At 63.4% G+C, this 55604-nt stretch carries 56 protein-coding genes (1 of these 56 running past the window's edge); 25 read left to right on the top strand and 31 right to left on the bottom strand.

The genetic code is table 11. The annotated features are described in order from the left end of the window. Window positions 1-319, bottom strand: partial view of a cytochrome P450 gene (locus tag YY7_RS51060; protein ID WP_063623363.1) — the 5' portion only. 1079 nt of this gene lie to the left of the window's left edge; only the first 319 of its 1398 coding nucleotides appear in the window; it begins with the start codon at window positions 317-319; its stop codon lies beyond the left edge, outside the window. Between the two features lie 10 nt (window positions 320-329). Further along, complete coding sequence (locus tag YY7_RS0108505; RefSeq protein ID WP_028162872.1) at window positions 330-560, bottom strand: hypothetical protein; 231 nt, start codon at window positions 558-560, stop codon at window positions 330-332. Between the two features lie 346 nt (window positions 561-906). Here YY7_RS0108505 and YY7_RS57865 point away from each other — a divergent pair, with 346 nt between their 5' ends. Beyond that, window positions 907-1080 (top strand): DUF3606 domain-containing protein, encoded by a 174-nt coding sequence (locus YY7_RS57865; RefSeq protein ID WP_080663626.1) that lies wholly within the window; start codon window positions 907-909, stop codon window positions 1078-1080. Next, window positions 1077-1235, top strand: coding sequence for a DUF2934 domain-containing protein (locus YY7_RS57860; RefSeq protein WP_080663625.1), 159 nt, complete (start codon window positions 1077-1079; stop codon window positions 1233-1235). The genes YY7_RS57865 and YY7_RS57860 overlap by 4 nt, the downstream gene beginning before the upstream one ends. Before the next feature lie 21 nt (window positions 1236-1256). Here YY7_RS57860 and YY7_RS64355 read toward each other — a convergent pair whose 3' ends face one another. The 3 genes from YY7_RS64355 to YY7_RS0108480 form a co-directional block, all read right to left on the bottom strand. Beyond that, on the bottom strand, window positions 1257-1385 hold the full coding sequence (locus YY7_RS64355; RefSeq protein WP_283806995.1) for a hypothetical protein: 129 nt from the start codon (window positions 1383-1385) through the stop codon (window positions 1257-1259). 147 nt (window positions 1386-1532) lie between these two features. Continuing rightward, window positions 1533-2177, bottom strand: a complete 645-nt coding sequence (locus YY7_RS0108485; RefSeq protein ID WP_028162871.1) for a Vgb family protein — start codon at window positions 2175-2177, stop codon at window positions 1533-1535. Window positions 2178-2210: 33 nt separating this feature from the next. After that, a complete protein-coding gene (locus YY7_RS0108480; protein WP_028162870.1) occupies window positions 2211-3431 on the bottom strand; it encodes a hypothetical protein in 1221 nt (406 codons plus the stop codon). A gap of 95 nt (window positions 3432-3526) precedes the next feature. On the opposite strand from YY7_RS0108480, the gene YY7_RS64350 reads away from it, so the two are divergent. The 3 genes from YY7_RS64350 to YY7_RS0108465 all read left to right on the top strand — a co-directional run bounded on the left by YY7_RS64350 (window position 3527) and on the right by YY7_RS0108465 (window position 5050). Beyond that, window positions 3527-3658: a hypothetical protein gene (locus tag YY7_RS64350; protein WP_283806994.1), complete on the top strand. Its 132-nt coding sequence runs from the start codon at window positions 3527-3529 to the stop codon at window positions 3656-3658. Further along, window positions 3655-3942 (top strand): hypothetical protein, encoded by a 288-nt coding sequence (locus tag YY7_RS51050; RefSeq protein WP_349642651.1) that lies wholly within the window; start codon window positions 3655-3657, stop codon window positions 3940-3942. The genes YY7_RS64350 and YY7_RS51050 overlap by 4 nt, the downstream gene beginning before the upstream one ends. Window positions 3943-4081: 139 nt before the next feature. Continuing rightward, window positions 4082-5050: an SDR family oxidoreductase gene (locus tag YY7_RS0108465; protein WP_028162869.1), complete on the top strand. Its 969-nt coding sequence runs from the start codon at window positions 4082-4084 to the stop codon at window positions 5048-5050. On the opposite strand, the gene YY7_RS0108460 is transcribed toward YY7_RS0108465, so the two are convergent. Both YY7_RS0108460 and YY7_RS0108455 read right to left on the bottom strand, forming a co-directional pair. Further along, entirely contained in the window at window positions 5047-5517 is a 471-nt protein-coding gene (locus YY7_RS0108460; protein WP_028162868.1) for a GcrA family cell cycle regulator, read from the bottom strand. The two genes, YY7_RS0108465 and YY7_RS0108460, sit on opposite strands and share 4 nt — an antisense overlap. Window positions 5518-5593: 76 nt before the next feature. Beyond that, window positions 5594-5791 (bottom strand): hypothetical protein, encoded by a 198-nt coding sequence (locus YY7_RS0108455; protein WP_027580595.1) that lies wholly within the window; start codon window positions 5789-5791, stop codon window positions 5594-5596. A gap of 220 nt (window positions 5792-6011) precedes the next feature. Here YY7_RS0108455 and YY7_RS0108450 point away from each other — a divergent pair, with 220 nt between their 5' ends. Next, on the top strand, window positions 6012-6416 hold the full coding sequence (locus YY7_RS0108450) for a GrlR family regulatory protein (RefSeq protein WP_245287224.1): 405 nt from the start codon (window positions 6012-6014) through the stop codon (window positions 6414-6416). A 104-nt stretch (window positions 6417-6520) separates the two neighbouring features. Here the strand turns inward: YY7_RS0108450 and YY7_RS0108445 are convergent, their stop codons facing one another. Next, window positions 6521-8350 (bottom strand): AMP-binding protein, encoded by a 1830-nt coding sequence (locus YY7_RS0108445; RefSeq protein WP_028162866.1) that lies wholly within the window; start codon window positions 8348-8350, stop codon window positions 6521-6523. Window positions 8351-8552: 202 nt separating this feature from the next. Beyond that, window positions 8553-9494 (bottom strand): acetamidase/formamidase family protein, encoded by a 942-nt coding sequence (locus tag YY7_RS0108440; RefSeq protein ID WP_028162865.1) that lies wholly within the window; start codon window positions 9492-9494, stop codon window positions 8553-8555. Window positions 9495-9715: 221 nt separating this feature from the next. Here YY7_RS0108440 and YY7_RS0108435 point away from each other — a divergent pair, with 221 nt between their 5' ends. Continuing rightward, window positions 9716-10519 carry a YdcF family protein gene (locus tag YY7_RS0108435; RefSeq protein WP_028162864.1) on the top strand — a complete coding sequence of 268 codons (804 nt, stop codon included), beginning with the start codon at window positions 9716-9718 and terminating at the stop codon, window positions 10517-10519. A gap of 44 nt (window positions 10520-10563) precedes the next feature. On the opposite strand, the gene YY7_RS0108430 is transcribed toward YY7_RS0108435, so the two are convergent. Beyond that, window positions 10564-10779, bottom strand: a complete 216-nt coding sequence (locus YY7_RS0108430) for a DUF2945 domain-containing protein (protein WP_028162863.1) — start codon at window positions 10777-10779, stop codon at window positions 10564-10566. Between the two features lie 100 nt (window positions 10780-10879). Here YY7_RS0108430 and YY7_RS0108425 point away from each other — a divergent pair, with 100 nt between their 5' ends. The 3 genes from YY7_RS0108425 to YY7_RS0108415 all read left to right on the top strand — a co-directional run bounded on the left by YY7_RS0108425 (window position 10880) and on the right by YY7_RS0108415 (window position 13586). Beyond that, the gene (locus YY7_RS0108425) at window positions 10880-11422 is read left to right on the top strand and encodes a DUF488 family protein (protein ID WP_035689557.1); all 543 of its coding nucleotides are present in this window, start codon (window positions 10880-10882) and stop codon (window positions 11420-11422) included. A gap of 73 nt (window positions 11423-11495) precedes the next feature. Then, entirely contained in the window at window positions 11496-12281 is a 786-nt protein-coding gene (locus YY7_RS0108420; protein WP_028162861.1) for a DUF169 domain-containing protein, read from the top strand. Between the two features lie 132 nt (window positions 12282-12413). Further along, a complete protein-coding gene (locus tag YY7_RS0108415) occupies window positions 12414-13586 on the top strand; it encodes a saccharopine dehydrogenase family protein (RefSeq protein WP_035689555.1) in 1173 nt (390 codons plus the stop codon). A gap of 86 nt (window positions 13587-13672) precedes the next feature. On the opposite strand, the gene YY7_RS0108410 is transcribed toward YY7_RS0108415, so the two are convergent. After that, window positions 13673-14869 carry an FAD-dependent oxidoreductase gene (locus YY7_RS0108410; protein WP_028162859.1) on the bottom strand — a complete coding sequence of 399 codons (1197 nt, stop codon included), beginning with the start codon at window positions 14867-14869 and terminating at the stop codon, window positions 13673-13675. A 144-nt stretch (window positions 14870-15013) separates the two neighbouring features. On the opposite strand from YY7_RS0108410, the gene YY7_RS0108405 reads away from it, so the two are divergent. After that, window positions 15014-15484 carry a MarR family winged helix-turn-helix transcriptional regulator gene (locus tag YY7_RS0108405; RefSeq protein WP_051396600.1) on the top strand — a complete coding sequence of 157 codons (471 nt, stop codon included), beginning with the start codon at window positions 15014-15016 and terminating at the stop codon, window positions 15482-15484. Here YY7_RS0108405 and YY7_RS0108400 read toward each other — a convergent pair. The 3 genes from YY7_RS0108400 to YY7_RS0108390 all read right to left on the bottom strand — a co-directional run bounded on the left by YY7_RS0108400 (window position 15453) and on the right by YY7_RS0108390 (window position 19588). Next, the gene (locus YY7_RS0108400) at window positions 15453-16721 is read right to left on the bottom strand and encodes an O-antigen ligase family protein (protein ID WP_028162857.1); all 1269 of its coding nucleotides are present in this window, start codon (window positions 16719-16721) and stop codon (window positions 15453-15455) included. The genes YY7_RS0108405 and YY7_RS0108400 overlap by 32 nt on opposite strands. A 30-nt stretch (window positions 16722-16751) precedes the next feature. Beyond that, window positions 16752-18290, bottom strand: a complete 1539-nt coding sequence (locus YY7_RS0108395) for an undecaprenyl-phosphate glucose phosphotransferase (protein WP_028162856.1) — start codon at window positions 18288-18290, stop codon at window positions 16752-16754. A 167-nt stretch (window positions 18291-18457) separates the two neighbouring features. After that, window positions 18458-19588, bottom strand: coding sequence for a glycosyltransferase family 4 protein (locus YY7_RS0108390; RefSeq protein ID WP_035689553.1), 1131 nt, complete (start codon window positions 19586-19588; stop codon window positions 18458-18460). Window positions 19589-19869: 281 nt separating this feature from the next. On the opposite strand from YY7_RS0108390, the gene YY7_RS0108380 reads away from it, so the two are divergent. Beyond that, window positions 19870-22101, top strand: coding sequence for a GumC family protein (locus YY7_RS0108380; protein WP_028162854.1), 2232 nt, complete (start codon window positions 19870-19872; stop codon window positions 22099-22101). Window positions 22102-22373: 272 nt separating this feature from the next. On the opposite strand, the gene YY7_RS0108375 is transcribed toward YY7_RS0108380, so the two are convergent. Then, window positions 22374-23366: a Bug family tripartite tricarboxylate transporter substrate binding protein gene (locus YY7_RS0108375; RefSeq protein ID WP_028162853.1), complete on the bottom strand. Its 993-nt coding sequence runs from the start codon at window positions 23364-23366 to the stop codon at window positions 22374-22376. A 108-nt stretch (window positions 23367-23474) separates the two neighbouring features. Between YY7_RS0108375 and YY7_RS0108370 the strand changes: the two genes are divergently transcribed. Further along, window positions 23475-24437 carry a LysR family transcriptional regulator gene (locus tag YY7_RS0108370; RefSeq protein WP_028162852.1) on the top strand — a complete coding sequence of 321 codons (963 nt, stop codon included), beginning with the start codon at window positions 23475-23477 and terminating at the stop codon, window positions 24435-24437. Window positions 24438-24567: 130 nt separating this feature from the next. On the opposite strand, the gene YY7_RS0108365 is transcribed toward YY7_RS0108370, so the two are convergent. Then, window positions 24568-25752 carry a GNAT family N-acetyltransferase gene (locus tag YY7_RS0108365; protein ID WP_028162851.1) on the bottom strand — a complete coding sequence of 395 codons (1185 nt, stop codon included), beginning with the start codon at window positions 25750-25752 and terminating at the stop codon, window positions 24568-24570. A gap of 124 nt (window positions 25753-25876) precedes the next feature. Between YY7_RS0108365 and YY7_RS0108360 the strand changes: the two genes are divergently transcribed. Then, window positions 25877-26917: a polysaccharide deacetylase family protein gene (locus YY7_RS0108360; RefSeq protein WP_028162850.1), complete on the top strand. Its 1041-nt coding sequence runs from the start codon at window positions 25877-25879 to the stop codon at window positions 26915-26917. Window positions 26918-27004: 87 nt separating this feature from the next. Here YY7_RS0108360 and YY7_RS0108355 read toward each other — a convergent pair whose 3' ends face one another. Beyond that, entirely contained in the window at window positions 27005-27214 is a 210-nt protein-coding gene (locus YY7_RS0108355) for a DUF2842 domain-containing protein (RefSeq protein WP_028162849.1), read from the bottom strand. A gap of 94 nt (window positions 27215-27308) precedes the next feature. Between YY7_RS0108355 and YY7_RS0108350 the strand changes: the two genes are divergently transcribed. From YY7_RS0108350 to YY7_RS0108340, 3 genes are all read left to right on the top strand, one after another. Continuing rightward, entirely contained in the window at window positions 27309-28403 is a 1095-nt protein-coding gene (locus YY7_RS0108350) for a COX15/CtaA family protein (RefSeq protein ID WP_028162848.1), read from the top strand. A 149-nt stretch (window positions 28404-28552) separates the two neighbouring features. Further along, complete coding sequence (locus YY7_RS0108345) at window positions 28553-29368, top strand: FTR1 family iron permease (RefSeq protein WP_028162847.1); 816 nt, start codon at window positions 28553-28555, stop codon at window positions 29366-29368. 195 nt (window positions 29369-29563) lie between these two features. Continuing rightward, the gene (locus tag YY7_RS0108340; RefSeq protein WP_155255084.1) at window positions 29564-31432 is read left to right on the top strand and encodes a DMP19 family protein; all 1869 of its coding nucleotides are present in this window, start codon (window positions 29564-29566) and stop codon (window positions 31430-31432) included. Window positions 31433-31680: 248 nt separating this feature from the next. On the opposite strand, the gene nadC is transcribed toward YY7_RS0108340, so the two are convergent. From nadC to YY7_RS0108300, 8 genes are all read right to left on the bottom strand, one after another. Then, window positions 31681-32529: a carboxylating nicotinate-nucleotide diphosphorylase gene (gene nadC / locus YY7_RS0108335; RefSeq protein ID WP_028162845.1), complete on the bottom strand. Its 849-nt coding sequence runs from the start codon at window positions 32527-32529 to the stop codon at window positions 31681-31683. Then, window positions 32526-34076 carry an L-aspartate oxidase gene (locus YY7_RS0108330; RefSeq protein WP_028162844.1) on the bottom strand — a complete coding sequence of 517 codons (1551 nt, stop codon included), beginning with the start codon at window positions 34074-34076 and terminating at the stop codon, window positions 32526-32528. The genes nadC and YY7_RS0108330 overlap by 4 nt, the downstream gene beginning before the upstream one ends. Beyond that, a complete protein-coding gene (gene nadA / locus YY7_RS0108325) occupies window positions 34073-35059 on the bottom strand; it encodes a quinolinate synthase NadA (RefSeq protein ID WP_028162843.1) in 987 nt (328 codons plus the stop codon). The genes YY7_RS0108330 and nadA overlap by 4 nt, the downstream gene beginning before the upstream one ends. A 54-nt stretch (window positions 35060-35113) precedes the next feature. Next, window positions 35114-36064 (bottom strand): NUDIX hydrolase, encoded by a 951-nt coding sequence (locus tag YY7_RS0108320; protein WP_028162842.1) that lies wholly within the window; start codon window positions 36062-36064, stop codon window positions 35114-35116. 18 nt (window positions 36065-36082) lie between these two features. Continuing rightward, window positions 36083-36505, bottom strand: coding sequence for a hypothetical protein (locus tag YY7_RS0108315; protein WP_028162841.1), 423 nt, complete (start codon window positions 36503-36505; stop codon window positions 36083-36085). Between the two features lie 214 nt (window positions 36506-36719). After that, complete coding sequence (locus tag YY7_RS0108310; RefSeq protein ID WP_028162840.1) at window positions 36720-38000, bottom strand: O-acetylhomoserine aminocarboxypropyltransferase; 1281 nt, start codon at window positions 37998-38000, stop codon at window positions 36720-36722. A gap of 150 nt (window positions 38001-38150) precedes the next feature. After that, complete coding sequence (locus YY7_RS0108305; RefSeq protein ID WP_028162839.1) at window positions 38151-38735, bottom strand: CoA-binding protein; 585 nt, start codon at window positions 38733-38735, stop codon at window positions 38151-38153. Window positions 38736-38853: 118 nt separating this feature from the next. Continuing rightward, window positions 38854-39675, bottom strand: a complete 822-nt coding sequence (locus YY7_RS0108300; protein WP_028162838.1) for an enoyl-CoA hydratase — start codon at window positions 39673-39675, stop codon at window positions 38854-38856. 87 nt (window positions 39676-39762) lie between these two features. On the opposite strand from YY7_RS0108300, the gene YY7_RS0108295 reads away from it, so the two are divergent. From YY7_RS0108295 to YY7_RS0108270, 6 genes are all read left to right on the top strand, one after another. Beyond that, window positions 39763-40191: a PaaI family thioesterase gene (locus YY7_RS0108295; RefSeq protein WP_028162837.1), complete on the top strand. Its 429-nt coding sequence runs from the start codon at window positions 39763-39765 to the stop codon at window positions 40189-40191. 158 nt (window positions 40192-40349) lie between these two features. After that, a complete protein-coding gene (gene rplM, locus YY7_RS0108290) occupies window positions 40350-40814 on the top strand; it encodes a 50S ribosomal protein L13 (protein ID WP_028162836.1) in 465 nt (154 codons plus the stop codon). Window position 40815: 1 nt separating this feature from the next. Continuing rightward, window positions 40816-41292 (top strand): 30S ribosomal protein S9, encoded by a 477-nt coding sequence (gene rpsI, locus YY7_RS0108285; RefSeq protein ID WP_028162835.1) that lies wholly within the window; start codon window positions 40816-40818, stop codon window positions 41290-41292. A 232-nt stretch (window positions 41293-41524) separates the two neighbouring features. After that, window positions 41525-42742, top strand: a complete 1218-nt coding sequence (locus YY7_RS0108280; protein ID WP_028162834.1) for a GGDEF domain-containing protein — start codon at window positions 41525-41527, stop codon at window positions 42740-42742. A 60-nt stretch (window positions 42743-42802) separates the two neighbouring features. Beyond that, window positions 42803-43039, top strand: a complete 237-nt coding sequence (locus tag YY7_RS0108275; RefSeq protein WP_028162833.1) for a hypothetical protein — start codon at window positions 42803-42805, stop codon at window positions 43037-43039. Window positions 43040-43136: 97 nt separating this feature from the next. Continuing rightward, the gene (locus YY7_RS0108270) at window positions 43137-43433 is read left to right on the top strand and encodes an antibiotic biosynthesis monooxygenase family protein (RefSeq protein WP_028162832.1); all 297 of its coding nucleotides are present in this window, start codon (window positions 43137-43139) and stop codon (window positions 43431-43433) included. A 6-nt stretch (window positions 43434-43439) separates the two neighbouring features. On the opposite strand, the gene YY7_RS0108265 is transcribed toward YY7_RS0108270, so the two are convergent. Next, entirely contained in the window at window positions 43440-44561 is a 1122-nt protein-coding gene (locus YY7_RS0108265; protein ID WP_028162831.1) for an AI-2E family transporter, read from the bottom strand. A 288-nt stretch (window positions 44562-44849) separates the two neighbouring features. Between YY7_RS0108265 and YY7_RS0108260 the strand changes: the two genes are divergently transcribed. Beyond that, window positions 44850-45623, top strand: a complete 774-nt coding sequence (locus YY7_RS0108260) for a gamma-glutamyl-gamma-aminobutyrate hydrolase family protein (protein ID WP_028162830.1) — start codon at window positions 44850-44852, stop codon at window positions 45621-45623. A gap of 864 nt (window positions 45624-46487) precedes the next feature. Here YY7_RS0108260 and YY7_RS51045 read toward each other — a convergent pair. Next, window positions 46488-49694, bottom strand: a complete 3207-nt coding sequence (locus YY7_RS51045; protein WP_080663624.1) for an efflux RND transporter permease subunit — start codon at window positions 49692-49694, stop codon at window positions 46488-46490. A gap of 57 nt (window positions 49695-49751) precedes the next feature. Further along, window positions 49752-50993 (bottom strand): efflux RND transporter periplasmic adaptor subunit, encoded by a 1242-nt coding sequence (locus YY7_RS0108250; RefSeq protein WP_028162829.1) that lies wholly within the window; start codon window positions 50991-50993, stop codon window positions 49752-49754. Between the two features lie 217 nt (window positions 50994-51210). Here YY7_RS0108250 and YY7_RS51040 point away from each other — a divergent pair, with 217 nt between their 5' ends. Further along, on the top strand, window positions 51211-51921 hold the full coding sequence (locus YY7_RS51040) for a TetR/AcrR family transcriptional regulator (protein WP_207231053.1): 711 nt from the start codon (window positions 51211-51213) through the stop codon (window positions 51919-51921). A 121-nt stretch (window positions 51922-52042) separates the two neighbouring features. Here YY7_RS51040 and YY7_RS0108240 read toward each other — a convergent pair whose 3' ends face one another. The 3 genes from YY7_RS0108240 to YY7_RS0108230 all read right to left on the bottom strand — a co-directional run bounded on the left by YY7_RS0108240 (window position 52043) and on the right by YY7_RS0108230 (window position 55388). After that, on the bottom strand, window positions 52043-53254 hold the full coding sequence (locus YY7_RS0108240) for an ABC transporter substrate-binding protein (protein ID WP_028162828.1): 1212 nt from the start codon (window positions 53252-53254) through the stop codon (window positions 52043-52045). Between the two features lie 239 nt (window positions 53255-53493). After that, a complete protein-coding gene (gene glnA / locus YY7_RS0108235; protein ID WP_028162827.1) occupies window positions 53494-54903 on the bottom strand; it encodes a type I glutamate--ammonia ligase in 1410 nt (469 codons plus the stop codon). A gap of 146 nt (window positions 54904-55049) precedes the next feature. After that, on the bottom strand, window positions 55050-55388 hold the full coding sequence (locus YY7_RS0108230; RefSeq protein ID WP_011441447.1) for a P-II family nitrogen regulator: 339 nt from the start codon (window positions 55386-55388) through the stop codon (window positions 55050-55052). Between the last annotated feature and the right edge of the window lie 216 nt (window positions 55389-55604).

Below are 55604 nucleotides of genomic sequence, written 5' to 3'. Positions count from 1 at the left end.
GGTGCCAAAGCTCGCCTTCACTGGTGAGCAGGCCTTTCCCGAACACCGCCGTCACATGGCGCCAGAAGAACTTGTGCTTGATGTAGTTTCGATGGTCCTCCAGGAGGACCTTCTCGATCGCAGGCAAATCGTTGATAAAAAGGGCCGGCCATCCGGCAAGATTGAGCGAGACGAAGTCGCCGTACCGATCCGCTAGTTCAGCAAAGAAGCCAAGCGGGTCCGCGCCGAGCGCTGGCAGATTTCCAACAAAGGGCAAGCCGCGCGGTCCCGGCGGCCGACGCGGCGGAGAGTGCCATCCGACGGCTGTTGGTGCGTCCACCCGAAAAATATCAGTCCTGCCGACGGCGGCGCCTGATCAGCCAATAGACACCGTAGCCAACGGCGAGGATCGGAAGGCCTGCGCCGGCGATCGGCCCGGGGGCTCCGCTGTAGTGACCCGGCTTGTTCTGACCGGGCGCGTCCTCGCAGTTCCCCCCGCCATTGCAGGCCTGCACAGGCGGGATGACGGTCGTCAGAGCGAGGGCCAAAATCGCGGCGGCAATGCCGAACCCGATCTTCATTGGACTTCTCCAAAAGCTGACTAGATATTAAATGCCAAAATTAAATACATCATTAAATAAATAAATGATTTAACATAGGTAATGTTCCCCGTATATTTTTACCGCTTGGGCGCTCCGCGCGAAGTTGCTTGCCGGGTTCAGCCACGGTTTCAATTCCAGCCTATCGAGATGTTCGCTTGTTGACAGCTCGAGCTGCTCACGTACGTCAGCAGTAATCCTCCTGGTGCCATTGAGGTGCCGATCATGTGCGGAGAGCAGCGTCCGTTGATGCTGGCGAACAGGGCCATCTGCCTGCCGGGAACCTGCAATGTGTTCTGGCGTTCTATCCGCAAGAAGAGGAACCGCCATGGATAATCTGACCAAGAGGGATCAACGCGACCGCTCGAAGATCAACATGCACGAGAACTTCGAGGTCAAGTACTGGACCAGAGAACTCGGGGTAACGAGAGAGCAGCTCCAGAAGGCTGTCGACAAGGTTGGCAACAGCGCTGCCACGGTCCGGAAGGAGCTGGGCCAATGAAGATAGACGATCAGGCAATCCGAGCGCGCGCCTATCGATTGTGGGAAGCCGCGGGAAGCCCCGAAAATGAAGAAGAGCGCTTCTGGCACGAAGCGGAGCGCCAGCTGAAGGAAGAGCAGATCCAGCACGAGCTGAAGACGCCGGACACCCTGTAGGCCGGACTTATCAGGTGCGGCCTAGATGCCAAGCACCCAAACGGCGACGATGGTGCCGAGTACGGCGAGACCGCTGATGGTCCAGCCGGTGACGTAGGCCCCGCTGCCAGCCTCGGGCTGATCGACCATGGTATCGTGCCAATCGGTCATGATGGCCTCCAATCCATTGCCTCCCCGGACGTAGGTCGGCGCAGACGGCTCAAGGTTCAAAACGCAAAACGCGGCGCAGGTGCGCCGCGTTCCAATCGGTGTCCACCTTCGGATCAAGTCCGAGGGAATGCTTCGCTCTAAAACGCGCTATCGTGCGCTTCGCTTGGGCTTGCGCACCGCACGGACCTTGCCGCTGGTGCCGCCGCCGCAGAAGAACTGATCGCGTCCGTCGGACTCGAGCCCCGACACGCTGACGCCGGGCGGCAGCGCCAGGCGCTCCAGGGCCTCGCCCGTCTTGGGATCAATTCTGGTCAGATCGCCTTCGTCGCCTTCCCAGGTGCCGTGCCAGAGCTCGCCGTCGATCCAGGTGACGCCGGTGACGAAGCGGTTGGACTGGATGGTACGGAGGATCGCTCCGGTTTTGGGATCGATCTGGTGGATCTTGCGCTCCCGGTACTGTCCGACCCAGAGCGTGCCCTCGGCCCAGGCCAGGCCTGAATCGCCGCCGCCGCCGGGCGAGGGGATCGTCGCGAGCACGCGGCCGCTTTTCGGATCGATCTTCTGGATGCGGTCCTCGGCGATCTGAAACAGATGCTGGCCATCGAACGCCGTTCCGGCATGCGCGGGCACATCGATCGAGCGCACCGTGTCCCCGCTCGCCGGGTCCATGGCGCTGATCCGGTCGCCGGACGCGAACCAGACGAGCTTGCCGTCGTAGGTCAGCCCATGGACGCTGTCGACGCCCGGGAAGGGCCCGTATTCGCGGATGATTTCGGCTGCTGACGTGATCATGCTTCCTCCTCGCTGTTCGAAACTGGAGGCACCCTAGCCATTCGGCACTGGCGCGGTGAGTAACAAGGTCGTCGCGAAACCCGGCAAAGGCGGGGTCACCCAGCGGCGTGCGCGCCCGCGGCCGAACGACTGCACCTTGTCTCTGGCCGCAAGCGCGTCGAGCGCCCGCTGCACGGTGCGCTGGCTGGCGCCGAGCGCCAGCGCCAGCGCCGAGCTCGACCATGACTCGCCGTCGGCCAGAAAGGCGAGCACCTCCGCATGCTCCTCTTCGACCGGGCGCGCCAGCACAACGATGTCGCGTGCCTGGTGCGGCACGAGTGCGAACCCTTGCTTGGTCGCGCTGACGTCGGCGAGCGTGCGCAGCATGCTGCGAAGCCGCCCGATCTCGACCCGCAGCCGCGCGCGATGCGATTCATCGGCATGCTTACCGCGGAATGCCTGTGCAATCAGCATCTCCCTGGTCACGTCGCTGGGCCAGGCTTCGGCCAGAGCGCGGGCGAGCGCGAACAGAACCGGACGTGTGGCAAGCGAAACCGTCATGTCCCTCTCGCGCACGACATAACGGCACGCATCCACGACCAGCGACTTCGACGCCAGCAACGCCTCGACCTCATCGAGCAGGAGCGGGCGCTCCTCGCCGCGTGCAACGAGGCGCGCCGCGGGTGTGCCGAGCAGAAGGGCCGCGCTTTCGACCTCTGCCGTCAGCGCAGGAATCCGTGCCTGCCGCGCTGCGGCCTCGGCCCGCGCGAGTGCGGCGCGAGCCGGCTTGGTGCGGAGGCGGCGCATCGCGATGCCGGCAACGACCAATTCGTGCGCGGCCCTTGAGGTCGGCGGGAAGGGCGCTGGATCAAGATCGGCGAGCCTGCGCTCGGCGTCATCGAGGCGTCCGATCAGGAGCAGGCGGCGGATCTCGAGATAGCGCGCATGCGCGGCGTTGACGAAATCGCTGTGCGCTTCGAGCGTCGCGCGCGCGGCGTCGAGCGCCTTGGCGGGGAATCCGAGGTCGCGGGAGGCGAGCGCGATTTCGGCCTCCGCGACGACGCATCTGGCGCGCGCGATCGCCTCCTTCGGGCCGAAGGCGCGCGCGGCGCTGCGCAGCAGAGCCTTGGCGCGGACGAAATCGCCGAGCTGCGCCATCGCGATCCCGCGCAGTGCCAGCGCCGGCGCGTCCTCGCGCAGCGCCACGCGGTTCAATGCGCCGAGTGGATCGCCCATCGCGAGTGCGCGCGCGGCGGCCGTGATCAGCGAGTCCATGGCAATCCCGTCACACTTGTCACTCTCACCCCTTCAGCGCCCGGTCCTAGTCTACCTCACCGTTACAGACCAGTACGCAGCGAGGAGATCGGCTCATGGTCGACTGGACGATCCTTTCCCCAACATTCCTCACCGCCACGGTGGAGTGGGTGGAGGCCGTCGTCACGGTGCTGACGGTCGGCCCCGGCCCCGCGACGAGCGATATCGAGAACAGGGAACGACGATGACGGCAGATTGCCCAAAGCTCGACATTGAGGCGGCGAACGAGGTTTCGCCGTTGCAACGTTCGAGCGTCACAACGAAGATGTCGGCAGCCGATTGGCTATCGCTTGCGGCCGCGCCGACCTTCGCGGTCATGGCGTTGCTCACCGCCGTCGTCGGCGGCGCGCCCGATATGCTCTGCTCGCAAGTCACGTCGCCGTTCGCGGGAATGGTCCCGATGTACGTGCTGATGAGCGCGTTCCACTCGGGGCCGTGGCTGAGGCTGATCGCGAGGCGATGTAGCGGCTAGCTGAACGCGCCGCAACTGGATCGCGGCTTCGACATTCGCTAGTCTCGCTGTCACCGGCACAACAAACGCTGGGCGTCGATTTCCCGCCTTGTGGAATGGGACGCATCAACCAACAACAAGAAGCAGGGAAGCGTCTCCAATGAAGGAATTTGCAGGGAAGATTGCTGTGATCACGGGCGGCGGCACGGGCATGGGACGCGAGCTCGCGCGTCAGCTCGTGGCGGAGGGCTGCAATGTCGCGATGTGCGACGTCTCAGCGGAGGCGATGGCGGAGACGAAGCGGCTCTGCGAAACCGAGAAGCTGCCGCAGGGATTGCGCGTCACCACCCATATTGCCGACGTCTCGATCGAGGATCATCTCAAGCGCTTTCGCGACGAGGTGATCGAGCAGCAGGCGACCGACAAGATCCACTTGCTGTTCAATAATGCCGGCATCGGCGGCGGTGGCAGCCTGTTCACCAATACGCGCGAGCAGTGGGAGCGCACCTTCAACATCTGCTGGGGCGGCGTCTATCTCGGTGTCCGCACCTTCCTGCCGCTCCTGGTGAAGGCGGACGAGGGGCATATCGTCAACACCTCCAGCGTCAACGGGTTCTGGGCGAGCGTCGGCATGGGCGTGGCGCACACTGCCTACAGCGCTGCGAAATTCGCGGTGAAGGGATTCTCCGAGGCGCTGATGAACGACCTCAGGCTGAATGCGCCGCATATCAAGTGCTCGGTGGTGATGCCCGGCCATATCGGCACCTCGATCGTCTCCAACTCACGCAAGGTGCAGATCGGCACGGAATCCGACCAGCTCACCGAGCAGGAAATCCTGCAGGCGCGCCAGCGGATGAAGGGCGCAGGGATCGATGTCGATGCGATGTCGGACCAGGAGATCCAGCAGGCCGCGCTCGATCGCGCGCGGACCTTTCATGATGATGCGCCGACCACGGCGGCCGCCGCGGCCAAAATCATCCTCGACGGCGTCAAGGCCGATCGCTGGCGCATCCTGGTCGGCGAGGACGCCCATGTGCTGGACGAGCGCGTGCGCCAGACGCCGGAACAGGCCTACACGCCGGAATTCCTAGAGCGCATCAAGGCGGACGTTGGCTGGCGGCTGGGTTAGCCGCGCGCAACTCGTGCACGAGGGCTGGGCTGGTAGGCGAGCCGGGCGTGGCCGGCGCAATAGGGCAGGCCGTCGACCGGCCGGTTGCCGCAGAAGCGGAAATCGCTGGCATCAGGCGTCTCGACCGGCCAGCGGCAGCGCTGCTCGTCCAGTTCGAGCAGCGAACAGCAGTGGCCGTTCGCGATCGGCTCTTCCGGCGGCGCCTCGCCGTATTCGGCCTGCAGCATCCGGATCTGATGCCGCACTGTCCTCGCGCGCGGCGCACGGGGCGAGGCTTTCCGCGCCGGTCGTGTGGCGTCGTCGTCGCGCGGCTCCCGTGTCAGATTGAGACGGGAGAGCTTGCCGATCACCGCGTTGCGGCTGACGCCGATGTCGACGGCGATCTCGCGGCAGGTCAGTCCGGCATCGAAGCAGCGCTTGAGCTGTTCGACGCGTTCGGGGGTCCAGATCGATAGGATGGCGGTCATGGCGATGGTCCCAGGTTGCCGGAAAGTTTCCGGGTTGGCTTGACCACCCTTCAGCCGGACCGTCTGACGCCTCACTTCACGGCTTGCCGTTGTCGCGGATCGACAACAGCCCATCCTTGATAGCGAGGCGGATGCCTTCCTCGATCAAGGTCCGGGCGACGCCGGGGACGCTGGTGCCATGGGTACCCTGTCTCACCAGCTTCTCCATGTAAGCGATGGTCGAGAGCGCCAAAGTGACGGGAATGCGATCGGTCTCGGCTTTCTCCGTGGCCATGGCAAAACGCTAGCCTTTTACGCCTGTACAGAAAAGTATCTATTCAGACTCTATTTAGTTTTACACCGGTCAGTCAAACTGATTCGCTTTTCGCGCGCTATCCTATTGTAAAATAATGAGAAAATTTCATCGTGGTCTGGGGATAACGCGCGCGCCCCGTGTACAGCGCCCAGAGCCAGGCGGCGAGGGCGCGGCGAAACGCGCGAGGATTTCACGATTTATGGGATTGCTTCCTGTCACCCAGGCCGACGATGATGCGGTCGGAAATTCGGGCGCAATGACAGTAACGAACGGGCTCTACACCATTCAGATCGAGATGACCGAGGGCGGGCAGGGCCGCGCCAACGGCGTCATCGTGCTGCACGACGGCAGGATCGCGGGCGGAGATTCGTATTTCTACTACTCGGGCTCCTACAGCGCCGATCACGGCAAATGGCGCGGCGAGCTCACCACCAGCGAGCACACCAAGTCCGCCGGCGTGCTGCCGTTGTTCGGCGGGCGCGATGTGACCTGCGGTTTCACCGGTCTCTATTCGGCTGACACCGCGCAGGTCAGTGGAACGGCGCTGGTCGGAAAGACCAGCGTCATGTTCGTGGCCAGGCTGATGCTGCGATCGAAGCTATGAGGCGTAGATCATGATCCGATTAGACGGAATCGGATCATGATCTCCTCTCTTTGTTTGAGCATGACCTTTTCGGAAAACCGGTTTCCACTTTTCCGGATCATGCTCTAGGACGCCTCGACCTCGACCTTCACCGGAAATTTCTGCAGCAACCGGCCGGCCGTCTCCGCCTTGTCGGGCGCGGCGCTGACGCGCAGATAAAGCCCGCGCGACGGATCGGTGATCGCTTCCACGTTCACCTCCTTGGCGAGGCCTTCCGCGGCAAGCAATTCGCGCGCGGCGTCTCCGGCGGCGATCTCGCGCAGCTTCGGCTTGAAGATTTTGCCGACCGGCGTCACCGGCATTTCCGAGATCACCGAGACCGCGCGCGGCCGCGCCGGCGGCTCGGGGATGTTCTCCTGGACGAACGCGGCAAGCGCCAGCGGATCGACCTGGACGCCGGGCTGGGTCGACACGAACAGCATCGGCACCTCGCCCGCGTAAGCGTCGGGGCGGCCGACCGCCGCGGCGAGCGCGACGCCCGGAAACTGCAGTGCCGCGTCCTCGATCGAGCGCGGATCGATGTTGTGGCCGCCGCGGATGATCACGTCCTTCGCGCGGCCCATGATGTAGACGAAGCCGTCGGCGTCGATCCGACAGATGTCTCCGGTGCGCAGCCAGCCATCGTGGAAAGCGTCTTCGGTCTGCTTCTTGTCGACATAGCCCGCGAACACCTGCGGCCCGCGGGTCAAGAGTTCGCCGACCGGCGAAGGCCACGGCCCGGTGTGCAGCTTGCCGCCCGCGAGGATCGCAAGCTCGACCAGCGGATTGCGGGTGCCGACGGCTTCGGGCCGCGGCTTGATGCCGTGGACGTCATGGGTGATGGCGCCGGCAAGCTCGGTCATGCCGTAGAGCTGCTGGATGCAGGGGCCGCCCCAAGCCGCAAGATAGCGGCGCTCGATCTCCAGCGGGCAGATCGAGGCGCCGGTGGCGGTCACCCGCAGGGACGAGATGTCGGCGTCGCCGACCGGGACGCCTGCGATGGCGCCAAGCGCGGTCGGGACATTGCCGTTGACGTTGACGCGGTACTTCTCGACGATCTTCCAGAAATTCGTGATCAGCGCCGGATCGCGCGCGCCGGCGGGGCCGGGGATGAACATGGTCGCGCCGGCCGACAGGCTGTTGGCGACCGTGCAGAACAGGCCGCCGACATGGAACAGCGGCAGCGTGACCGTGCAGCGCTCGCCCTTTCGGAAGTCGAGCGCCATGCGCGACGAGACCGTGGAAGCAACCATCGCGCGGTTGGTGAGCCGAGCCACCTTGGGATGACCGGTGGTGCCGCCGGTCGGCAGCATCACGGCAACGCGGTCGGCTTCGGAAAAATCCTTCGACTGGCCGTAATCGTCACGCCACGTCGGATCGGGCTTGAGCACCTCACCATCGAACGAGATGGTGCCGTCGAGCGGCGCGATCACGATGCGCTTCAGCGACGGCACGTCGCCCTGCAGGCCCTCGATCTTCTCGTAGAGCCCGCCCGGCATGCCCGGTGGCGGCGCCAGCAGCAGTTTTGCCTTGATGGCATTGAGCTGGGCGATGATGGCCTCGCGTGTGAACAGCAAATTGAGCGGCTCGGCGATGCCGCAGGCCGCCGCGCCCCAGATCGCGGCGATCGCGGCCGGGCAACTCGGCAGCAGGATCGCGACCGCATTCTCCTTGCCGATACCCTCACGACGGAAGAAGTTTTCCGCCGCCTTGACCGAGCCCATGAGCTGATCGTTCGAGAGGGTGACCGGATTGGGATCGAGCGGCGAGCGCAGATAGATGACGCACTCCGCATTGGGATCGCCGAGCGGGCCACGGGCGATCAGATCGAGGATGCGCGGGCAGGCGGCAAGCTCCTGCCGCATTTCCTGTTCGCGGGCGGCCTCTTCGGCCGGCGATAGCCTCTCTTTCAGCATGTGTCTCCCTGTCGTTTTTGTTTTCGTTATTTGATTGTATCGGGTCGATTGTATCGAGCGCTGCTTGCGAAGCACAAGTGCGGCAATCGGTCATTCCCGGGCGAAACCTAGCATCGAACCCGGAAATCTCGCGGTCACGAAACAGAGCACGCCGGCGATTCCGGGCTCGCATTTTCGTGCGCCCCGGAATGACCGCGGCAGGTCAACCGTGCGCGATCGCCTTTGCGATCATGCAGTGGATACCTTTGGCACCGTTGACGGTCTGCGTTACCCGCAGATCGGCGGCGAGGCTGCACAGCGTGTACGCATCCTCGCGCGACAGATTCCGCTTCTCTCCGAGCAGCGCGATCATGTCGCGCAGCGCGCGCACCACGCATTGGTCGAGGTCCGGGTCCATCGCCATCGTCATGTAGTGATCGGCGGTCTCGGCGCGGGGATAGTTGAGCCGCAGGTCTTTGCGCAGCGTCAATTTGAAGCGGCCCTGCAGCGCGGTCTCGATCGCGGTGACGCAGACCTCGCCGTCGCCCTGTACACCATGGCCGTCGCCGCACGAGAACAGCGCGCCGGGCACGAACACCGGCAAATAGAGCTTGGCGCCCGGTCCGAGCTCCTTGTTGTCGAGATTGCCGCCCATCGCGCGCGGGATCAGCGAGGTGATGCGGCCCCAGGCCGGCGGTGGCGCCACGCCCATCACGCCGAAGAACGGTTTCAGCGGCAGCTCCAATCCCCAGGGCAGGCGGCCGACCATGCGCTCGCGGTCAAGCGGGATGTTGAGGATGCGCGGCTCGTGGAAATCATCGGGCAGGGTGCCGGAGAGAGGTTTGATCAGGTTGTAGCCCCAATCCTGCCGCAGCCCGACGTCAAGGATATCGACCTCCAGCACATCGCCGGGCTCGGCACCCTCGAGCGCGATCGGCCCGGTGAGGATGTGGCCCGGCAGCATCCGCTCGGACCTCGCATGGATGTCCGCAAGCTCCGGCGGAATGTGGAATTTGGTCCGGTCGGGCACCACGTCGGGGCCGCCGCTGACGGTGTCGATGGTGACCTCGTCGCCGCTCTTGATCGCGAGCACCGGCTTGAGTTTTGCTTCGAAGAAGCCCCAGTGGCAGGTCTCGGGGCTCGCAGGGAGATGATGGTGTGTCATGGGATTTCTCGGGCGAGCATGTAACGTGTGACGCGCATTGCATTTAGAATGGGCTTTTGCAGTCAGATCAATCGTTGCCGGATCACTTCCGGCGGAAATTATCGTATGGGCCGATGCCGCGGCCATGAAGCGGATCAGCACCATGCGTATCCACGCGAGATGGAATGCTGGTCCGTTTGTGGTATGGCGCTGTCCGTTGATCGGATCGGAGGCCACCGCGGGTGTTTTTTGTGCTGTCGAAGACGCTCGGCGTCATGCTGCTGCCGGGCAATTTCCTGATTGGGATCGGCGTGCTCGGGGCCATCCTGCTCGCGACGCGGTTTGCCGCGCTTGGCCGCAAGCTTTTGGTCGCGGTGATGGTGCTGCTTGTCGTGGCCGGGTTCTCGCCGCTTGGAAACCTGTTGCTCTATCCGCTCGAGGCGCGCTTTCCGCCGTGGAATCCCGCGGAGGGCGCGCCCGATGGCATCATCGTGCTTGGCGGTCCGGTCGATTCCGACGTTTCGGCGTCACATAATACGCCGATCGTGCGTAACGCGGCCGATCGCATCATCGCCGCGACCGCGCTCGCGCGAAAATATCCGAATGCCCGAGTCGTGTTTTCCGGCGGCAACGCCAACCTGATTTCCAATGACGCCAAGGAAGCTGATTACGTGGCGGAGATATTCGAAGGCCTCGGCATCGCGAAAGCGCGGCTAACCATGGAACGGCAATCGCGCAACACGTGGGAGAACGCCGAATTCTCCAAGGCGCTGGTGGCGCCGAAACCGGGCGAGCGCTGGCTACTGGTCACTTCAGCATTTCACATGCCGCGATCGGTTGGGCTGTTCCGGAAGGTGGGATTTCCGGTTGAGCCTTATCCTGTCGACTGGCGGGTCGGGACAGGCAACGACGTCTTCTGGTTCACCAACACCGCACTCGATGGATTGTCGCGGACCGATCTTGCGGTGCGCGAGTGGATGGGCCTGATCGCTTATCGCGCCGTTGGCCGAACCGACGCGTTGCTGCCGGGGCCATCGACCAACTAGGGCATCACTCGTAAGTCCGGGAGACATGATCAAGGTTAAGCCTCTTACTCAGGCAGCTTGGTAAGTGCCTCACCCTTGTGAGCGGCAATATGGTCTGTTTTGCTGCTCTTGATTTCGTACTGCGGTGATTCCGGGCTCGCGTGATGCGTATGGCCCTTGTAGTTGAAATCCTTGACGTGAACTCGGATGATCGTGCCGCTGACATGCCCAGCTTCCGAGTTCCACCGGACTCTATCGCCGACCTTGAATCGCTCAGCCATCCGCAGCCTCCTTGTTTAGCGAACAGTGCAGGCCACTACCAAACGCATTTTAACGGTCTATCTTCATCGTGTGAAGCAACGCCGAGCGATCTCCATTTGCATGATGCCGGTCGAAGTCAATCCCATCTACACGGTCGGTCACGCGACGCGCAGCATCGTCGAATTCGTCGAGCTCTTGAAAGTCGGCTCAGTCGGGATGGTCGTGGACATCCGTAGCTTCCCGCGGTCACGAACCAATCCCCAGTTCAATCTCGACAAGCTGCCTGAGGCGCTCTCGGCTTGGCAGATCGGATATATCTGGATCGAGGAACTCGGCGGCCGGCGATCAAAATCGAAAACGGTGCCGCCCGGAGTCAATGGCTTCTGGATCAACCAGAGCTTCCACAACTATGCGGACTACGCGCTCTCTGACGAGTTTCGCAAGGGGTTATCGCAACTGGAGCAATTGAGCTTGGAGCGGAGGTGCGCGATCATGTGTTCGGAAGCCGTCTGGTGGCGTTGCCATCGACGGTTCGTTGCCGATTACCTTCTCCACCATGGACGAGATGTCTTCCACTTGATGGGACCGGCGCGCGCTGAAATTGCCAGAATGACCGCCGCGGCGCGCGAGGACGGCGCATCACTGGTCTATCCGCCGTCGTGACGCCCTGGAACGTGGGTCGCAACCGGCTGTCGATCGGGCTAAGATCGGGCAAAACAAGCCGGGAGCTTACGCCATGCAACAGCAGACACCGCCCGAACAGTTCGATCCGGCCACGATGGTGGCCGATCTCAACAGCCTGCTCAGGCTGAAGACGACCGTGATCGGCCTGAAGCTGTTCGAGCGGGTCGAGGACATGATGGCGATCCCGAAGATCCGGCGCCCGACCGCGGTCCACACCACGGACCAGATCGTGAGCATGGCCTCGCGGCTCGGCTGGACGGTCGGCGTCACTGCCGACGATCTTGTCGGTGCGCAATGCCGCGCCGTGATCGGGCTGGCGCCCCAGGACGAGAAATGGCTGGCGGGCGAATCCTATGTCGGCGTCTGGCACGGCACGGCGGAAGATGCGCGCAGGCGCCAGGAGGCGCTGGATGTGGTGCCCTATGGCCAGTACAAGGCGTTCGTGGCAAGCCCGCTCGCGAGCGGCCGGCTCAATCCGCCTCACATCTGCCTCGTTTATGCGACGCCGGGGCAGATGATCATTCTGATCAACGGCCTGCAATATACTGGCTACAAGAAGTTCGAATGGGGCGTGGTTGGCGAAACCGCCTGTGCGGATTCCTGGGGGCGGGCGCTGAAGACACGCGAGCCGTCGCTGTCGCTGCCTTGCTTTGCCGAGCGGCGCTATGGCGGCGTGCCTGATGAGGAGATGCTGATGGCGCTGCCGCCGGCCGATCTCGCCAAGGCGATTGCCGGCATGAAACAGCTCGCCAAGAACGGCCTGCGCTATCCGATCGCGCCCTACGGCATCCAGGCCGACGTACGTGCCGGCATGGGCGTGTCGTATGCGAAGAAATAGGAACTCCTGCCGTCATTGCGAGGAACGCCAGCGACGAAGCAATCCATGTCTCCACAAGCGGTGAAATGGATTGCTTCGCTTGGCTCGCAATGACAAGAAGGGGCAATCGTTCGTTTCAGGGAAAGTCATCCTATGTCGTCGAAGTTCGACATTGTCGTTTATGGCGCAACCGGCTTCACCGGCCAGCTCGTCGCCGAATATCTCGCTGAGCATTACAAGGGCGACAGCCTGAAATGGGCGATGTCCGGGCGCAGCAAGGACAAGCTCGCTGCGGTGCGCGACGCCATTGGCGCGCCTGCGGACACGCCGCTGATCGTCGCCGATTCAAGCGACGTCGCGTCGCTGAAAGCCATGGTTGGTCAGGCCAAATCCGTGATCAGCACGGTCGGCCCGTATCAGCTCTATGGCAACGACCTAGTCGCAGCTTGCGTGGAGGCGGGTGTCGATTATTTCGATCTCTGCGGTGAGCCGATCTGGATGCGGCAGATCATCGACAAGTACGAGGCTGCGGCGAAGGCGAGCGGTGCGCGCATCGTGTTTTCCTGCGGCTTCGATTCCGTGCCGTTCGAGCTCGGCGCGTTGTTCGTACAGGAGGAGGCGAAACGCGTGTTCGGCACGCCGGCATCGCGCGTCAAGGGCCGCGTGCGCGACCTTAGCGGCACGCTCTCGGGCGGCACCGCGGCAAGCGCCAAGGCGACCTTCGATGCTGTTGCCAAGGATCTCAGCCTCGTGGCCATTCTGAAGGATCCCTTTGCGCTGACGCCCGGATTCAAAGGCCCCAAACAACCGCAAGGCAACAGGCCGGCCTACGAGGAAGACCTGCAGTCATGGGCGGCGCCGTTCATGATGGCGCTGATCAACACGCGCAACGTCCATCGCTCGAACATGCTGATGGGTTTCCCCTACGGCAAGGAATTCATCTACGACGAGATGGTGCTGACCGGTGCCGGTGAGAAAGGCGAAGCCAACGCCAAGCTGGTGATGGCCGCGAACGCCGAGAAGACCGGTCCGAATGCGCCGAAGCCGGGCGAGGGGCCTTCGAAGGAAGAACGCGAGAACGGCGGCTACGATCTCCTCTACGTCGCGATTGCGCCTGACGGACGCCAGGCGCGCGCGTCGGTGAAGGGCGACCGCGATCCCGGCTATGGATCGACAGCGAAGATGATCTCGGAATGCGCGATCTGTCTGCTGCGCGATGCGCCGGACGTTCCCGCCGGGATCTGGACGCCGGGCGCTGCGATGAAGGACAAACTCATCAAGCGACTGGTCGATCACGCCGGCCTGACGTTCGCGGTGGAGAAGTAGAGTAGGGTGGGCAAAGCGAAGCGTGCCCACCATCCACGATCGGTGCAAGAAAGGTGGCACCCTTCGCTTTGCCCACACCCTACGAGCTACGCCGCCCGCGGATCATAGACGTACATGAAATCCATGCATCGCGAGGTCACCGGCAGCAGCAGGCTGAGCACTTGATCACGAACCCATGCGCCCGCGGCGCTGAATTCGCGCTTGCTGTTGCCGTTGCGGCGGGCGATCGCGACGATTTTTTCCGCGCGCGGGCGGCGCTCGTGCTCGAAATTCTGGAAGGTGAGGCCGAGTTCCTGTCCGGCCAGCATGAGCTTGCCGAGCCGCATCGCGTCTTCCAGCGCCAGCGAAGCACCCTGGCCGGCATGCGGGCTGGTGGCATGAGCGGCGTCGCCGATGAGGAGCGAGCGCTTGCGCGACCAGGTTGGCAAGCTTGCGACATCGAGCGTGTCGGTCACCACGATGTTCTCGGCAGCCTCAATGATGCGCGGGATCGGATCGTGCCACCCTTGATGGAAGTCGCTTAAATGCTGCTTCAACGCCGCCTGATCCATGGCGCGGAACGTTGCGGCGTCCACACCGTGCGAGGGCTGCGTGCTCCACCACATCACGCCGTCGGCGGGATCGGCGCTGCAGAAGCCGTAACCGAAGAAGCCGCTTTGGCCGAACGTGGTCTCGACGCGCCCGCCGATCGATCTGCCTTCGAGCACAGACCGGGGCACGAAGCCGCCGAAGCCGATCAGCCCAGTGTCGAAGGGTTTGGGTCCGTCCGGCACCACATGGCGCCGCACCTTCGAGTGCACGCCGTCGGCGCCGATCAGGAAATCGCCTTCGGCGGTCGTGCCGTCGGCGAAATAGGCGACGATCGGCTGGTCGGGGCGGTCGATGATCTTGACCAGGCGCTTCTCGAAATAGAGCTCGGCATTCGAGCACCAGGCCTTGTTGAAGAGGATCGCCTGCAGTGTGGCGCGACGCAGATTCACCGCCGGCTGCCCGAAGCGCTTCTCCATGTCGCGGTTGATCGAGCCGAGCTTCCGGCCCGATTGCGAATAAAAATCGAAGGATTCGGCGATCGAGCCCTGACGGATCAGTTCGTCGGCGAGGCCGAGTTCGGCCATCACCTGCATGCCGTTCGGCGCGATCTGCAGGCCGCCGCCAATGCCGCTCGAATGTGGCCAGCCCTCGTAGACTTCGACGTCATAGCCGGCACGCTTGAGGAAGATCGCAGCGACGGGGCCGGCGATGCCGCCGCCAATGATCAGGGCCTTGCGGGGACGGCGCGGCATGGCTTGCTCCGTTCGGTTGCGTGCGTTAGGAAATGTGAGTAATTAATTGTCTTAGTTTATAAGATATATGTTTACTAAGAGATGGGAGAAGCCTTGTCAAGGTTGAAGCCGCGGACGGCGTTGATGCAGGAACTGGAGAAAGCAATGCGCCGGTCTTCCGCACAGGGCGTGCTGTACGGGCAAGCCGTTGCCAATGTGGCGAGAATTTCCGGTTCCGACCTCGAATGCCTCGACTTCCTCAATCTCGAAGGCCGCGTAACGGCGGGCCGGCTTGCAGAGGTCACCGGGCTCACCACCGGCGCCATCACCGGCGTGGTCGACCGCCTGGAGAAGGCCGGCTTCGTGCGCCGTGAGCGTGATGAGACCGACCGCCGCAAGGTCTATATCGTGACTGTGCCCGAGAACGCTGCAAGGATTGGGCGCTACTACGTGCCGATGCAGGAGGCGATGCACCGGCTCTGGAGCACCTATTCGGAAGCCGACCTGCAATTGCTGCTGCGCTTCGCCAACGAGGGCTACAAGTCCGTGCTGGAAGCGACCGAGAAGCTCAAGGGGCTGCTCGATACGCCCGAGGAGAAGCCGGCTAAGAAGCGCGGGCGTCCGCCTCGGCGGTGAGTGCCGGCTCGACAGCGGGACGGTAGTGCGCCGCAGCGATATACATGCCCCACATCGCCCCGAGCATCATCCAGAAGTGCCGCCAGTGGTCGGTGTCGATGATGAAGCTTTCGCCGACGGTACCGAGGAAAGCCGAGAAGATCGCCAGATAAGTCCGCTGCCAGGGTACGGGCAGGAAGACATAGCGGAAGCCCGTCATCACGGTAACGAAGACCAGCGCTGGATAGACGAGGCCGGAGATCCAGCCGCCTGACATGAACGCGTTCAGGTAGGAATTGTGGGTGTCTTCGGGGAAGTAGTTGCGGAACTGCAGCGGCCCGATGCCGAAGGGCAGATCGAGCGCCATCTCGGCACCAAGGATGTGGCGCCCGAACCGGCCGAAGCGTCCTTCGTCATAGCTCTGGTCGAAGCTCGCGCGCTGCTTGAACATCTGCGCGGTCGAGTCGAACGACAACAGGATCGCGACCAGCGCGACCGCGAGGACGATGGCCACGAGCGCCATCACGATGATGCGCGAGCGTTCCGTCTGCGAGCGGCTGGTCAAGACCATCGACGCCAGCATGAAGGCCGCGGTGATGACGAGGCCGCCCCAGGCCGCGCGCGAGAACGCGAGCAGGATCGCGAGCGACATGATGCCGAAGGCGATGGTGTTGCGGAAAGCCTTGGCGCGAGGGGCGGAGACGACGCTTTGCAATGAGAACAGCGCCGGCAGGATCAGGAAGGCGCCGAGCACGTTCGGGTCCTTGAAGGTGCCGCGCGCGCGCTCATACAGGGTCAGGAGATCGTAGCCGCCGGGCACGAGGTGGAAATAGCCGCCGATCGCCGCGAGCGATGCGATCATCCCGCCGACGATCAGGCCCCGCCGGAGCATGTCGAGCCGCGCCTCGGTATCTTCGGAAGTAACCATGGCGAAGAACACCACGGTGACCGCCATGTACCAGGATGTCGCGATCCAGGTCGCGATCTCCGGCCTGTCGAGGATCGGGATGGCGCCGATGCTGTAGCCGACATTGAGCAGGACGAGCATCATGAGCAGCGGCATGATGGCAAGCCGCATTCGCAGGCCGGTGGCGAAGAAGATGATGACCGCCGTCAGCGTGACCAATTCGTAGGGGCTCGGCTCGATGAAGACGATCGCGCCGGAGGCGCCCGCCAGCCACACCATCGCGCGCTGCAGTGCCAGCACGCCGGGCGCGGCTTGCGGAAATGAACTCTCGGCTGTCGTCGCATACGCCATTGCGAACTCACGCAACCAAACCGACGGCCCTCAATACGCGTTCTCGTTCTTGGTCAGCAATGAGAACGGCGTCTTCAGGAGGATGTAGAGGTCGAACAGCACCGACCAGTTCTCGATATAATAAAGGTCGAACTCGACGCGCTTCTGGATCTTCTCGTCGGTGTCGACCTCGCCGCGCCAGCCGTTGATCTGGGCCCAGCCGGTGATGCCGGGCTTGACGCGGTGGCGGGCGAAATAACCGTCGACGGCTTCATCGAACAGGCGGTTCTGCAATTTGCCCTGCACCGCATGCGGGCGCGGGCCGACCAGGGAGAGATTGCCCTTTAGCACGACGTTGAAGAGCTGCGGCAATTCGTCGAGGCTGCTCTTGCGGATGAAGCGGCCGACGCGGGTGACGCGCGGATCATCCTTGGTGACGACCTTCGAGGCGGTCGGATCGGCCTGATGATGATAGAGCGAGCGGAACTTGTAGACGTCGATCCGCTCGTTGTTGAAGCCGAAGCGCTTCTGGCGGAACAGCACCGGGCCCGGACTGTCAAGCTTCACCGCGAGCGCCACCAGCCCCATCACCGGCAGCGCGGCGAGCAGGATCAGGCCGCCGACGATGCGGTCGAACAGCCATTTCATCACCAGGTCCCAGTCGGTGATCGGGGCCTCGAACACGTCGAGCGTCGGCACCTTCCCGAGATAGGAATAGGAGCGGGGACGGAAACGCAGTTTGTTGGTGTGCGTCGACAGGCGGATATCGACCGGCAGCACCCAGAGCTTCTTCAACATTTGCAGGATGCGGGTCTCGGCCGAGATCGGCAGCGCGAACAGCACGAGGTCGACGCGGGTGCGGCGGGCAAACTCGACGATGTCGTCCACCTTGCCGAGCTTCGGGCTGCCGGCGCAGCTGTCCATCGCGCGATCATCGTTGCGGTCGTCGAATACGCCGAGCACGCGGATGTCGGTGTCGGATTGTGCCTTGAGCGCTTCGACGAGCTGCTCGCCGTTCTCGTCGGCGCCGACGATCACGGTGCGGCGGTCGAGCCGGCCGTCGCGCGCCCAGCGCCGCACCAGGCCGCGCAGGATCAGCCGCTCGGCGATCAGGGTGGCAAGACCCGCGAAGAAGAATGCCGTCAGCCATACCCGCGAGATCTCGCCGCCGAGCTTGACCAGGAACGACACGCCGATGAACAGCAGGAACACGATCGCCCAGGACGAGATCATGCGCGTCGTCTGCCGCAACTGTCCGCGGAACATCTGGATTTCGTAGATATCGGCAGCCTGGAAGCAGACCACCGCCGATATCGTCATGGCAAGGATCGCCGCGACATATTCCCAGCGGAAGCCGGAGAGCGGCATCACGTACCAGAGGTAAAGCGCGACGCCGACCAGGCTCAGCAGGATGAAATCGACGAGGCGAACGATGCCGGTGATGACAACCGGCGAATAGGCGCCGCGGACCCTTTCATTGGTGATGGTGAGCGCGGCGGGCGATAGCCGGCGGCGCCGTTCGACCGGCGAGCGGCCGCCATCGGCGGTCGCTGCCGCGTCCAGCATCGAGCGTGCGTTAATCGGTTCCACGTCGTTACGTCCGTTGTTTGAGCATGATCTTTTCGGAAAACCGGTGCCCACTTTTCCGGATCATGCTCTTGCGGCCGCAGATAGGGGTGCAAAGGCCGCTGCGGAATTGCCCCGCGTCAGGGATTAGGGGAGAAATCGGAACAAACGGTTACGTGGGTAACTTGTGGTTAACGATTGGCAAACGCGTCGCGATAGCCGGCGAGCACGCCCTCGACCATTGCCTTCTGTGAAAAATGCGCCGAGATTCGCTCGCGCAGCGCCGTTGCGCGCGCCAATGTCGCGGCGGGATCGTCGAGCGCGCGGCTGATCGCTTCCGCCATGGCAGCAGCATTGCTCGGTGCAAACAGCGCATCCCTGTGCGGGCCGAAGATCTCGGGGATGCCGCCGACATTGGCGGCTACCATCGGGATCCCCGCGGCCGCAGCCTCGATCACGACATAGGGCATGGAGTCGCCGCGAGAGGGAACGACCAGCAGCTTGCCTTTCGAGAACCCGTAGCGCGCTTTGACATGGCCGATGAAGCGCGCGGCATCGCCAAGCGCAAGCTGTTTGACCTGTGCCTTCAGCTTCTCCGACTCCTCGCCGTCGCCGGCAAGCGTCAGCGTCACCGGCTTGCCTTCGGCGCGCAGTTTCGCCACGGCGTCGATCAAGAGGTCCGCCCCCTTGATGTGCCTGAACTCGCCGACATAGACGATGTCGGTGGCATCATCAGTGCGATCGATCGGATCGAACTCTTCCGCGGTCACGCCATTGAACACGCAGCGCACCACGCCGCCGGTCGGCGTGCCGACCGTGCGTTGATAGGTGTCGCGTGCGAAGGCGCTTTCGAACAGGAACAGGTCGGTGCTGTTCATCAGCGCGCGCTCGAGCCGGCTGTAGAAATTGCCTTTCAGCGTATCGAGCGGGTAGTGCAGCGAGCCGCCATGCGGCGTGTAGACGCGAATCGTGTGCTTGGAGTGCGGCCGCAGGCGGACGTAAGCGCCGGCCTTGGCGCCGTGGCCATGCAGCACGTCCGGCTTCCATTTCCATATCAGGCCGGCGATCTGTGCCCAGACCATCGCATCGGCAAACCGCGGCTCGCGGCGAATGGCCACACGGCGGACGCCAAGTTTCAGGCGCGGTTCGATTTCCGCAAGCGCGGTGGCGGCGCGCTCGCCGCCGGTGATGCTGTCCGTGACGATGCCGACGTGATGGCCACGCTCGATCTGTCCGTTGGCGACGTCGAGGATATGACGAAAGATCCCGCCGACAGGGGCGCGCACGACATGCAGGATGCGGAGCGGCTGGTCGGAATCCATGGTCACAGCCCACGCCCGCTAATGAATATGCGATCGCCGGCTGAGGCGCCGCGCGCAAGCATCGAAGGCAGGCGAAAGACAGCGGCGCGCATGCGGCGCATTCTGGGAATCCCGACAAAATATCGCGGCCGATTAAGGACGCCCATGGTTAACAAAGCGTGACGCGCGGGCGTGTGCGCCGTGCTGTTCGTCAAGCGGGCCGATTAACCCACCGGCAACCTTAATGGAGTGTAATCGCGCCGGCTGAAGCAGATTGAGTGGCGTCCCCGCGGGAGTGAACAATGCGTTTTGCGTTCTGGCGTGCAGGAAAGGACAGGGCCGTGGTCCAGCGCGCGCTTGCAAAGCCCGCGTCGGCTGCGACCGTTGCCGCGTCGCCCGTAGGCGATCTCGACCTGCCTGCGCTCGGTCGGGCGCTGATGCGCAAGCGGAGCTGGATCATCGTGCCGACGGTGCTGGCGTTCACGCTGTCGCTTGCCGCGGTCAATATGGTGACGCCGCGCTACAAGTCGGAAGCGCGCATCCTGATCGACGGCCGCGAGAACGTGTTCCTGCGGCCGAGCGGCGAGCGCAACGAAGAGCGCAACGTCGTCGATCCGGAGGCCGTCACCAGTCAGGTGCAGCTCCTGCTGTCGCGCGACCTCGCGCGCGAGATCATCAAGAAGAACAAGCTTGCCGAGCGGCCGGAATTCGATCCGGTGCTGCAGGGCTTCTCGCCGCTGAAATCGCTGCTGGCGCTGTTCGGCATCGGGCGCGACCCCTTCTCGCTGACGCCGGAAGAGCGCGTGTTGGAAGCCTATTATGACCGGCTGCAGGCTTATGCGGTCGACAAGTCGCGCGTCATCGTCGTCGAATTCCAGTCGCGCGATCCCGAGCTTGCCGCGCGGGTCGCCAACTCGATCGCCGAAGGCTATCTGGTGCTGCAGCAGAATGCGCGGCAGGAGCAGGCGAGAACGGCGAGCCAGTGGCTGGCCGGCGAGATCGAGAATTTGCGGAAGAAAGTCGCCGACGCCGAATCCCGCGTCGAGGATTTCCGTTCCAAGTCGAGCCTGTTCGTCGGCACCAACAATACCTCGCTGTCCAACCAGCAGATGGGCGAGCTCAACACGCAGCTCAATAATGCGCGTGCACTAAAGGCCGACGCCGAGACCAAGGCGCGGCTGATCCGCGAGATGTTGCAGAGCGGCAAGCCGATCGAAGCTTCCGAAGTGCTCAATTCCGAACTGATCCGCCGCCTCAGCGAGCAGCGGGTGACGCTGCGCGCGCAGCTCGCCGAGCAATCGTCGACGCTGCTCGACAATCATCCGCGCATCAAGGAATTGAAGGCGCAGCTCGCCGATCTCGATCGGCAGTTGCGCGAGGAGGCGGGCAAGATCTCGCGCACGCTCGACAATGACGCGCGCGTTGCCGGTGGCCGCGTCGAGGCGCTGAGCGCGAGCCTTGATCAATTGAAGAAGCAGGCATCGTCCTATAACGGCCAGGACGTCCAGCTCCGCGCGCTGGAGCGCGAAGCCAAGGCGCAGCGCGACCTGCTTGAGTCCTATCTGGCAAAGTATCGCGAAGCCAATACGCGCGAGAACATTGAGGCAGGACCGTCCGATGGCCGCATCATTTCGCGCGCGTCGGTCTCGAATACGCCGGCCTATCCGAAGAAGCTGCCGATCGTGCTGATCGCGACGCTGGCGACCTTGTTGCTCTCCTCAGGCCTGATCGTGACCGGCGAGCTCCTGCGCATGACCGCGCCGCGCGCCGCCGCGGCACCGGTCGTGCCGCCGATGACGGCGCGGGCGCCGGTTCGCGCTGCCGCCGTCGAGAGCGACGACGAGCAGGAACCGGAGCTGGAGCCGGCAGCGGAGCCCGAGCCCGAGGTCGAGGCTGCATCCATCGCGCCGCAGCCTGAAGCCGCCACTGCCATCGGAGAAATCGAAGAGCTCGCCGAGAAGCTGCGCCGGGCTGGCGCCGACGCACGCAAGGTTACGGTGCTGGGGACGGCCTCGAGCGAGAGCATCGCGCTGAGCACGCTGACGCTGGCGCGGCTGATGGCGCGCGAAGCCAAGGTCGCCGTCGTCGACCTCGCTGCGGCGTCGCCGACGATAGCGGCGGTCTCGACCGATCCCGGCGCGCCGGGGCTTGCCGAATTGATGCAGGGGCAGGCGACGTTCTCGGAGATCATCACGCGCGACCGGCTGTCGCGAGTCAATCTGGTCAGTGCCGGCCGCCCTGGTTTCGATCGCGCGCAACTGCAGTCGCCGCGGCTGGCGCTCGCGATCGACGCGCTGCTCAGCGTCTACGACCACGTGCTGCTCGATGCCGGCACGGCTTCCGACCTGCCGGCCGATCTGTTGACGGCGCACGCCCGCGCCGTCGTGGTGCCGGACGCCTCGATGGCCGACGATGCCCGCCGCCTGATGCGCGAGCAGCTTGCCGCGGTTGGCTTCTCGGAAGTGACGATGCTGACGAAGCCGTGCGAGCCATCGGACGCCGTCGAGCCGGGCCCGCGCGTGGTCGCAGCGTAGACCAGCGGCGCCCGCAGGGCTGTGGCATATGAAATAGAACTTGGTGGGCGATCCCTTCGCGGCCCATCCTTCGAGACGCCGCTGCGCGGCTCCTCAGGATGAGGTCTGATTTCGCGGTGGAATCTTAGACCCTCATGGTGAGGAGCGCCGCTTGCGGCGCGTCTCGAGACGATGCTGCGCATCGCTCGGAGAACCATGAGGCCCGCATCGTCCACAGCCTCCAAACAGTTATATGCGATGGCCCTGACGACGCCCGAGGGTAGCTGAGACCTTCAATCGCTCGGCGTGAACTCGGTTGCCTGCACGATCGCTTTCCAGCGCTCGGATTCGGATGTGATGAGCCGGGCGAAGTCGGCGAGGGGAATTGCGTCGATCTCGACGAACTGTTTTGCCATGCCGGCTTTGACCTCGTCGGTGCGCAAGGCCGCCTGGATCGAGCCATTGAGCCTTTCGACTGTTACCGCCGGGGTCTTTGCCGGCACGAAAAACCCAAACCATGTGAGGTCCTCAAGTGAGGGATAACCGGCTTCGGCCATCGTGGGCACATCGGGAAGAAACGCGCTGCGGCGCGGTCCCGTGGTCGCCAGCGCACGAAGCTCTCCGGACTGGACCAGGCCAACGGAACTGCCGAGCGGCATGATGGCCGAGGCGATCTCGCCTTTCACGAGATCCTGTATCGCGGCCCTGCCTTGATAGGGCACATGGAGATACTCGAACCGCGCAGTGCGGCCCAGCATCGCCCCGATGAAGTGCAGCGTCGATCCAGCACCCGCCGTGCCGTAGGTCGCCTGCGTCGGATTGGCGCGGCACCATGTGATGAATTCAGCCAGCGTCTTTATCTCGCGCGGCACCTTCGGACCCACCGTCAGCAATGTCGGGAATGAGGCGACGGTCGAGACCGGAATAAAATCACGCGGCTCGTATCTGAGCGTCTTGTAGACGTGAGGAAACAGCGTCAAGAAGCCAAGCGGCGCCAGCAGAAGGACGGATCCATCGGGAGCGGCCGCCTTCACGGCCTCCACCGCGACGCGCCCGCTCGCACCTGGCCGGGTCTCGACCACGATCGACGCCGCATAATCCTTCATCTGATCGGCAACGAGCCTCGCCACGGCATCGGGAAGCCCGGGCGTGAAGCCTGTCAGTATATGCGCGGTCTTCAGGCTCGGCTCGGCGATGCTCTGCGGCACGAGACCGGCGGCGGAGAAAGCAATGCCGGCGCCTGACATTGCCAGCATTTCGCGGCGCGTCATCACCATCCAGGCCATCGGATCCTCCGCGTCTGAAACGACTGGGTCGAGAGGATGCTTGAGGCGGGCATATCCGTCCAATGCTAGTATGTGAGGGTTTCATAACTGTTTTGATAAGGATCGGACATGCAATCCATTGAGCGAGCCCGGCGCCGCATCAAGCTGCGCGATCTCCATATCCTGCTCGTCGTGGCGCAGCGGGGCAGCATGGCAAAGGCCGCGGCAGAATTGGCGATTTCTCAGCCTGCGGTCTCGAGAGCGATCGCCGACATGGAGCATGCACTCGGGCTTCGGCTTCTCGACCGCGGCCGCAACGGCATCGAGCCCACGCCGTATGGGCGCGCCCTCGTCAAGCGCGGCACAGCGATTTTCGACGAGCTGATGCAAGGGCTCGAAGAACTCGAATTTCTTGCCGATCCAACCATCGGACAGCTCCGCATCGGTAGTTCGGAAAGCGTTGCGGCTGGCCTGCTTCCAGCAGTAATCGATCGCTTCACGCGGCGCCATCCAGGCATCCGCCTGAATGTCGCGCAGATGGTGCTTGGCACGACGCGTTACAGCGAACTGCGCGAGCGGAGTATCGATCTGTTGCTGGGTTGGATCCCGACGCCGTTCGCCGAGGAAGATCTGGCGGTGGAGCCCGTGCTGATTGACCCACGGGTTGTGGTTGTGGGGCAGCGAAGCAAATGGACGCGATGTTCCAAGGTCAGCCTGGCCGATCTTGCCGATGAAGCCTGGATCCTGCCGCCGCCCGACACGTTTCCAGGCTCCGCCACGGCTGATCTGTTTCGCGAAAGCGGATTGAGCATGCCTCGCACGCCCGTCACGACGCTGTCGCTTCACCTTTGCTGCAGGCTCGCTGCGACCGGGAACTTCGTCACCTTGCTTCCAAGCTCGATTGTGCAATTCAGCGGCCGCGATCTGTCGCTGAAGAGACTTCCGGTCAAGCTGCCGCGAGCGTCGGCTGTGTCGGCGGCCATTGTAACGCTGAAGAACCGCACGTTGAGCCCGGCTGCCGAGATATTCGTCGCGTGCGTTCGCGAGGTCGCGAAGTCGATGGCAGGCAAATCGACGGCCCACACGCAATGAGCTGCACGTCGGTGTAATAGATGAAGCTCTAGGGCATCGGTTCTGACTGGATCAGAACCGTTGCCCTAGATTCTGGTCTTGACGCGTTTTCTTCACGCGAACCGGTGTTCACTTCGCTCGAAAACGCGCTCTAGCGGAACATGCCGCGCAGGTTTTGCGCGAGATCGAACAGCGCGCGATTATGCTTGACCAGCCGCTTGGCGCTGACGACGCCGGACATGGCGCTCGCAGCTGGCCTGCCGCGCCAGGAGAGCGGAATGAAGCTGTCGAAGATCGGCTCGTCGCTCTTGCAGAACAGCCGCTTGTATTCATCCGAGCCGATGCCGAGGTCGATGGCGCGGTAGTTCAGCGCGGCATAGTGATCGATGATGTTGCGCATCAGGATGAGGCCGGGGCTGAACTTGGCGCTGGCAGACATCGTGTAGGTGTTGAACATCATCGAGAAGCGATGGCCGTCGGCGACGCCGGCGAACATCGCGATCACCTCGTCGTCGCATTCGAGCGCGTGGATGTCGATGACGTGGCCGGCGCCGGGAAGCCCGGTGAGGCAGGCGGAGCGGATGAAATCCTCGACGCCCGGCTCGGCAAAGACGTTGGGCAGCTTTTGTTCGGCCATGCGCTGCGGCTTGACGCGGAAGAACCAGTTCAGGACTCGTGTGACATCGGCGTCGGTGGCGGCGATCTGATAGCGATAGCCGGCGAGCTGCTGCAGCTTGCGTTCCTTGCCCTTCAATCGCCGCCGGAATGAATTGCTGATGAGGGTGGTGCGGTCGGCGCCCGGCTCGATGGCGAGCACGGGACAGTCGTTGACCGAGGATTGGTGCGGCAGCAGGGCCAGCGGGTTGGGCAGATCGCGCCAGTTGAGCGGCTGCTGCTGCAAGGCGAGCACGTCGGCCTCGCCGCGTGCCGCGATCGCCGACACCATGGTCCTGAGATCGGCGGCCGTGGCGCCCGCGGCGAAGTCGCGGTCCCACAGCGCCATGTTGAAGGTCGCGTGCTTGCCGCCCATGAATTTAGCACAGCGCACGCCCAGCGCGCTTTCGAGCGTCAGCGGCAGCACGAACAACGGCCGGCGTTCGTCATCATGGCCGATCACGATGAATGGGGCGACGCCCTCGCGTGCGCCGACCTGCCGCTGCCAGGCGGCGAGAAAATCAAAGCGCTGGTACGGCGTGCAGAATTGCTTTTCGAAGGCACGCCATGTCGGTTCGACGGCTTCGAGATCGCGAATGATCTCGACACCGGCGACGCGGCTTGTTTTCGACCACGCTTCCAACTCCGCCGTTCGTGCTTCGATCGCGGCAGCCATGGTCATTGCCGAGTCCGGTATTAATCGATTGTTTACAATTCCGCTTGGGCGACCTTCGCAGGGAAATGTCAACAAAGAGTAATAACAATCGTTAGACGGCGCCTGGGAACCGCCGGATCGGGGGCGGGACGTGGTGTCGGAAATCACTTTCTTGAAGCGGGCACAGATGGAGCTCGCTTACTTCTCAGGCTATGCGCGGTTGCGGCAACGGCGGGCCGGCGGGGCCGGCGCCATCCTGCGCTTCGAGCGCGTGCGTGCGCGCCGTCGGGACCGGTTTCAGCCGCTGGCCTCGCGCGAGATCACCCCTCGGTTCCTGGACCGCACGATCCGGGCGCTCAAGCGCTGGAACTACGAGATCGTTTCGATCGACGAAGCCTGCCGCCGCGCCGTCACCTTGCCGCTGCCGCGCCGCTTTGCCTGCCTGACGTTCGACGGCGGCTACAAGGATCTGGCGACGGACGCCTATCCGGTGCTGTCGAAGCATGGCGTGCCCTTCGCCATCTACCTGCCGAGTGCGTTTCCGGATGGGCTGGGGGAGGCGTGGTGGCTGGCGCTCGAGAAGATCATCGCGCGCGAGAGCCGCATCAGCCTCGTGATCGAGCGCAAGGAGCTGCATTTTTCGATTGCTGGTGTCGCGGAGAAATACGAGCTCTACGAGTTCCTCGCGAAATGGATGCGGACATTGGCGCCGCCGGATCTCTCCGTCGCGATCAACGATCTCTGCAAGCGCTACGGCGTCGATCTGGCAGCACTGTCGCGCAGCGCCTCGATGGACTGGAGCGATCTCACGATGCTCGCGGCCGACCGCAACGTCACGATCGGCAGTGCGACGGTGAACTATCCGGCGCTGTCGAACCTGCGCGACGTCGATGCCGAGCGCGAGATGGCAATGGGCAAGGCGGTGCTCGAGGCCGGCATCCGTCGCGAGATCAGGCATTTTGCCTATCCGTTCGGAGACAGCGAGAGCTTTCGCCGTCCGCATATGCTGATGGCCGGGGGGATCAGCTTTGACAGCGCGGTGTCGAGCATCGGAGGGATCGTGGAAACGCAGGGGCGTACCAACCTGCACGCGCTGCCGCGGGTGTCCTGGGACGGACGGCGGCGCTCGCTGCGCATGATGCGGGTGTTGCTGTCGGGCGTGATGTTTCCGAGACCGCGCGTGCAGATCTAGAGCGTCTTCGAGCGAAGTGGATACCGGTTCGCGTGAAGAAAACGCGTCAAACAAGAATCCAGAGCTGCGGTTCTCAGAACCGAAGCTCTAGGCGCGGTCGGGCCGCGACATCCAGGCCACGATCGGCATCGCCGGCAGCACCCAGCCGAGCCCGGCCACGACATAGAAAATCGCCTGCAGCAAGCCCGAATTGGCGAGCCAAGGCGTCTGCGCGACCGTCATGCCAAGCAGCGACCACACCACCACCAGCATCAGCAGGAAGATGGTTCCAAGCAGCTTGCGGGTGCGTATATTCATGGCCGGTTGATCGATAACTCGTGAGGCAAAGCGCGCCTTGCGCCTGCGAGGAGGCGGACTATAAGGGGCGCGCCAATCCGATCAAGCAGGACCGATGACCGCACGTTCCGCCCCCGAGCCATTCCAAAATGCTCACCTTCGCTGGTGGCTGCTTTCGGTCGCAGCCCTGATCGCGATGATGGTGCTGGTCGGCGGGGCCACCCGGCTCACCGAATCCGGGCTTTCGATCGTGGAATGGAAGCCGGTCACCGGCACGCTGCCGCCGCTGACCGAGGCGCAATGGGCGGAAGCCTTCGAGGGCTACAAGAAGATCCCGCAATATCGCGAGCTCAATGCCGGGATGACGCTCGCTGAGTTCGAGACGATCTACTGGTGGGAATGGAGCCACCGCCTGCTCGGACGCGTGATCGGGATCGCCTATCTGCTGCCGTTCCTCTATTTCCTGTGGCGCGGCGCCGTCACCGACGGCGAATTGAAGCGGCGGCTCTGGCTGATCTTCGGGCTCGGCGCGTTGCAGGGGGCGGTGGGCTGGTGGATGGTCGCTTCAGGCCTCTCCGAGAAGGTCGAGGTCTCGCAATATCGCCTCGCTGTCCATCTGATACTGGCGCTGCTGATCTATTCGGCGATCGTCTGGACGCTGCGGCGGCTTTCCGACCGGCCGCCAAATCCGGCGCCGCTCCGGCTGAAGATCGCCGCTTTGCTGCTGCTGGCGCTGACCTTCCTGCAGCTCTATTTCGGCGCGCTGGTCGCGGGCCTGCGCGCGGGAAAGGTCTACAACACCTGGCCAGAGATCGATGGCGCTTTCATTCCATCCGCGGGGCGTCTGTTCTTCGAGCAGCCCTGGTGGCGTAATCTGTTCGACAATACGCTGACCGTGCAGTTCGAGCACCGCATGACCGCCTATGCGCTATTGGCGCTGGCGATCCTGCATGCGATCGACACCATCCGTTCGCGCGCAAGCGGCGCGGCTATCGCCGGCGCCTGGTGGCTGGTGGCGGCGATCACGCTACAGGCGACGCTCGGGATCCTGACGCTCTTGAACCAGGTGCCGATCGATCTCGCGCTCATGCACCAGGCCGTGGCGATCGTGGTGCTCACGCTGGCGGTCCTGCAGGTCGAGCGGCTGCTGCCGCGACGCCGCGAAGTGGGACGGCCAAAGCTTGCCGTGCCGGTCGGTCAACCCGGTTGAGTTGAGCTATTCTAATCTATCGTTGCCGCCAGAAGTGCCCGTTTTGCACGGGCTTTTTGAATGTTCCGGCAGTTGACGAAATCGTGCAGGCCGCCATCGCTTTACTTGAAAACCCCTGGCGATAGAACGAACGAAAAATGGGTTCGCTCATGTCGTCTGCATTCATTCAGGCCGCCGTCATCCTGCTGCGCGAAGGATTAGAGGCGATGCTGGTGATCGCCGCGCTCGCCGGCTATCTGTCCAGGGTCGGTGCCGGCCATCGCATCCAGGCGCTCTATGGCGGCGCGCTCGCTGCAATCGGTGCCAGCATCATCGCAGCCTGGCTGTTCGCGGTGCTGAATTCGGGCGAGCACAGCGACATCCTCGAGGGCGTCATCATCCTGTTTGCCGCGGCCCTCATGCTCTATGTCAGCGGCTGGCTGATGGTGAAGCAGGACCCGCAGGGCTGGAAGGAATATCTCGCGCACAAGGCCGACACGGCGCTGGCGCAGGACACGGTGTGGGCGGTCGGCGCGCTCGCTTTCCTCGCGGTGTTCCGCGAGGGCGCCGAGACCGTGCTGTTCATCAACGCGCTGGCCAGTACGGAAGGCGGCTGGAGCGCAGGCCTGTTTGCCGGCCTCGGCGCCGCCACCATTGCGCTTGCGGTGCTGTTCTATTTCATCAACCTGATCGCCCAGAAGATTCCGCTGCGGCCGTTGTTCATCCTGACCTCGGCTTTCCTGTTCGTGATGGCGATCAAGTTCATCGGCGAGGCCGTGCAGGAATTCCAGGAGCAGGCTCTGCTGCCGTTCACGGAACTGAAGAGCCTGTCCTGGCTCGCCGATCTCGGCCTGAACCCGACGCTGGAAGCGCTGTCGCTGCAGCTCCTCGTGATCCTGTTCGCACTCGGGACCTATTCGGTGTTCCAGCGCAACGGTCGCCTGACGCGCCAGAGCAAGGCGTCGACCAGCGCAGCAGCTGAATAATCTCACACGCCATCGATCCAGCCCGAAGATCGCGCGTCGCCGGTTCCGCCGCGCTGCGAATGGCCGCGAAGGGGGGCCGCTCCGACTTTTCGCGGTATCAAAACACCATGTGACAGTTTTTTTCTCGTTTGTATTGCGGATTCCGCCGCGCTGAAGTGTCTGTAGAAGAGGGGCATCTTGGGGCGGTGCATGCAGATGACTGAGAACGAGGAGGCTCGGCGCGCGCTTGAGCCTCAGGGGGTGATTGCACGTGAAATCCTTATCCCCGACGCCGATGTGGCAGAGGACGGCGATCTGGTCGCCACCGTCGTCGATTTCGTGAATTGGGCGATTGGCCCGGCCCACCTGGTCTCCGGCGAGATCGTCGCGGAGGCATTCTGGAGCTATCACGCCGACTATTATCTGGCCCAGGTCAACAACGGCGGCCATGGCCAGTTTGCCCATAACGGTGGAATGAGCGAGCAGACGCTCGACAATTGTCGCCGCGGGCTCGTCGCGATGGGCGCAAAGGATTACGTCGCGATCTTCGACGAGTTCATGGCCATCATGAAGGGCGATCCGCGTCGGGCAAAAGCCATACAGGATGGCAGCGGTTTTGGGAAAATCGATCCCGCGATCGAACTGCTCGACAGGCGCTTTTTTGCGCTCGGCGACATGACCAAGCTCAACGCAGCCTGGCTGCGCACGCTGCCGGCCCTGCGATCGCTGCCAAACGATCGGCTCACGGCCGAGCGCGAAGCGGTCATTGCGCGCAATTCCCTGCTTGCTGCCCGCCAGGACTATCTGCGGCGGGCCAAAGCGCGTTTCAGCGCCTCTGACCCGATCCAGGTGGCAGCGCGTGCGACCTGCGCGCAGGAGCGCATCGCCTTCGAAGGCGTGAATGCGGGCCTGCCGGTGGGCGATGGTCAGATCGCCTGGACCCTGAGCACGTCGGCCGGCTTGCGCATGCTTGTGATGGGACATGGCATCGCCGTGCTGCGGGACAACGGGTCGCTGCGCGGCCAGTATTTCTTCGAAACGGGCGATACCTATCCTGCACCCGTCGGCGACGGCGAAATGCGCCGGGCGCTGATCGATGCGACGTCGCGTGATATTCGCGAGCGGATGAGATCGGCTGCGGGCGAGAGGACATCGGCATCGCCGGCGCAGTCCCGTGAGACGATATTGGCGAACTTTTTGTCACCTGCATTCAATGCCTTCTGGGGCAGCTTCACGGCCGGATCGAAGCGGATCAACACGGCGATCACCTGTCCCTATGTCGGGCACAATCCCTCTCTCGTGAGCTACGTTCCGCGCGCCTCGTCTCCGCTGCTGGCGGCTACCGAGGAGCATTCCCTGATCCGGCTCATTATGGCCAATGCGCTGTGGGATTCGTTCCTGGCTGCCGATGCCTTCAACGACCAGATGCTTGAGGAGCCCGATCGCGCCGCGGCCCTGTTGATCAATCTCGGAGCCGCCGCCACGGTTGCGGCGACCAGCCTGCGCGTGCTCGATACGGATCGCATCGCGGCGCTTGCCGTACTTGCGCCCGGCGATTTCGTGCGGGAGCAATACAACGTCCGATTCCAGCTACTCGAGATCGCGCGCTGGTGGTTCAGTTTCGTGCCCAAGGCGGCAGCCGCGTTCGCAGAAACAAGTTTTGCGCAGCGGTCGTGGATGTTCAACAACGTCTGCTTCAACCACGCCCAGGCGCTCGCCGAAGCGCTCCGCCCCTCGGTGACATCAGATTTGACCGACGCGCTCGCCTATTTCGATCGGGAATATCCGTCGATGGCAATGCCATCCATGGAAGTGACCTATGATCTGGCGCTCAAGACATGCACCTCATATTTCGCGAGGTCCGAGCGCCACGCCAAGGCATGGGCAAACGTCGTCGCTGAAACGCGCCATATGATTATGAGCGCCAATCCCTATGATGAGGCGATGGTCTTCGTGGTTACGCCCGACATTGTGCAGGTTCGCACCTCCGAAAAGCTGGTCGGTCTGATCGGGGTTGTTGAGAACGAGGTCAGGGCGCGGCAGGTTTTCTACTATCGCAAGGAAGGCGCGCGGGCAGCTCTTTGAGAGCGTGCCGGTATGCAGCCTCATCACCCGCTAAAGCATGATGAGATTAGGTCGAGTTGGCGCCATGTCGGAGGTGCCATACCTCTCCCCGTCGGGGAGAGGTCGGATCGCATCGCCAGATGCGATCCGGGTGAGGGGATGAACTCCATCGAGGAACCGTAACCCCTCACCCGGCGCTGCGCGCCGACCTCTCCCTGTGGGAGAGGTGGACAACCGCGGTCACGCCGGTTCAAGCAAATCGCAGCGCGCTAGAGATAATCCAGCCCGATATCGAGGGCGGCCGAGGAGTGCGTGACCCAGCCGACGGAAATGAGGTCGACGCCGGTCGCCGCGATCGCGGGCGCAGTGGTGGCCGTGATGCGGCCCGATGCTTCCGTGATCACCTTGCCGCGCGTCATCGTCACGGCCTGCCTGAGATCGTCGACCGTCATGTTGTCGAGCAGGACCGCGTCGATCCCGAGCGCCAGCGCTTCTTCAAGCTGCGCCAGTGTGTCGACTTCGACCTCGATCTTGACGAGATGGCCGACATGCGCTTTGGCGCGTTCGATCGCGGTGCGGATGCCGGCGGCAAGCGCGATGTGGTTGTCCTTGATCAGCACAGCGTCGTCGAGGCCGAAACGGTGATTGCTGCCGCCGCCGGCACGCACCGCGTATTTTTCCAATGCGCGCAGCCCAGGCGTGGTCTTTCGGGTGCAGACGATCTGCGCGCGCGTGCCTTTCACGGCAGTAACCAGCGACGCCGTTGCCGTTGCGACGCCGCTGAGGTGGCAAAGGAAATTGAGTGCGGTCCGCTCGCCCGTCAGCAGCGCGCGCGCCGGGCCGTTGATGGTTGCAATCGTGTCGCCGGGCGCGACGACGCTGCCATCGGGCCGTTCGATCTCGATCCGGATCGCTGGTGATATCGTTTGAAAGGCGCAGCGTGCCACGTCGAGGCCGGCGACGACGCCCGGCTGGCGCGCCCGCAACGCGAGCGAAGCGCGCTGATCGGCAGGCACGATCGCGTCCGCCGTGATGTCGCCGGCGCGGCCGAGATCCTCAAGCAGTGCGGTTCGCACCAGGGGTTCGTACATCAGGGGCAGAAGGGGATTGAGTGTCACGACTGAGCGCTCCTGATCGGCAGTTCGGATTCGATGATCTCGCCGGCGATACTGAGTGCACCTGCGAGGGTGAAAGTGGAGGGCACGCCCTTGGGCAACGTGTCCGGAAAGTCGGTGCGGTAGTGGCCGCCGCGGCTTTCCTCGCGCCTTGACGCCGCGACGGCGATCATCAATCCGACCAGCGCCGGATCGGCGGCGGAGCCGCTCCCCCTGGCCATCGGATAGAGATTGCGAATGGCGCGCTCGATCGAGGGCCGATCACGGAGCACGCCGAGGGCCTGCGAGACGAACGGCCGCACCGTCGATGGATCTGATGCAGGCGGGAGCGCGGTCGGCGTGCGCAAAGGAGCGGCACCGCTAGCCACGCCATTGACGCTCTCGGCGACCCATTGCGCAGAGACGATGGCTTCCATCAGCGAATTGCTGGCGAGCCGATTGGCGCCGTGCAGGCCGGTGCGGCTGACCTCGCCGCAGGCCCACAAGCCCGTCACCGTGCTGCGGCCTTCGCCATCAACGGCAATGCCGCCCATGTGATAATGCGCCGCCGGACGCACCGGGATCGGATCGTCGGCCGGATCGATACCGGCCATCTTGCAGAACGCGCTGATGACGGGATAGCGCTGCGCGAAATTCTTGCCTGGATGCTGCCGTGCATCGAGGAAGACGCGGTGTCCCTCGGCGCGGTGGCGCCAGACCGCGCGCGCCACGATGTCGCGCGGCGCGAGCTCGGCGCCCGGTTCGTTCGCCATGAAACGCTGCCCGGTCTCGTCGATCAGGATCGCGCCATCGCCGCGGATCGCTTCGGTCAGCAGCGGCATCGGTCGCGACGGTCCGTCGAAGGCGGTAGGGTGAAACTGGATGAATTCGAGATCGGAGAGCACGGCGCCGGCACGGGCTGCGAGCGCCAGCCCCTGGCCGAAACAGCCCATCGGATTGGTGCTGTCCTGGAACAGGCCGCCAATGCCCCCGGTCGCCAGCACGACGCGGTTAGTCGGGATGACGAGCGAGCCACGCTCGTTTGCAGCGAGCACGCCCTCGACTGCGTTGTCCTCGACGATGAGTTGGCGCGCCTCAAAACCCTCGATCAGCGTAATCGACGGGCAGCGCCGCACGGCGGCGATCAGTGCGCGCATGATCTCGCGCCCGGTGCCGTCGCCGGTGGCGTGAACGATCCGCTTGCGGCTGTGCGCGGCTTCGAGTCCAAGCTGCCAGCTCCCATCCGGTCTGCGATCAAAGCCGACGCCGAGCCGCGCGAGACGCTCGACGGCAGCGGGCGCTGCATCCACGATGCGGCCCGCGGCCTCTTCGTCGCAAAGGCCGGCGCCGGCGGCGATCGTGTCCTGCAGATGCAGGGCAGGGGCGTCGTCGTCGCCGACCGCCGCCGCGAGCCCGCCTTGGGCCCACATGCTGGAGGCCTCCGCCCCGAGCGGCGATTTCGACAGCAGCACGACCGGTGCGGGCGCAAGCTGCAGGGCCGTCATCAATCCAGCGGCGCCGCCGCCAATGATCACCGGTTGCCCGGCCAAGGCCGAAACATCCAAGCTCATAGGGCCAGCATCCTTTCGACGGAGCGCCGCGCGCGCTCTGCGATCTCAGGATCGATCGTAACCTCGTGCTCGTTGGTCTCGAGCGCGTGGCGGATGTTCTTCAGCGTGATCCGCTTCATGTGCGGGCAGAGATTGCAGGGGCGGATGAACTCGACGTCGGGATGGAGCACCGCGACGTTGTCGCTCATCGAGCATTCCGTCAGCAGCACCACGCGTGCCGGATGCTCCTTGCCGACAAAGCCGGACATGGCTGCGGTGGACCCCGAGAAATCCGCCTCAGCCACCACCTCGGGCGGACATTCCGGATGCGCCAGGATGGTGACGCCGGGATGATTCTCGCGAAGCTGGCGCACATCCTCGGCATTGAAGAGCTCGTGCACTTCGCAACGGCCCTTCCAGGCCGTGATCTTCACCTTGGTCTGCGCGGCGATGTTCTGCGCCAGATATTCGTCCGGCAGCATGATGACATGCTCGACGCCGAGCGATTGCACGATCGCCAGCGCGTTGCCTGAGGTGCAGCAGATATCGGACTCCGCCTTCACCGCGGCCGAGGTGTTGACATAGGTGACGATGGGGGCGCCCGGATAGCGCTCGCGCATCAGCCGTACATCGGCCGCCGTGATGGACTCCGCGAGCGAACAGCCGGCCTTGAGGTCGGGGATCAGCACCGTCTTCTCGGGATTGAGCAGCTTTGCCGTCTCCGCCATGAAGTGCACGCCGGCGAGCACGATGACGTCGGCATCGACCTTGGTCGCCTCGCGCGCGAGCGCGAGGCTGTCGCCAACGATGTCGGCGACGCCATGGAAGATTTCCGGCGTCTGATAATTGTGCGCCAGCACCACCGCGTTGCGCTTGCGCTTCAGATCGAGAATGGCGTCGACATCATCGGCGAAAGTCGCCCATTCGAATTCCGGGATCACCCGTTTGACGCGGTCATAGAGCGGCGCGGTGCGCGCGAGCGCACCGGATGAGATTGCAGCCATTTATGCTCTCCTTGAGTATATTTCGTATTATACTTATCCTGAGCATAATGGAAGTCAAGAGCGTGAGAGCGGAAGCTTGGTGCCGGCGACGGCCCGTTCGGCCACAATGCCGTGACGGAAGCGGAATAGCTTGGCGGGGCGACCGACCGTCTCGGCCGCCATTGCGCCTGTCTCTTCAACGAGTTCCTGCTGCTCGATCAGGCGCCGAAAGTTCTGTTTGTGCACAGTGCGGCCTGCAAGGGCCTCAACACTGCGTTGCAGCTGCAGCAGGGTGAATTCGGCCGGCATCAGCTCGAAGACGACCGGCCGGTATTTGATCTTGGCACGCAGCCGCGCGATGCCGGTGGCCAGAATGCGGCGATGATCCGATATCATGGCGCGGCCGGGTACGACGGCATCCCCGGTGCCCTTGGCACGAACTGCTTCGGGGATCAGCGAGGCCTCGTAGAGGAGCTCATAGCGCTGCAGCACCAGTTCCTCATTCCAGGTGCGGTCGTCGAGGCCGAAGGTGATGGCGGCGCGCTGCCAGCGCGCTTTCTGCACGGAGGTGCTCTCTGCCGATTTGGCCCAGGCGCGCAGCTTCGGCGCCACGATCTTGGCAAGCAAGGCAGGGGTACCCGCGCGATGGTCTTCCCACGGGAAGTATTCATACCAGCCGGACCAGTGGCCCTCCGAGCCTTCTCTGACTTGGTCCTCGCGGGTCAGGCCGAGATAGCTGATCGAGATGCGATGCGGCGCCCTGGCATCACCGGTGCGCCCGTGATCGGCGAAAGTGTAGAGCTGCTCGACATAGCCGAGCGGGTGTCCTGTCTGCGCCTCGACCCAGGCCCGCAGGCCGGTCTGCAGCGAGCGATGCCCGAACTGGAACGGACCGCTCGGCAGCGCGGTCGCATTCGCGATCGTCATGATCTTGGGCTCGCCCTCGGTCACCGCGACCAGGACGGCGACGAGGTCAGCGGCGATCGCGTCGATCGATGTCTCGGCTTTTCGCGGTGCCTTTGCCACGCGGGCGTCCTGTCGCGGCTAGCAATAGCCGTAAACGCCGCAGGCGTACGGCAGGCGGTTCCAGTAGGGACCGCCGTAGTAGGGGCCCCCATAATACGGGCCGTCATAGCTGTAGGAGAAGTGATTGCCGTAATAGCCGGGCAGGGTCGACGAACCCGGCAGGATCGGCTCGCCACTGACGAATGGCACGTAAGGGATCACGGCCGCAGGCGTGAACAGCACGTCCGGATCCTGTTCGACTACGACGATCTGGCGGCCACGGCGGATATAGGGGGCTGATGTCACTGACGTCCGGTATTTGTAGTGCGGGCGCGGCAGGCCGGGCGGCAGTTGGCGGGCGGCGCGGTAGGCCGCGCGGTTGGTAGCAACCGGGCCGTCGGCGGCAACGGCGGCATCAATCGCAAGCAGGGCGATCGAAGAGAACAATATCGAGCGTAGCATCGTCGTCTCCGAATCGAGAGGGCGACAGAATGCCACCTTATAGCGGAATGACCGTTAATGAGAGGCTCGCGACATCAGACCAACGCCTTCACCGTCATGGCCGGGCTTGACCCGGCCATCCACGTCCTCTTGTTCGCGACTTCCAAGAACGTGGATGCCCGGGACGAGCCCGGGCATGACGAAGAGAACTTGGCGCGTTCCGCACACGGGGACCTTAAGCCCGCAGCGCCTGGTCGAGGTCGGCGATCAGGTCGTCCTTGTCCTCGATGCCGATAGAGAGCCGGACCACGTCGGGGGCGGCGCCGGACTTGATCTTCGCGGCATCGTCGAGCTGGCTGTGGGTGGTGGAGGCCGGATGGATCACCAGCGAGCGGGTGTCGCCGACATTGGCGAGGTGCGAGAACAACCTGAGGTTCGACACCAAATTGACGCCGGCGTCATAGCCGCCCTTGAGGCTGAAGGTGAACACGGCGCCCGCGCCCTTCGGCGCATATTTACGCGCGAGATTGTTGTACTTGTCGCCGGAGAGCCCGGCGTAATTCACCGACGCCACCGCGGGATGGCCGGCCAGGAATTCCGCGATCGCTTTGGCGTTGTCGCAATGCTTCTGCATGCGGAGCGGCAGCGTCTCGATGCCGGTCAGGATCATGAAGGCGTTGAACGGTGACAGCGCCGGGCCGAGATCGCGCAAGCCGAGCACGCGGCAGGCGATCGCGAAGGCGAAATTACCAAAGGTCTCCTGGATCTTGATGCCGTGATACTCCGGGCGCGGCTCGCTCAGCATCGGATATTTGTTGTCCTTCGACCAGTCGAAGGTGCCGGCATCGACGATGATGCCGCCGAGCGAGTTGCCGTGGCCGCCCAGGAACTTGGTCAGCGAGTGCACGACGATGTCGGCGCCGTGGTCGATCGGCTTGATCAGATACGGCGTTGCCAGCGTGTTGTCGACGATCAGCGGCACGCCGGCCTTGCGCGCCACCGCGGCGATCGCCTCGATATCGGTGATGCTGCCGGAGGGATTTGCGATCGATTCGATGAAGATCGCCTTGGTGTGCGGCGTCACCGCGCGCTCGAAGCTTTCGATCTCGTCCGGATCGGCCCAGGCGACGTTCCAGCCGAAGCTCTTGAAGGCATGGGTGAACTGGTTGATCGAGCCGCCATAGAGTTTTCGCGCGGCGATGATCTCGTCGCCCGGCTTCATCAACTGCTGCAGCACCACGACCTGCGCGGCGTGTCCCGATGCGACCGCGAGTGCGGCAGTGCCGCCTTCGAGTGCGGCGACGCGCTCCTCCAGCACCGCATTGGTCGGGTTGCCGATACGGGTATAGATGTTGCCGAACGACTGCAGGCCGAACAATGAGGCCGCATGGTCGGCGTCGTTGAACACGAATGACGTCGTCTGATAGATCGGCGTCGCCCGCGCGCCGGTGGTGGGATCGGGCTGCGCACCGGCATGCACGGCGAGGGTCGAAAATCCCGGAAGGCGATCGGTCATTCTGAGTGTCCTGTGTTGGATCGGAAATGAAATGCGCGGCATGCTGATGGCAGCAACGACGGCCGTCAAGGCGAGTTGCGAGCCGTATGCGCGTTGGGAACAGCGTGCTTCGTTATGACGCGATGTCGAAACATTTGTTTCGTCGTTGCGTCACGTCGTCTCGGTCTTGTTCTTTGCGGCACGATCGGATGCGGCGGTTTCGCCGCCGCCGACGCTCATCCGATTCAGCGACAGCCGCATGCCCTGCGTCGGCATCGGCGCACGCTTGGAGCTGAGCGTCCGCGAATTGACGCCCATCCAGGAAATCTCTGATGACAGGCGGCCATATTCGATTTTCGGGCAGCGGTTCATGACGACCTTGATGCCGACAGCTTCGGCCTTTGCGGCGGCCGCATCGTCGCGTGCGCCGAGCTGCATCCAGATCACCTTCGGCAAGGGCGACAGCCTGAGCGCCTCCTCGACAACCGGCATGATGTGGCTGGAGTTGCGAAAGATGTCGACCATGTCGATCGGGCGTCCGATGTCGGCGAGCGACGCGACGAAGGGCTTGCCGAGCAGGCTCTTGCCGACATGGCCGGGATTGACCGGGATCATGTCGTAGCCGCGCTCCGCCAGATATTTGAAGGCGAAATAGCTCGGCCGCACATTGACCGGCGAAGCGCCGACCATCGCAATCGACTTCACGCTGTTGAGAATGCCGCGGATGTAGTTATCGGGGTAGCTGTCGTGGTTCATCTTCGCTTCTCTCGCCCCTCATGGTGAGGAGCGCGGAACGCGCATCTCGAACCATGAGGCCCCAGACGGGACCTGCATCCTCCGAGACGCCTGCTTCGCAGGCTTCTCAGGATGAGGATCATCTATCCTGCCATTTCGGTTCGCGCTTCTCGATGAAGGCACCGATACCTTCCTCGGCGTCGCGCGCCATCATGTTTTCGGTCATCACCTCGGCGGCGTAGCGATAGGCGTCCGCGAGTGTCATCTCGGCCTGGCGGTAGAACGCCTCCTTGCCGAGCTTGACAGTGTAGGCGGATTTCAGCGCCACTTTTTGCGCCAGCGCAATCGCGGCCTCGCGTTCGGTGCCGGCAGGCACGACGCGGTTGATGAGGCCGATGGCCTGCGCGGTCGCGGCCGAGATTGGCTCGCCCGTGAGCAGCATCTCCATGGCCTGCTTGCGCGGGACATTGCGCGACAGCGCCACCATCGGCGTCGAGCAGAACAGTCCGATATCGACGCCGGGCGTCGCGAAGGCCGCGTTCTCCGAGGCGACAGCGAGATCGCAGCTTGCGACAAGCTGGCAACCGGCGGCGGTCGCAATCCCCTGGACGGAAGCGACCACTGGCTTCGGCAGGTGCACGACCGCCTGCATCATCGCGCTGCAGGCGTTCATGATCTCTGCGAAATAGGCGCGGCCGCGATCGGCATCGCTGCGGCGCGCGGTGAGTTCCTTCATGTCGTGGCCGGCCGAGAAGGCGGGGCCGTTGGCGGCAATGACCACGCAGCGCATGGCTGGATCGTCATGAATTGCCTTCAGCGCGCCATGCAGCTCGGCGATCAGGCCCTCGGAGAGGCTGTTCCGCGCGGCGGGACGGTTGAGCGTCAGCACGGCGATGCTGCCGACCTGCTCGCGCAGGAGGATCGGCGATTGCGGCGCGACGGCACGGGCGGCTTGGGGCATCTCCAGATTTCCACTGAGGCTTTTTGTCAATTAAGGCTTGGCTACAACTTAATGTAACACGCTGACTGAATCGAGGGTGGGGACGGCATGGCGCTGGCGAAAATGAGCGTGGCTGAAGTGGAGAGGTTCCTCCGCGACGAGTTTCCGCAGGCGTTCAGCGGGAACGACATCATCATCGAGAGTGCCGACGGCGAGACCTGTCTCTTGCGCCAGCGCTACAGCGAGCGGATGCTGCGGCCGGGCGGTACCGTGTCGGGTCCGACGCTGATGGCGCTGGCCGATTTCGCGATGTATGTGCTGCTGCTGTCGGCGATCGGCCCGGTGGGTCTGGCGGTCACCACCAATCTCAACATCAATTTCCTCCGCAAGGGCCAGCCGGGGCGGGACGTACTGGCGGCGGCGAGGCTGCTGAAGCTCGGCAAGCGGCTGGCGGTCGGGGAGGTCAACCTGCTTTCGGGCGATTCGGCGGATCCGATTGCGCATGTGACGGCGACCTATTCCATTCCAAATAAATAGAGTTTCTGAAGGTATTATTGCACCTTATTTATAAGCCTTTGTTTTGGCTAAGATAAATCTCACCAATTGGCGTTGACGAATTTCGTTCGCTTCTCTAGAAAGCCGCCAGTCCGGCGCGGCAGTCTTGCGCCGAAAACTCCTTTCCACGGACAGCTCACATGAAAACCTTTTCGGCCAAGCCCGCCGAGGTGCAGAAGAAGTGGGTCGTGATCGACGCCAAGGGTGTGGTGGTCGGCCGGCTCGCCACCATGGTCGCGATGCGCCTGCGCGGCAAGCACCTGCCCACCTACACGCCGCATGTCGATTGCGGCGACAACGTCATCATCATCAACGCCGCTCACGTGGTGCTGACCGGTCGCAAGCGCGACCAGAAGGTCTACTACAAGCACACCGGCTATATCGGTGGCATCAAGGAGCGCAGCGCGAAGCAGATCCTCGAAGGTCGTTTTCCGGAGCGCGTGGTCGAGAAGGCCATCGAGCGCATGATCCCGCGCGGCCCGCTCGGTCGCATGCAGATGGGCAATCTGCGCGTCTATCCCGGCGCCGAGCATCCGCATGAAGCGCAAAACCCTGAGAAGATCGATTTCGCCTCGCAGAACCGCAAGAACATGAGGGCCGCATAAGATGTCCGATACCATGCAGTCTCTCGATCAGCTTGCGCAGCTGAAGCCGGCGGCTCCCGATGCGCCGAAATATGTGAAGAAGATCGACAAGTACGGCCGCGCTTATGCCACCGGCAAGCGCAAGGACGCGGTTGCCCGCGTCTGGGTCAAGCCGGGCTCCGGCAAGATCTCCGTCAACACCCGAGACGTCGAAGTCTATTTCGCCCGTCCGGTGCTGCGGATGATGATCCAGCAGCCGCTGGTCGCCGCCGCCCGCGCCGGCCAGTATGACGTGATCTGCACGGTCACCGGGGGCGGCCTGTCCGGCCAGGCCGGTGCGGTGCGCCACGGCCTCTCCAAGGCGCTGACCAATTTCGAGCCGGAATTGCGCGGCGTCCTGAAGAAGGGCGGCTTCCTGACCCGCGACTCGCGCACGGTCGAGCGCAAGAAGTACGGCCGCGCCAAGGCGCGCAAGTCGTTCCAGTTCTCGAAGCGCTAACCGCTTCACTGCAATTTGCACCAATTGCGAAGGGCGCCGCGAGGCGCCCTTTTTGCTGCGCCTTTGCGCATCAATTGTCGCAGTTTTTCCCGAAAACTTTTGTGTGCACGCAAACGGATTGCCAACGCGCCACGCATAGCCTGAGCAGCATTAACGGCGCGCTATCCTTTTCGGATCGCGCCCTTGAGATCGTGGCATCACACGCTTTCATCACACGCACCAGGCAGGGCTCATGTCGTTCGATACTTCGACGCTTTATCTGTTTGCCACCATGGTGGCCGGAATGCTCGGCGCCATGTTGTTGTTCTTCGGCAATCAGGAGAAGATTCCGGCGTTGAAGTGGTGGGGTAGCGCGTATCTGCTCGGTGCTGCCGCGGTCGCGGCATCGACCATCGCGGGCTCGATGCTGGGCGAAATTGCTTCGCTGGCGCTGAATGCGGTGGGCTTCATCGCCTGCGGCATGGTGTGGAACGCGGCACGTGTGTTTCATGGCCGCAAGCCGAATGTCGCCGGTCTCGTGCTCGGCGCGATCGCCTGGGTCGGCGCCGCGCTGGCCTTGCCGCCTGAGCTGCCCACGCTGAAGCTGACCATCGGCGCCGCGATCATCGCGATCTACGCATGCCTCACGGCAGCCGAATTGTGGAGCGAGCGGCGGCGGGCGACTCAAAGGCGATGGCCCGCACTCGCGGTGCCGGTGCTGCATGGCTGCGTATTGCTGCTGCCGATCCTGGTCGGCAATTTCCTGCGCCCGCATGATGCGGCGTTCGGCAACAGCACCTGGGTGACGGTGTTCTCGGTCGAGCTCATCCTCTATGCGATCGGCACCGTCTTCGTGATCTTCATGCTGGTATCGGACCGCGAGGTGACCGCGCACAAGACGGCGGCCTCGATGGATCCTCTGACCGGCATGTTCAACCGCCGCGGCTTTGCCGAGGCCTGCACGCGGGTGATCGAACGCGAGGCAAGCGCCGGCCGGCCGGTGACGGTGATGATCTTCGACATCGACCACTTCAAATCGATCAACGACCGTTTCGGCCATCCCGCCGGCGACGAGATCCTGAAATTGTTCTCGGCCGTCGTCGTCAACAACCTCCGCATCAGCGATCTCTCCGGCCGCATTGGCGGCGAGGAATTCGCGGCGCTGCTGCCGTGCTCGCTGGAGGAGGGCGTGCTCGCCGCCGAGCGCGTGCGCGAGTGCTTCCAGGCCTCCGGCATCGTCTGCGACGAGGGGGCGGTCGACACCACCGTCAGCATCGGCGTTGCGGGTGGACCGGCAGGCACCGAACTCGAGGTGCTGCTGGCGGCCGCCGATACCGCGCTCTACCAAGCCAAGCGCGGCGGCCGCAACCGCGTCGAGGCCGCGGAAGAGTTGCCGCTGTCGCTGGAGAACTGGCGGCGCAAGACCGCCGGTCTCGCACCGCAGGCGCGCGAGACGCCGATCGCGGCGTGAGAGCGATTTGAGCGATATTGGTAGGATTCCATTTACCATTCGATTCCTATGATCCGGGCCATGGAATCGACCCGCCTTCACAATGCCCAATCCGCCCTGCTGTCGCTCGAAGCCGCCGCCACCACCGCCCGCGGCGGGTTCGCCTGCCTTTTCTCGAGCTCGGCTGAATACGAGACCGCGCTGATCGCCGAGCGCCGCGCCCAAGGCCGCTACGGCCGCCCGCGCAGCCCTTGGCCGATGCTGATGTTTCTGGGCATCACGTTGATGGTCCTCGGCACGGTGCTCGTGTTCAATTAGGTAACGGGAACATCCCGTATCGGTGAGGGCGCCGCGAGGCGCCTTTTTCTTTTCCACAAGCTGGGCTAGAGACGGGCCCTTTCCAGGGAGAAGCCCAATGGTCACCGAAATTGCACTCATCGACGTCAAGCCCGGCAGCGAGAAGGATTTCGAAGCTGCGGTGGAGAAGGCACGACCGCTGTTTCTGCGCGCCAAGGGCGGCAAGGGGTTCGAATTGCACAAGTCGATCGAGAAGCCGTCGCGCTACCGGCTGGTTGCGAAGTGGGAGACGCTGGAGAACCACACCGTCGATTTCCGCGGCTCGGAAGACTTCGCCGCCTGGCGGGCGCTGGTCGGGCCGTTCTTTGCCGCGCCGCCGGAGGTCGAGCATACCGAGATCGTGGTGACGGCCTGAGGCTCCTCACGCCGCCGCAGGCGGCTCCTCGGCTTTGAAGTGGTCGAGCATCACCTTGACGATCGCCATCAGGGGGAGCGCAAGCGCGAGCCCCCAGGCGCCGAACACCACCCCGAGCAGGATCTGGAATGCAAACAGCGTGGCAGGCGGAATATCCAGCGCCTGCCGCTGGATGATCGGGGTGAGCACGTAGCTCTCCATGGCGTGCACGCCAAGGAACAGCAGGAAGGCGGAGAGAGCCGCGATCCAGCCCGAGGCAAGGCTTGCGAGCACCACGATCAATCCCGCGAGGATCGCGCCCACCGTCGGAATGAAAGCGAGCAGGCCGGCCTGGATACCCAGGATGAACGAGCTCTGGATGCCGATGATCGAGAGCCCGATCCAGGTAACGAAGAACACCGCGCCCATGGTGATGATCTGGGCGATCAGCCAGCGCTCCAGTGTGTCCCCGATACGGTCGACGATGATGGTGGCCTGCTCGCGGTGCCGGGCCGGCATCACGAACAATAGCCCGGCGCGGTAGATGCTGGGCTGGGCGGCGAAGGCAAGCCCGAGAAACAGCACGATGAAGAAGTTGCCGACCGCGCTGACAGTGCCGAGCAGCACCTTCAAGGTCTGGCTGATGATCGCGCCGCCGCTGGAGGCGAGCGCGCCGGCGCTCGGAAGACTATGGGTTGCCGCCGCGCCCGGGGTCGTCGGTGTCGTCGAGTCCGTCGGTGCCGAGGCCTGGTTGCTGAAATCGAGATAGCTGGTGTCGATGCCGTGGCTCTCGAGGAAGGACTTCACGTTCACCAGTTGCGACTTGATGGTGTCGCTGAGCGCGGAGGCCTGCTGGGCGATGGTCGCTCCGCCGAGAAAGACGACGCCCGACAATAGCGCCGCCAGCGCCAGGCAGACGATGGTCAGCCGAAGCGCATGGGGCAGCTTAACTCCGTGGCCGAGCAGGTTGGTGAGGGCGTTGAGCGCGACGCCGAGCAGGACCCCGGCGAAGATCAGGAACAGCGTCGCCGCGTAATGCCAGGCGAGCGCCAAGAGCGCCGCGAACAGCACGATGCCGATGCCGCCGACGCTGATCGCCCACGCCAGATCGTTGCGGGCCTGCAGGTGGTCGCCGCCGGGTAGCCTCACGTTGATTCCTCGCGCATCGATTGATCTCACCTTGTCGCCAAAATCCCGCCGGGATCAAGCCGTGTGCCGGTTTGCCGCTGCCCGTCGGGCAGGCCTTCCCATGGGGATAGCGGCAGGCAGCCCGCCCGGCCTGCGGGGGGCAGTGCTTCGTCCCTTGACCCCGCCGCTTGCGTCTCGTGCCAAAGTGCTCCGCCAGCATAATGTGTTGATCCATGATCCGGTCGGGGGCATTATCTCTCTGGAACCATGACAAACATAGAAAATCATTCCTACGCGAGATACTGAGCAATGAGACGGCCCGTGGTCGGCGTGATCGGAAACGCCCATCGCATCGAAGATCGTTTCACGGTTCAGATGGTTGGGGAGCGCAACCTGCGCGCGATCACCGATGTCGCCGGCGCTGTTCCGCTGATGTTCGCCGGTTCGCCTGAGATTACCGACGTCGGCGCCCTGCTCGACGTGGTCGACGGCGTGGTCCTGACCGGGGCGCGGGCCAATGTGCACCCGACCCGCTTCAAGTGCGAGCCGCATATCAGTCACGAGCCTTACGACGTCCATCGTGACGAGGTTGCGCTGGCGTTGTCGGAAGCCTGCGTCGCGCGCGGTATTCCGCTGTTCGGCATCTGTCGCGGCCTGCAGGAGATGAACGTCGCCTTTGGCGGCTCGCTGCATCCCGAGATCCGCGAACTGCCGGGACGCATCAACCATCGCATGCCGCGGCTGGAGAATGGCGAGATCCATCCGGATCCGCTGGTCGTGTTCGCCGACCGGCATGACGTGACGCTCACACCGGGCGGCGTGTTCGCGAAGCTCCTGGGCTGCGAGACCATCCGTGTCAATTCGCTGCACGGGCAGGGCATCCTGGAGCCCGGCGAGCGCGTCGTGATCGAAGGCGTCGCCGAGGACGGCACCATCGAGGCGATCCGCATCGCCGACGCGCCGAGCTTTGCACTCGGCGTGCAGTGGCATGCGGAATACGACCCGCAGCGCAACCCGATCAACAGGAAGCTGTTCGAGGCATTCGGGGCAGCGTTGCGCGAACGGCAGCGCGCGGCGGCGTAGCGGCGTTGCTCGCCATGAGGGCGATTGGGTTCTGATTCATTGTCAAACAGCGATTGCGCAGGATGGGTAGAGCGAAGCGAAACCCATCGCGATGGAGCAAGTTGCGCGATGATGGGTTTCGCTTCGCTCTACCCATCCTACGATCCCGTCGAACCTCGCACCGCTGTCGTCCCCGCCTAGGGCGCAATTGCGCCCGGGATCCGGGACCCATAACCACAGGAAGGTGTTGTGGCGCGAGCAAGCGGTTACAGCGGAGCACACGACAACGGCCTAGGGTTATGGGTCCCGGATCAAGTCCGGGACGACGTGGGGTGGGGTTCTGATTCAAATTTCAAATAGCGTGAGGATGTGAATCCGCATTCTCGCGGCGCTTTGCGTCCGAGCTTTGCATCTCGTTTCACCCTCCTCGAAGACAGAGGGCACAGGGAAAGCCGGGTGCTGGTTGCACCCGTGGGTCCCGTGCAACAAAAAGCACGGGGGTAGGACCACAGGTTCAACCGAAAACACTCCGGCTTTCCCTGCGCGATGGTTTTACGGCTTCCTTCGAGCTCTCCCCGGTGACCGGGCTTTCTTGCCACCGTCGCCGGCGGCAGCTCTTGCTGCTCGCGAGCTTAGCGCCAGCGTCGGGGCGCCAGGACCACACGACTTCGCCGTCCGCTGATGTCGCGTTCGTCAGTCGCAACACCCGCGTCCACCGCATCTCACCGCAACGTTCGTGACGATCGCGAGCCGCCCCTCATCCGCCGTGAGACACGCGGAGTTAAATCACTGATTTGCCCGACGGCGAAAGCGGAATATTTTTCGCAGCAAGACTGGACAGACTTTTGGTGATTTGGCCCGTCGGGTTGTGACGCATTGCAGCAGCTAAGCTCGAGCTGCCGGCAGGTCGTTTGCCCGGTCGTTGCGATCAGCGTCGACTTGCCGGACTGTTTCCGCTGCAGCGAGCGCCTTTTTGCGCCCGAGCTTCCGGACGACTGTATAAAAGGCTGGCGTAAACAAGAGGCCGAAGGCGGTCACTCCCAGCATTCCCGCGAAGACCGCCGTGCCGAGCGATTGACGCATTTCCGAACCCGCCCCGGTTGCGACCACGAGAGGTGCAACACCGAAGATGAACGCCAGCGACGTCATCAAGATCGGCCGCAGCCGCGTGCGCGCCGCGCTAACGGCGGCCTCGCCGGGCGTGGCGCCGGCTTCCTCGGTTTGCCGTGCGAATTCCACGATCAGGATCGCGTTCTTTGCAGCGAGTCCGACCAACACGACGAAGCCGATCTGCGCCAGCACGTCGATCGCCATGCCGCGCATCAAAAGTCCTGTCACGGAGGCGAGCAGGCACATTGGAACGATCATCACCACCGCGAGCGGCAGGTTCCAGCTCTCATATTGCGCAGCGAGCACCAGGAAGACGAACAAGGCGGCTGCGCCGAACACCAGCAAGGACGAGGTCCCCGGCTGTTGCTGCTGGAAAGCAAGCTCGGTCCATTCAAAGCCGATGCCTGGCGGCAGCACCTCGTGCGCCAGCTCCTCCATGCGGTGCAACGCGGTGCCGGTCGCGACGCCTGGCGCCGCGACGCCCATCACTTCAGCAGCCGGGAATAGATCGTAACGAGGCACGCGATAGGGTGCGTTCTCGGATTTCAACCGCGCCACCGTGCCGACCGGCACCATCTCGCCGGAGGTGTTGCGCGCCTTCAGCCGCGCGATGTCGTGCGGATCCTGGCGGAACGAGCCGTCGGCCTGCGCGATGACTTGGTAGGTTCGGCCGAGATAGTTGAAGTCGTTGACATATTGCGAGCCGAGATAGACTTGCAGGGTGTTGAAGACGTCGGTGGGCGTCAGCCCGACCTTCTCGGCTTTCTCCCGATCGATATCGGCATAGACCGAAGGCGAGCGCGTACCGAACAGAGTAAAGACGCCCGAGAAGCTCGGATCCTTGTTGGCGGCTGCGACCAGTGCCTGTGCCGCTTTCGACAGCGCCTCCGAGCCGAGACCGGCACGATCCTGCAGCATCATCTTGAAGCCGCCAGCATTGCCGATGCCCTGCACCGGCGGCGGCGGGATCGTCAGCACATAGGCTTCCTGGATCACCGAGAGGCGCTTGCGCAGATCGGCGAGCACGCTCGGTGCGGTCAGGCCAGGCACATCATGGTTATAGAGCGATGGCAGGCCGGAAAAGATCGTGCCGGCGTTGGAGGCGATGGTGAAGGTGGTTGCATCCAGTCCTGCGAACGGCGCGACATGCTCGACACCGGGCGTGGTCATGATGATCTCGATCGCCTTCTTGACCACCGCCTCCGTGCGCTCGAGCGAAGCGCCGGGCGGCAGTTGCACGACGGTGATGAGATAGCCCTGATCTTGCTCCGGAATAAAGCCGGTAGGAGCGCGGGCGAATTGAAAGCCGGCCACGCCGATCAGCCCGGCGTAGACCACAAGCACGACGCCGGTGATCTGCACCAGCCGCCGCGTCAGCCGTCCGTAGCTCGTCGACAGCCACTCGAAGCCGAGATTGAACCGCGCAAATCCAGCTTGCACCAGCCGGGCGATCCATGGGCCGCGCGGCTTCTGGCCGTGCTCGTGAGCCTTGAACAACACCGCGCACAGGGCAGGGCTCAGGGTTAGCGAGACAAAGCACGAGATCAGGGTGGAGACGGCGATCGTGACCGCGAACTGGCGAAAGAACTGCCCGGTAATACCCGACAGGAAGGCGGAGGGCACGAACACCGCGCATAGCGTCAGCGCAATCGAGATCAGCGCTCCGCCGACCTCGTCCATTGTGACATGGGCGGCTTGGGCGGGCGTCATGCCGCGTTCGAGATTGCGTTCGACATTCTCCACCACGACAATGGCGTCATCGACGACAATGCCGACCGCGAGCACGAGGCCGAACAGCGACAGGTTGTTCAGCGATATTCCGAGCGCGTAGAGGAAGGTGAAAGTGCCGACCAGCGACACCGGGATTGCGATCACCGGAATGATCGCAGCGCGCCAGCTCTGCAGGAACAGGAACACGACGCCAACCACCAGGAGGATCGCGATGAAGATGGTCTTGATCACCTCGTCGACCGATTTGCCGACGAAAATGGTGGGATCGTAAATGATCTTGTACTGCAGGCCGGGCGGGAAGTCCTTGCCCAGCTTTTCCATCGCATCGAGCACTTCGTGCTCGACGGCGAGGGAATTGGCGCCCGGCTGGGCGAAGATCAGGAGCGGCAGGCCCGGCTCGCGATCCATGTAGGCGGACGATCCATAATCGGAAGCGCCGATCTCGACGCGGCCCACATCGCGCAGCCGCGTCACGCGGCCCTCGTTATCCGACTTCAGGACGATGGCGGCGAACTGTTCTGGTGTCGACAGGCGCCCAAGCGTCTGCACGTTGATCTGATAGGCCTGCTTGGAGGCGACCGGCGGCTGGTTCAGCACGCCCGCCGAAACCTGGACATTCTGGGCGCGCAGCGCGGCGAGCACCTCGCTCGCGTTCATGTCGTGCGCGGCGACCTTGTCGGGATCGAGCCAGATGCGCATGGCGTATTCGCGTCCACCTTGCATCTGCACGTCGCCGACGCCCGGCAGCCGCGCCAGCACGTCCTTTACGTGCAAGGTCGCGTAGTTCGATGTGTAGAGCAGGTCCCGCGACGAGTCGGGCGAATAAAGATGCACCGCGAGCAGGATGTTTGGCGTCGACTTGCGCACCTGAACGCCGAGCCGCTGGACGTCCTCCGGCAGCCGGGGAAGCGCATCCTGGACGCGGTTCTGCGTGAGCATCTGCGCGACGTTGAGGTCGGTCCCGATGCGAAACGTCACGGTGACGGTGAGCTTGCCGTCGCCAGTGGACTGACTGCTCATGTAGATCATGTTCTCGACGCCGTTGATCTGCTGCTCGAGCGGCGTCGCCACTGTGCGCGATACCGTCTCGGCAGATGCGCCGGGATAAGTGGTGGTGATCTGGACCGTCGGCGGCACGATCTCCGGATATTGCGCGATCGGCAGGATGGCGAGCGCGCCGAGGCCGATCAGCGTCAGGAAGACGGAGAGGACAGTCGCAAAAATCGGCCGGTCGATGAAGCTGTGGGTCACGGGGAAGCTCCTGTCTTCTCGGTCCTGGTTCTTAGCCTTTGCCGTTAACCTTGGCCGTCAACCTTGGCCGTCGGCGGCAGCGTCGTAGTGGATGACGCCGTCCTGCGGCGCCACCTTGGTGCCGGGAATGGCGCGTACCAGGCCGTCGATGACGACGCGGTCGCTCGCCTCGAGGCCCGACCGGATCACGCGCAATCCGCCGCGAAGATCGCCGGTGGTTACGATCTTTGGTTTCACGGTCGCATCAGGACCGACGGTCATGACCAGCCGCTGCGACTGGTCGAGCATGACAGCGGCGTCCGGCAACAGATAAACCTGCGTCGGCGGAGCGATCGCAACCCGCAGCCGTGCGAACTGGCCCGGCGCCAGGAACAGATCCGGGTTCGGTACGGTGGCGCGGGCATGGATGGTGCCGCTGGAGCGATCGAGCGCATTGTCGATGAAGTCCAGCGTGCCCTCGCGGATGAAACTGTTCTCGTCGCTGAGGCTGATCGCGACCTTGTTGGCGAGCGGACCGCCAACGCGGGCGCGCTCGCGCGAGAACGTCAGGAAATCCGATTCGCTCATGTCGAAATCGAGATAAAGAGGATCGAGCGAGACCAACGTCGTGAGCAGCGTGGTCGGACTGGTTGCGGCACGGCTGCCCGCGACCAGGCTTCCGATCGAAACCTGGCGCGCGCCGATACGCCCGGTGAACGGCGCCCGTACGCGGCAGTATTCAAGGTCGAGTTGCGCATCCCGCACCCGCGCCTTGGCGTCGTCGACCGCGGCCCGCGACGCATCCTGCTCGTTGGTGCGCTGGTCGACCGTCTCCTGCGTTGCGAACTCGTTGCGCTTGAGCGATTGCGCGCGTGAAAGCTGGTTGCTGGCGAGCGCCACGCGGGCCATTGCGGTCTCAAGCGCGGCTTGCGCCTGCGCCAACCTGATCTCGTAGGGCCGCGGGTCGATCACGAACAGCAGGTCGCCCTTGTGGACGATCTGGCCATCCTTGAAATGAATCTCAGTCAGGGTGCCACCCACCTGGGCTCGCAATTCAACGCGGTCGATAGCGGAGAACTGTCCGAGGAAACCGACCCTGGTATCGACCTCACGCTGCAAGGGCTGGCTCACCGTCACCGGCAGGGGAGGCGCTGACGCGGCCGCCTGGTCTGCCTTGCGAGGCGCAAAGCCCAGGTAGACAAGGAGCGCGGCAAGCACCGCTATTGCAGCGATTGCGGCCGTTCTCCATGTCCGCCGGCGCGGAGCCGGCGGCTTCAGCGGTTCTCGTTCAATGTTCGAATGATCGCTGATCTGATCCATGAGGCTACCATCAGTCCTTGCCATGCCGGCAGTTCGGCCGAAGCTCTGCCGGCCTGCCGAATCGCACCGGCCAGTCCAGGTTTCGGGAGGAGGTCTCGCCAGGCAGTTATTTCGGAAGCGGATAAGTTGTGTTCGGGGTTGAAATTTGGAGGGGAAACTCCAATATGCTTCGCGAGATATAAACTTGGGGAGGCGCTGTTCAAGGATTTTTGGAGTGATGACACCAAAAATAAATCAAGGGAAGAAAATTCAGGCAAAGAACGCTCAGGACGAGAAGCGCGGCCGGGGCCGGCCGGCCGTATTCGACCGTGACGCCGCGCTGCAGGAGGCGATGAAGCTGTTCTGGGAGCGCGGCTATGAGGGCACGTCGTTCAACGACCTCATCGCCGCGATGGGGATCAGTGCGTCGAGCTTCTACAACTCGTTCGGCAGCAAGGAAGATCTCTATTGCGAAGCCACGCATTCCTTTCTCGAATGGTCCGGCCAATGGTTCTTTTCCATTCTCAACGATCCTTCAATCGACACCAGGACCGCGTTCGCTCGCCTGTTCGAGGCGACCGCAGAAGAGTTCACCCGCGGCGATCATCCGCTCGGCTGCATGATCTCGCTTGCGGGCACGCATTGCGCACCGGGAATGAAGAACATTCGCGACATGATGGCGGAGCATCGCGCTTTTTCTGAAGGCGCGATGGCTGCACGCATCCGAAAAGGGGTGATGGATGGCGACGTAGCCCGAGATGTCGATTGCGAAATGCTGGCCGCCTACTACAGCGCGGTCGCGCGCGGGCTTGCGGTGCAAGCGCGCGATGGGGCTACGCGGACGAAATTGTCTGAAATTGGCCGGCTGGCCATGCGTGCGTGGCCGATGACAAAGAGTGACGATCACAGCTCGGCCGCGCTCGCCGCTGATCGGTCGCGTGAGGCCTGATCTATCGCCCACGATCAGATTGCAGCGGGCCGCGGAACGTAACCCATACGAACAAGGTCCACCGCGAAAGATTGCGGTAGACATTGACGATTCTGCAGCACAGCTTGCGCGGCTGCCCGAATTACTTCTGCGCCGTTACCATCGGGCAAACGCTGCTCGAGAGCGGCGGAAATGCGTCCTTGCCTTCGACGGTCGCGAGTATGCTGAAGACATCGGACGGGTCGGACACCTCGCTCGCCTTCTTGACCTCGGCGAGGTACATGTCGTGCACCATCAGGTTGTCGGCGCGAAGCTTGCCGTTTCGCGCGAAAGCATCATTGAAGGTGCGGCCCTGCAAATCCTTGACCACGGCGGCAGGATCCTTGGTGTTCGCGGCCTGGACCGATTTGATGTAGTTCAACGCGGACGAATACACGCCCGCCTGCATCATGCTCGGCGGTTTTCCCATCTTGGCGGCATAGCGTTTGGAGAATTCGCGCGTCCGGTCATCCATGTTCCAATAGAAGCCGATGGTCGCAAGCAGGCCCTGCGCGCTCTTCAGACCAATGCTTTGGATGTCATTGACGTCAATCAAGAGGGCGATCATCCGCTGGCCGCCACTGGTGAGGCCGAATTCTTCCGCCTGCTTGATGCCGTTCTGAGTGTCCGCGCCGGCGTTCGCGAGTGCAATGACTTTCGCGCCAGAAGACTTGGCCGTCAGAAGGACCGAACTGAAATCCGCCGTATTGATCGGATGCGGCGCATGCCCCAGTGACTTCCCGCCGCCCTTGGTCACGACTTCCGTAACATCGCGCTCGAGTGCATGGCCGAAAGTGTAGTCAGCAACAACAAAGAACCACGTGTCGGCTCCACGCTTCAGCAACGCTTTCCCGGCCACGTTCGCGAGTGCGTAGGTGTTGTATGTCCATTGGATGAAATTAGGAGAACATAGCTTTCCACTCAGATCCGCGGAGCCGCCCGCGGATGTGATGAACATCTTGTTTCGATCCTTGGCGAAGTTCTGGACCGCAATGCAGACTGATGACACCGGCACGTCGAGGATGACGTCGACGCCATCCTGATCGTACCATTGGCGCGCAATATTTCCGCCGAGGTCGGGCTTGTTCTGGTGATCGGCCGAAATCAGCTCGATGGGTTTGCCCAGGACGCTGCCGCCACACTCCTCGATCGCCAATTGGGCGGCCGCCACCGATCCCTTACCGCTATTATCTGCGAACAGGCCATTCATGTCCGTCAGGACACCGAACTTTAACGGCGTATCTCCCGCGGCGCGGACAATCGCCGGCGAGAGGACTGAGGCACCGAGGCCAGCGAGAAATGTGCGCCGTTTCATCTTTTCACTCCCTTTTTTGTTTTGTTGCAGTTTGCGTGGTTACCCTCCGTTCTGCAAGTCATCCGTCAAGGGAAAGGCGGGAGCAATCCACATGAGCGCCATCCGTCGTCATTGCGAGCGGAGCGAAGCAATCCATAGCGCCACAGGTGGGGCATGGATTGCTTCGCTCCGCTCGCAATGACAGGAAACAAAAAGGCGCCCGAGTGGGGCGCCTTTCGCATCGTTGCGGCAGTGAAAGCTCACTGCGAATAGTACATGTCGAACTCGACCGGATGCGGGGTCATTTCGAAGCGCTCGACTTCCGTCATCTTGAGTTCGATGTAGGCGTCGATGAAGTCGTCGTCGAACACGCCGCCGGCCTTCAGGAACGCGCGGTCCTTGTCGAGGTTTTCCAGTGCCTCGCGCAGGCTGCCGCACACCGTCGGGATCGACTTCAGCTCTTCCTTCGGCAGGTCGTAGAGGTCCTTGTCCATCGCCGGGCCCGGATCGAGCTTGTTCTTGATGCCGTCGAGGCCGGCCATCAGCATCGCGGCGAAGCCGAGATAGGGGTTGGCCATCGGATCGGGGAAGCGGACCTCGACGCGCTTGGCCTTCGGCGAGGCGGTGTAGGGGATGCGGCAGGAGGCCGAGCGGTTGCGCGCGGAGTAGGCGAGCAGCACGGGGGCCTCATAGCCCGGCACCAGACGCTTGTAGGAGTTGGTGGACGGGTTGGTGAAGGCGTTGATCGCCTTGGCGTGCTTGATGATGCCGGCGATGTAGGAGAGGCAGGTCTCCGAGAGGTCGGAGTACTTGTTGCCGGCGAACACCGGCTTGCCTTCCTTCCAGATCGACTGATGAACGTGCATGCCCGAGCCGTTGTCGCCATAGACCGGCTTGGGCATGAAGGTGGCGGTCTTGCCGTAGATGTGCGCGACCTGGTGGATGCAGTACTTGTAGATCTGCATATGGTCCGCCATCAGCGTCAGCGTGTCGAACTTCATGCCGAGCTCGTGCTGGGCGGAAGCCACCTCATGGTGATGCTTCTCGACCTTGACGCCCATCTTGGCCATGGCGCCGAGCATTTCCGAGCGCATGTCCTGCACCGAGTCCTGCGGGGGCACCGGGAAATAGCCGCCCTTGGTGCGGATGCGGTGGCCGAGATTGCCGCCTTCATATTCGGTGTCGGAGTTGGTCGGAAGCTCCGAGGAGTCGAGCCGGAAGCCGGTGTTGTAGGGCGTTGCCGAATAGCGCACGTCGTCGAACACGAAGAACTCAGCCTCGGGACCGACATAGACGGCGTCGCCGACGCCCATCGACTTCACCATCGCTTCCGCCTTCTTGGCGATGCCGCGCGGATCGCGGTTGTAGGGCTCGCCGGTGGTCGGCTCGAGCACGTCGCAGGTGATCACCATCGTGGTCTCGGCGAAGAACGGGTCGATCGTCGCGGTGACGGGATCGGGCATCAGGCACATGTCGGACTCGTTGATCGCCTTCCAGCCGGCGATCGAGGAGCCGTCGAACATCGTGCCTTCGGCGAAGATGTCCTCGTCGATCATGCTGACGTCGAAGGTCACGTGCTGCCACTTGCCGCGCGGATCGGTGAAGCGAAGATCGACGTATTTGACGTCGTTGTCCTTGATCGATTTCAGGACGTCTTTGGCGGTCTTCATGAGTATCCCTTTTGACTTTGCGGGTCGGTTTCCAGGTGAGCGACGTTGTTCTCGCTTTGGCCAAGTTCGCGCGATGATACAAACGAAATCAGGCCGCCAAAGGCAGCCTTATGCTCTTATTGGGCCGCAAGCGGATAGCACCGCGCTCAAATAGCGTCCAGCCCGGATTCGCCGGTCCGGATGCGGATCGCTTCCTCGATGTTGGAAACGAAAATCTTGCCGTCGCCGATGCGGCCCGTCTGCGCCGCGCGGCGGATCGCATCGATCGCCTTCTCGACCAGATCGTCGCCGATCACGATCTCGATCTTCACCTTGGGCAGGAAGTCGACGATGTATTCGGCGCCGCGATAGAGTTCGGCGTGACCCTTCTGCCGTCCAAACCCCTTGGCTTCCGTTACCGTGATCCCCTGAAGTCCGACTTCCTGAAGCGCTTCTTTCACCTCGTCGAGCTTGAACGGCTTGATGATGGCTTCGATTTTCTTCACTGAAGGCCTCCCGGGCATTTCCAGAATACAGAGTGTAGCTAGGTGCGATGCGCGTGGCGCAATCAGTTCGATCCGTCAACTCCCTGCGGAGCCGGATACGCCCATCACGGCCGTGCACGGCGGCCGTCCTGAGCGGCTTCCTCAAAAGCAGGGTCTATGCCAAGTTACAAATGTCCCTGATTTCGGAATGTTATCAGCCTTTTAACGGCAGACAGA

The sequence above is a fragment of the Bradyrhizobium elkanii WSM2783 genome (genome assembly GCF_000472865.1).
GTDB classification, from domain to species: Bacteria; Pseudomonadota; Alphaproteobacteria; order Rhizobiales; family Xanthobacteraceae; genus Bradyrhizobium; species Bradyrhizobium elkanii_A.
The sequence above is the reverse complement of the archived record's forward strand: the minus strand, read 5'-3'. Positions and strand labels throughout refer to the sequence as shown.

Excerpts from the sequence above, each read along its gene's own strand:
- YY7_RS0108505 (WP_028162872.1), bottom strand. The coding sequence starts at position 560 with ATGAAGATCGGGTTCGGCATTGCCGCCGCGATTTTGGCCCTCGCTCTG.
- YY7_RS57865 (WP_080663626.1), top strand. The coding sequence starts at position 907 with ATGGATAATCTGACCAAGAGGGATCAACGCGACCGCTCGAAGATCAAC.
- YY7_RS57860 (WP_080663625.1), top strand. The coding sequence starts at position 1,077 with ATGAAGATAGACGATCAGGCAATCCGAGCGCGCGCCTATCGATTGTGG.
- YY7_RS64355 (WP_283806995.1), bottom strand. The coding sequence starts at position 1,385 with ATGACCGATTGGCACGATACCATGGTCGATCAGCCCGAGGCTGGCAGC.
- YY7_RS0108485 (WP_028162871.1), bottom strand. The coding sequence starts at position 2,177 with ATGATCACGTCAGCAGCCGAAATCATCCGCGAATACGGGCCCTTCCCG.
- YY7_RS0108480 (WP_028162870.1), bottom strand. The coding sequence starts at position 3,431 with ATGGACTCGCTGATCACGGCCGCCGCGCGCGCACTCGCGATGGGCGAT.
- YY7_RS64350 (WP_283806994.1), top strand. The coding sequence starts at position 3,527 with ATGGTCGACTGGACGATCCTTTCCCCAACATTCCTCACCGCCACGGTG.
- YY7_RS51050 (WP_349642651.1), top strand. The coding sequence starts at position 3,655 with ATGACGGCAGATTGCCCAAAGCTCGACATTGAGGCGGCGAACGAGGTT.
- YY7_RS0108465 (WP_028162869.1), top strand. The coding sequence starts at position 4,082 with ATGAAGGAATTTGCAGGGAAGATTGCTGTGATCACGGGCGGCGGCACG.
- YY7_RS0108460 (WP_028162868.1), bottom strand. The coding sequence starts at position 5,517 with ATGACCGCCATCCTATCGATCTGGACCCCCGAACGCGTCGAACAGCTC.
- YY7_RS0108455 (WP_027580595.1), bottom strand. The coding sequence starts at position 5,791 with ATGGCCACGGAGAAAGCCGAGACCGATCGCATTCCCGTCACTTTGGCG.
- YY7_RS0108450 (WP_245287224.1), top strand. The coding sequence starts at position 6,012 with ATGGGATTGCTTCCTGTCACCCAGGCCGACGATGATGCGGTCGGAAAT.
- YY7_RS0108445 (WP_028162866.1), bottom strand. The coding sequence starts at position 8,350 with ATGCTGAAAGAGAGGCTATCGCCGGCCGAAGAGGCCGCCCGCGAACAG.
- YY7_RS0108440 (WP_028162865.1), bottom strand. The coding sequence starts at position 9,494 with ATGACACACCATCATCTCCCTGCGAGCCCCGAGACCTGCCACTGGGGC.
- YY7_RS0108430 (WP_028162863.1), bottom strand. The coding sequence starts at position 10,779 with ATGGCTGAGCGATTCAAGGTCGGCGATAGAGTCCGGTGGAACTCGGAA.
- YY7_RS0108425 (WP_035689557.1), top strand. The coding sequence starts at position 10,880 with ATGATGCCGGTCGAAGTCAATCCCATCTACACGGTCGGTCACGCGACG.
- YY7_RS0108420 (WP_028162861.1), top strand. The coding sequence starts at position 11,496 with ATGCAACAGCAGACACCGCCCGAACAGTTCGATCCGGCCACGATGGTG.
- YY7_RS0108415 (WP_035689555.1), top strand. The coding sequence starts at position 12,414 with ATGTCGTCGAAGTTCGACATTGTCGTTTATGGCGCAACCGGCTTCACC.
- YY7_RS0108410 (WP_028162859.1), bottom strand. The coding sequence starts at position 14,869 with ATGCCGCGCCGTCCCCGCAAGGCCCTGATCATTGGCGGCGGCATCGCC.
- YY7_RS0108405 (WP_051396600.1), top strand. The coding sequence starts at position 15,014 with ATGCGCCGGTCTTCCGCACAGGGCGTGCTGTACGGGCAAGCCGTTGCC.
- YY7_RS0108400 (WP_028162857.1), bottom strand. The coding sequence starts at position 16,721 with ATGGCGTATGCGACGACAGCCGAGAGTTCATTTCCGCAAGCCGCGCCC.
- YY7_RS0108390 (WP_035689553.1), bottom strand. The coding sequence starts at position 19,588 with ATGGATTCCGACCAGCCGCTCCGCATCCTGCATGTCGTGCGCGCCCCT.
- YY7_RS0108380 (WP_028162854.1), top strand. The coding sequence starts at position 19,870 with ATGCGTTTTGCGTTCTGGCGTGCAGGAAAGGACAGGGCCGTGGTCCAG.
- YY7_RS0108375 (WP_028162853.1), bottom strand. The coding sequence starts at position 23,366 with ATGGCCTGGATGGTGATGACGCGCCGCGAAATGCTGGCAATGTCAGGC.
- YY7_RS0108370 (WP_028162852.1), top strand. The coding sequence starts at position 23,475 with ATGCAATCCATTGAGCGAGCCCGGCGCCGCATCAAGCTGCGCGATCTC.
- YY7_RS0108365 (WP_028162851.1), bottom strand. The coding sequence starts at position 25,752 with ATGACCATGGCTGCCGCGATCGAAGCACGAACGGCGGAGTTGGAAGCG.
- YY7_RS0108355 (WP_028162849.1), bottom strand. The coding sequence starts at position 27,214 with ATGAATATACGCACCCGCAAGCTGCTTGGAACCATCTTCCTGCTGATG.
- YY7_RS0108350 (WP_028162848.1), top strand. The coding sequence starts at position 27,309 with ATGACCGCACGTTCCGCCCCCGAGCCATTCCAAAATGCTCACCTTCGC.
- YY7_RS0108345 (WP_028162847.1), top strand. The coding sequence starts at position 28,553 with ATGTCGTCTGCATTCATTCAGGCCGCCGTCATCCTGCTGCGCGAAGGA.
- YY7_RS0108340 (WP_155255084.1), top strand. The coding sequence starts at position 29,564 with ATGACTGAGAACGAGGAGGCTCGGCGCGCGCTTGAGCCTCAGGGGGTG.
- YY7_RS0108330 (WP_028162844.1), bottom strand. The coding sequence starts at position 34,076 with ATGAGCTTGGATGTTTCGGCCTTGGCCGGGCAACCGGTGATCATTGGC.
- nadA (WP_028162843.1), bottom strand. The coding sequence starts at position 35,059 with ATGGCTGCAATCTCATCCGGTGCGCTCGCGCGCACCGCGCCGCTCTAT.
- YY7_RS0108315 (WP_028162841.1), bottom strand. The coding sequence starts at position 36,505 with ATGCTACGCTCGATATTGTTCTCTTCGATCGCCCTGCTTGCGATTGAT.
- YY7_RS0108310 (WP_028162840.1), bottom strand. The coding sequence starts at position 38,000 with ATGACCGATCGCCTTCCGGGATTTTCGACCCTCGCCGTGCATGCCGGT.
- YY7_RS0108305 (WP_028162839.1), bottom strand. The coding sequence starts at position 38,735 with ATGAACCACGACAGCTACCCCGATAACTACATCCGCGGCATTCTCAAC.
- YY7_RS0108300 (WP_028162838.1), bottom strand. The coding sequence starts at position 39,675 with ATGCCCCAAGCCGCCCGTGCCGTCGCGCCGCAATCGCCGATCCTCCTG.
- YY7_RS0108295 (WP_028162837.1), top strand. The coding sequence starts at position 39,763 with ATGGCGCTGGCGAAAATGAGCGTGGCTGAAGTGGAGAGGTTCCTCCGC.
- rplM (WP_028162836.1), top strand. The coding sequence starts at position 40,350 with ATGAAAACCTTTTCGGCCAAGCCCGCCGAGGTGCAGAAGAAGTGGGTC.
- rpsI (WP_028162835.1), top strand. The coding sequence starts at position 40,816 with ATGTCCGATACCATGCAGTCTCTCGATCAGCTTGCGCAGCTGAAGCCG.
- YY7_RS0108280 (WP_028162834.1), top strand. The coding sequence starts at position 41,525 with ATGTCGTTCGATACTTCGACGCTTTATCTGTTTGCCACCATGGTGGCC.
- YY7_RS0108275 (WP_028162833.1), top strand. The coding sequence starts at position 42,803 with ATGGAATCGACCCGCCTTCACAATGCCCAATCCGCCCTGCTGTCGCTC.
- YY7_RS0108270 (WP_028162832.1), top strand. The coding sequence starts at position 43,137 with ATGGTCACCGAAATTGCACTCATCGACGTCAAGCCCGGCAGCGAGAAG.
- YY7_RS0108260 (WP_028162830.1), top strand. The coding sequence starts at position 44,850 with ATGAGACGGCCCGTGGTCGGCGTGATCGGAAACGCCCATCGCATCGAA.
- YY7_RS0108250 (WP_028162829.1), bottom strand. The coding sequence starts at position 50,993 with ATGGATCAGATCAGCGATCATTCGAACATTGAACGAGAACCGCTGAAG.
- YY7_RS51040 (WP_207231053.1), top strand. The coding sequence starts at position 51,211 with ATGACACCAAAAATAAATCAAGGGAAGAAAATTCAGGCAAAGAACGCT.
- YY7_RS0108240 (WP_028162828.1), bottom strand. The coding sequence starts at position 53,254 with ATGAAACGGCGCACATTTCTCGCTGGCCTCGGTGCCTCAGTCCTCTCG.
- glnA (WP_028162827.1), bottom strand. The coding sequence starts at position 54,903 with ATGAAGACCGCCAAAGACGTCCTGAAATCGATCAAGGACAACGACGTC.